At 72.6% G+C, this 56,731-nt stretch carries 54 protein-coding genes (1 of these 54 cut by a window edge); 45 read left to right on the forward strand and 9 right to left on the reverse strand.

The genetic code is table 11. From position 1 onward, the window contains the following. Positions 1-493 precede the first annotated feature (493 nt). The 15 genes from ACFV3R_RS28890 (at position 494) to ACFV3R_RS28960 (ending at position 15,570) form a co-directional block, all read left to right on the forward strand. Positions 494-1,981, forward strand: coding sequence for an FAD-dependent monooxygenase (locus ACFV3R_RS28890; protein WP_385589268.1), 1,488 nt, complete (start codon positions 494-496; stop codon positions 1,979-1,981). Positions 1,982-2,008: 27 nt separating this feature from the next. Next, entirely contained in the window at positions 2,009-2,338 is a 330-nt protein-coding gene (locus ACFV3R_RS28895) for a TcmI family type II polyketide cyclase (protein ID WP_385589270.1), read from the forward strand. Further along, positions 2,335-3,606 carry a beta-ketoacyl-[acyl-carrier-protein] synthase family protein gene (locus ACFV3R_RS28900; RefSeq protein ID WP_385589272.1) on the forward strand — a complete coding sequence of 424 codons (1,272 nt, stop codon included), beginning with the start codon at positions 2,335-2,337 and terminating at the stop codon, positions 3,604-3,606. Before ACFV3R_RS28895 ends, ACFV3R_RS28900 begins: the two co-directional genes overlap by 4 nt. Beyond that, the gene (locus ACFV3R_RS28905) at positions 3,603-4,814 is read left to right on the forward strand and encodes a ketosynthase chain-length factor (protein WP_385589274.1); all 1,212 of its coding nucleotides are present in this window, start codon (positions 3,603-3,605) and stop codon (positions 4,812-4,814) included. The genes ACFV3R_RS28900 and ACFV3R_RS28905 overlap by 4 nt, the downstream gene beginning before the upstream one ends. A 102-nt stretch (positions 4,815-4,916) precedes the next feature. Continuing rightward, positions 4,917-5,180, forward strand: a complete 264-nt coding sequence (locus ACFV3R_RS28910) for a phosphopantetheine-binding protein (RefSeq protein ID WP_385589276.1) — start codon at positions 4,917-4,919, stop codon at positions 5,178-5,180. 46 nt (positions 5,181-5,226) lie between these two features. After that, positions 5,227-6,009: an SDR family NAD(P)-dependent oxidoreductase gene (locus ACFV3R_RS28915; protein ID WP_385589278.1), complete on the forward strand. Its 783-nt coding sequence runs from the start codon at positions 5,227-5,229 to the stop codon at positions 6,007-6,009. 28 nt (positions 6,010-6,037) lie between these two features. After that, on the forward strand, positions 6,038-6,982 hold the full coding sequence (locus ACFV3R_RS28920) for an aromatase/cyclase (RefSeq protein ID WP_385589280.1): 945 nt from the start codon (positions 6,038-6,040) through the stop codon (positions 6,980-6,982). A 1-nt stretch (position 6,983) separates the two neighbouring features. Further along, positions 6,984-9,284: an SDR family oxidoreductase gene (locus tag ACFV3R_RS28925; RefSeq protein ID WP_385589282.1), complete on the forward strand. Its 2,301-nt coding sequence runs from the start codon at positions 6,984-6,986 to the stop codon at positions 9,282-9,284. 233 nt (positions 9,285-9,517) lie between these two features. Next, on the forward strand, positions 9,518-10,900 hold the full coding sequence (locus tag ACFV3R_RS28930) for an MFS transporter (protein ID WP_385589284.1): 1,383 nt from the start codon (positions 9,518-9,520) through the stop codon (positions 10,898-10,900). A gap of 73 nt (positions 10,901-10,973) precedes the next feature. Further along, the gene (locus ACFV3R_RS28935) at positions 10,974-12,578 is read left to right on the forward strand and encodes an acyl-CoA carboxylase subunit beta (protein WP_385589286.1); all 1,605 of its coding nucleotides are present in this window, start codon (positions 10,974-10,976) and stop codon (positions 12,576-12,578) included. Positions 12,579-12,667: 89 nt separating this feature from the next. Next, positions 12,668-12,880 carry an acyl-CoA carboxylase epsilon subunit gene (locus ACFV3R_RS28940; protein WP_385589288.1) on the forward strand — a complete coding sequence of 71 codons (213 nt, stop codon included), beginning with the start codon at positions 12,668-12,670 and terminating at the stop codon, positions 12,878-12,880. Positions 12,881-12,919: 39 nt separating this feature from the next. Continuing rightward, complete coding sequence (locus ACFV3R_RS28945; RefSeq protein WP_385589290.1) at positions 12,920-13,786, forward strand: NAD(P)H-binding protein; 867 nt, start codon at positions 12,920-12,922, stop codon at positions 13,784-13,786. A gap of 32 nt (positions 13,787-13,818) precedes the next feature. Then, positions 13,819-14,475: a hypothetical protein gene (locus ACFV3R_RS28950; protein WP_385589292.1), complete on the forward strand. Its 657-nt coding sequence runs from the start codon at positions 13,819-13,821 to the stop codon at positions 14,473-14,475. A 47-nt stretch (positions 14,476-14,522) separates the two neighbouring features. Beyond that, positions 14,523-14,699 (forward strand): hypothetical protein, encoded by a 177-nt coding sequence (locus ACFV3R_RS28955; RefSeq protein ID WP_385589294.1) that lies wholly within the window; start codon positions 14,523-14,525, stop codon positions 14,697-14,699. 286 nt (positions 14,700-14,985) lie between these two features. After that, positions 14,986-15,570 carry an NADPH-dependent FMN reductase gene (locus tag ACFV3R_RS28960; protein ID WP_385589296.1) on the forward strand — a complete coding sequence of 195 codons (585 nt, stop codon included), beginning with the start codon at positions 14,986-14,988 and terminating at the stop codon, positions 15,568-15,570. Between the two features lie 755 nt (positions 15,571-16,325). Here ACFV3R_RS28960 and ACFV3R_RS28965 read toward each other — a convergent pair. Beyond that, a complete protein-coding gene (locus tag ACFV3R_RS28965; RefSeq protein ID WP_385589298.1) occupies positions 16,326-17,084 on the reverse strand; it encodes a response regulator transcription factor in 759 nt (252 codons plus the stop codon). A gap of 638 nt (positions 17,085-17,722) precedes the next feature. On the opposite strand from ACFV3R_RS28965, the gene ACFV3R_RS28970 reads away from it, so the two are divergent. The 9 genes from ACFV3R_RS28970 to ACFV3R_RS29010 all read left to right on the forward strand — a co-directional run bounded on the left by ACFV3R_RS28970 (position 17,723) and on the right by ACFV3R_RS29010 (position 28,511). Further along, positions 17,723-18,382 (forward strand): TetR/AcrR family transcriptional regulator, encoded by a 660-nt coding sequence (locus ACFV3R_RS28970; RefSeq protein WP_385589300.1) that lies wholly within the window; start codon positions 17,723-17,725, stop codon positions 18,380-18,382. A gap of 445 nt (positions 18,383-18,827) precedes the next feature. Beyond that, positions 18,828-20,054, forward strand: coding sequence for a cytochrome P450 (locus ACFV3R_RS28975; RefSeq protein ID WP_385589302.1), 1,227 nt, complete (start codon positions 18,828-18,830; stop codon positions 20,052-20,054). Then, positions 20,051-21,115, forward strand: a complete 1,065-nt coding sequence (locus ACFV3R_RS28980) for a methyltransferase domain-containing protein (protein WP_385589304.1) — start codon at positions 20,051-20,053, stop codon at positions 21,113-21,115. Before ACFV3R_RS28975 ends, ACFV3R_RS28980 begins: the two co-directional genes overlap by 4 nt. Before the next feature lie 102 nt (positions 21,116-21,217). Next, positions 21,218-22,285: a glucose-1-phosphate thymidylyltransferase gene (locus ACFV3R_RS28985; protein ID WP_385589306.1), complete on the forward strand. Its 1,068-nt coding sequence runs from the start codon at positions 21,218-21,220 to the stop codon at positions 22,283-22,285. Continuing rightward, a complete protein-coding gene (gene rfbB / locus ACFV3R_RS28990; protein WP_385589308.1) occupies positions 22,282-23,286 on the forward strand; it encodes a dTDP-glucose 4,6-dehydratase in 1,005 nt (334 codons plus the stop codon). Before ACFV3R_RS28985 ends, rfbB begins: the two co-directional genes overlap by 4 nt. Then, on the forward strand, positions 23,279-24,583 hold the full coding sequence (rfbH, locus tag ACFV3R_RS28995) for a lipopolysaccharide biosynthesis protein RfbH (RefSeq protein ID WP_385589310.1): 1,305 nt from the start codon (positions 23,279-23,281) through the stop codon (positions 24,581-24,583). The genes rfbB and rfbH overlap by 8 nt, the downstream gene beginning before the upstream one ends. Next, complete coding sequence (locus ACFV3R_RS29000; protein WP_385589312.1) at positions 24,580-25,980, forward strand: NDP-hexose 2,3-dehydratase family protein; 1,401 nt, start codon at positions 24,580-24,582, stop codon at positions 25,978-25,980. The genes rfbH and ACFV3R_RS29000 overlap by 4 nt, the downstream gene beginning before the upstream one ends. 85 nt (positions 25,981-26,065) lie before the next feature. Beyond that, the gene (locus ACFV3R_RS29005; protein WP_385589314.1) at positions 26,066-27,337 is read left to right on the forward strand and encodes a nucleotide disphospho-sugar-binding domain-containing protein; all 1,272 of its coding nucleotides are present in this window, start codon (positions 26,066-26,068) and stop codon (positions 27,335-27,337) included. A 130-nt stretch (positions 27,338-27,467) separates the two neighbouring features. Beyond that, positions 27,468-28,511 (forward strand): Gfo/Idh/MocA family protein, encoded by a 1,044-nt coding sequence (locus tag ACFV3R_RS29010; RefSeq protein ID WP_385589316.1) that lies wholly within the window; start codon positions 27,468-27,470, stop codon positions 28,509-28,511. Here the strand turns inward: ACFV3R_RS29010 and ACFV3R_RS29015 are convergent. After that, positions 28,502-29,182 carry a TetR/AcrR family transcriptional regulator gene (locus tag ACFV3R_RS29015; RefSeq protein ID WP_385589318.1) on the reverse strand — a complete coding sequence of 227 codons (681 nt, stop codon included), beginning with the start codon at positions 29,180-29,182 and terminating at the stop codon, positions 28,502-28,504. The two genes, ACFV3R_RS29010 and ACFV3R_RS29015, sit on opposite strands and share 10 nt — an antisense overlap. A 162-nt stretch (positions 29,183-29,344) precedes the next feature. On the opposite strand from ACFV3R_RS29015, the gene ACFV3R_RS29020 reads away from it, so the two are divergent. From ACFV3R_RS29020 to ACFV3R_RS29055, 8 genes are all read left to right on the forward strand, one after another. After that, entirely contained in the window at positions 29,345-30,910 is a 1,566-nt protein-coding gene (locus ACFV3R_RS29020; RefSeq protein ID WP_385589320.1) for a DHA2 family efflux MFS transporter permease subunit, read from the forward strand. Between the two features lie 98 nt (positions 30,911-31,008). Further along, positions 31,009-31,800 (forward strand): thiamine biosynthesis protein ThiG, encoded by a 792-nt coding sequence (locus tag ACFV3R_RS29025; RefSeq protein ID WP_385589322.1) that lies wholly within the window; start codon positions 31,009-31,011, stop codon positions 31,798-31,800. Positions 31,801-31,834: 34 nt separating this feature from the next. Continuing rightward, positions 31,835-32,110, forward strand: coding sequence for a MoaD/ThiS family protein (locus tag ACFV3R_RS29030; RefSeq protein ID WP_385589324.1), 276 nt, complete (start codon positions 31,835-31,837; stop codon positions 32,108-32,110). Between the two features lie 2 nt (positions 32,111-32,112). Continuing rightward, a complete protein-coding gene (locus tag ACFV3R_RS29035; RefSeq protein ID WP_385589326.1) occupies positions 32,113-32,835 on the forward strand; it encodes an HAD family hydrolase in 723 nt (240 codons plus the stop codon). Beyond that, on the forward strand, positions 32,832-34,205 hold the full coding sequence (locus tag ACFV3R_RS29040) for a glycogen synthase (protein WP_385589328.1): 1,374 nt from the start codon (positions 32,832-32,834) through the stop codon (positions 34,203-34,205). Before ACFV3R_RS29035 ends, ACFV3R_RS29040 begins: the two co-directional genes overlap by 4 nt. After that, positions 34,202-35,704 (forward strand): 4-alpha-glucanotransferase, encoded by a 1,503-nt coding sequence (malQ, locus tag ACFV3R_RS29045; RefSeq protein WP_385589330.1) that lies wholly within the window; start codon positions 34,202-34,204, stop codon positions 35,702-35,704. Before ACFV3R_RS29040 ends, malQ begins: the two co-directional genes overlap by 4 nt. Next, on the forward strand, positions 35,701-38,031 hold the full coding sequence (gene treY / locus ACFV3R_RS29050) for a malto-oligosyltrehalose synthase (RefSeq protein WP_385589332.1): 2,331 nt from the start codon (positions 35,701-35,703) through the stop codon (positions 38,029-38,031). The genes malQ and treY overlap by 4 nt, the downstream gene beginning before the upstream one ends. Positions 38,032-38,108: 77 nt before the next feature. After that, positions 38,109-39,341, forward strand: a complete 1,233-nt coding sequence (locus ACFV3R_RS29055) for an MFS transporter (protein ID WP_385589334.1) — start codon at positions 38,109-38,111, stop codon at positions 39,339-39,341. A 107-nt stretch (positions 39,342-39,448) separates the two neighbouring features. Here ACFV3R_RS29055 and ACFV3R_RS29060 read toward each other — a convergent pair whose 3' ends face one another. After that, positions 39,449-40,300: a helix-turn-helix transcriptional regulator gene (locus ACFV3R_RS29060; protein ID WP_385589336.1), complete on the reverse strand. Its 852-nt coding sequence runs from the start codon at positions 40,298-40,300 to the stop codon at positions 39,449-39,451. 138 nt (positions 40,301-40,438) lie between these two features. Between ACFV3R_RS29060 and ACFV3R_RS29065 the strand changes: the two genes are divergently transcribed. The 9 genes from ACFV3R_RS29065 to ACFV3R_RS29105 all read left to right on the forward strand — a co-directional run bounded on the left by ACFV3R_RS29065 (position 40,439) and on the right by ACFV3R_RS29105 (position 48,338). Continuing rightward, complete coding sequence (locus ACFV3R_RS29065) at positions 40,439-40,723, forward strand: Atu4866 domain-containing protein (protein WP_385589338.1); 285 nt, start codon at positions 40,439-40,441, stop codon at positions 40,721-40,723. Positions 40,724-40,823: 100 nt separating this feature from the next. Beyond that, entirely contained in the window at positions 40,824-42,260 is a 1,437-nt protein-coding gene (locus ACFV3R_RS29070) for an MFS transporter (RefSeq protein WP_385589340.1), read from the forward strand. Positions 42,261-42,340: 80 nt separating this feature from the next. Next, positions 42,341-43,117, forward strand: coding sequence for an SDR family NAD(P)-dependent oxidoreductase (locus ACFV3R_RS29075; protein WP_385589342.1), 777 nt, complete (start codon positions 42,341-42,343; stop codon positions 43,115-43,117). Between the two features lie 408 nt (positions 43,118-43,525). Beyond that, a complete protein-coding gene (locus ACFV3R_RS29080) occupies positions 43,526-44,350 on the forward strand; it encodes a HipA family kinase (RefSeq protein WP_385589344.1) in 825 nt (274 codons plus the stop codon). Beyond that, positions 44,347-44,742, forward strand: coding sequence for a DUF3037 domain-containing protein (locus ACFV3R_RS29085; RefSeq protein WP_385589346.1), 396 nt, complete (start codon positions 44,347-44,349; stop codon positions 44,740-44,742). The genes ACFV3R_RS29080 and ACFV3R_RS29085 overlap by 4 nt, the downstream gene beginning before the upstream one ends. A gap of 585 nt (positions 44,743-45,327) precedes the next feature. Beyond that, entirely contained in the window at positions 45,328-46,089 is a 762-nt protein-coding gene (gene fabG, locus ACFV3R_RS29090; protein WP_385589348.1) for a 3-oxoacyl-ACP reductase FabG, read from the forward strand. Positions 46,090-46,135: 46 nt separating this feature from the next. Continuing rightward, a complete protein-coding gene (locus ACFV3R_RS29095; protein WP_385589350.1) occupies positions 46,136-46,909 on the forward strand; it encodes an SDR family oxidoreductase in 774 nt (257 codons plus the stop codon). A 179-nt stretch (positions 46,910-47,088) separates the two neighbouring features. Continuing rightward, complete coding sequence (gene ung, locus ACFV3R_RS29100; protein WP_385589383.1) at positions 47,089-47,757, forward strand: uracil-DNA glycosylase; 669 nt, start codon at positions 47,089-47,091, stop codon at positions 47,755-47,757. A 143-nt stretch (positions 47,758-47,900) separates the two neighbouring features. Further along, complete coding sequence (locus ACFV3R_RS29105) at positions 47,901-48,338, forward strand: hypothetical protein (RefSeq protein WP_385589385.1); 438 nt, start codon at positions 47,901-47,903, stop codon at positions 48,336-48,338. Between the two features lie 90 nt (positions 48,339-48,428). Here ACFV3R_RS29105 and ACFV3R_RS29110 read toward each other — a convergent pair whose 3' ends face one another. Both ACFV3R_RS29110 and ACFV3R_RS29115 read right to left on the reverse strand, forming a co-directional pair. Beyond that, positions 48,429-48,953, reverse strand: a complete 525-nt coding sequence (locus ACFV3R_RS29110; protein WP_385589352.1) for a hypothetical protein — start codon at positions 48,951-48,953, stop codon at positions 48,429-48,431. 109 nt (positions 48,954-49,062) lie between these two features. After that, positions 49,063-50,421, reverse strand: coding sequence for an NAD(P)/FAD-dependent oxidoreductase (locus tag ACFV3R_RS29115; protein WP_385589354.1), 1,359 nt, complete (start codon positions 50,419-50,421; stop codon positions 49,063-49,065). 336 nt (positions 50,422-50,757) lie between these two features. Here ACFV3R_RS29115 and ACFV3R_RS29120 point away from each other — a divergent pair, with 336 nt between their 5' ends. Next, entirely contained in the window at positions 50,758-52,020 is a 1,263-nt protein-coding gene (locus tag ACFV3R_RS29120; RefSeq protein WP_385589356.1) for an SLC13 family permease, read from the forward strand. A gap of 51 nt (positions 52,021-52,071) precedes the next feature. On the opposite strand, the gene ACFV3R_RS29125 is transcribed toward ACFV3R_RS29120, so the two are convergent. Beyond that, positions 52,072-52,272, reverse strand: a complete 201-nt coding sequence (locus ACFV3R_RS29125; protein ID WP_385589358.1) for a hypothetical protein — start codon at positions 52,270-52,272, stop codon at positions 52,072-52,074. A gap of 180 nt (positions 52,273-52,452) precedes the next feature. Beyond that, positions 52,453-53,676 (reverse strand): Vms1/Ankzf1 family peptidyl-tRNA hydrolase, encoded by a 1,224-nt coding sequence (locus ACFV3R_RS29130; protein ID WP_385589360.1) that lies wholly within the window; start codon positions 53,674-53,676, stop codon positions 52,453-52,455. Positions 53,677-53,912: 236 nt separating this feature from the next. Here ACFV3R_RS29130 and ACFV3R_RS29135 point away from each other — a divergent pair, with 236 nt between their 5' ends. After that, entirely contained in the window at positions 53,913-54,521 is a 609-nt protein-coding gene (locus ACFV3R_RS29135; RefSeq protein ID WP_385589362.1) for a DUF6328 family protein, read from the forward strand. A 158-nt stretch (positions 54,522-54,679) separates the two neighbouring features. Next, positions 54,680-55,222, forward strand: a complete 543-nt coding sequence (locus tag ACFV3R_RS29140; RefSeq protein ID WP_385589364.1) for an RBBP9/YdeN family alpha/beta hydrolase — start codon at positions 54,680-54,682, stop codon at positions 55,220-55,222. 102 nt (positions 55,223-55,324) lie between these two features. On the opposite strand, the gene ACFV3R_RS29145 is transcribed toward ACFV3R_RS29140, so the two are convergent. Together ACFV3R_RS29145 and ACFV3R_RS29150 are read right to left on the reverse strand one after the other, a co-directional pair. Next, a complete protein-coding gene (locus ACFV3R_RS29145; RefSeq protein WP_385589366.1) occupies positions 55,325-55,630 on the reverse strand; it encodes a monovalent cation/H+ antiporter complex subunit F in 306 nt (101 codons plus the stop codon). After that, on the reverse strand, positions 55,627-56,151 hold the full coding sequence (locus ACFV3R_RS29150) for a hypothetical protein (RefSeq protein ID WP_385589368.1): 525 nt from the start codon (positions 56,149-56,151) through the stop codon (positions 55,627-55,629). Before ACFV3R_RS29150 ends, ACFV3R_RS29145 begins: the two co-directional genes overlap by 4 nt. Before the next feature lie 425 nt (positions 56,152-56,576). Between ACFV3R_RS29150 and ACFV3R_RS29155 the strand changes: the two genes are divergently transcribed. Continuing rightward, positions 56,577-56,731: the 5' portion of a cation:proton antiporter gene (locus ACFV3R_RS29155; RefSeq protein WP_385589370.1), read on the forward strand. The gene runs 154 nt beyond the window's last position; the window shows 155 of its 309 coding nt (coding positions 1-155); the start codon lies at positions 56,577-56,579; the stop codon falls past the right edge of the window.

The following is a 56,731-nucleotide window of genomic DNA, read 5'->3' on the forward strand; positions in this document are numbered from 1 at the left end:
AACGCCCACCGCTCCGGCACCGTCCAGGGGCTCAACGCCGAGGTCGGCGCCTCCATCACCTCCGGCGCCGTCATCTGCGAGATCAAGGACTGAGTGGCCACCGTCGAACTGCCGTCGGCTGCGGGCGGGTTCGCATCCGTACCAGTGGCCGTCAGGTAGAGGGACGCGGTTACGCGCCCCTTTCCACGCACTGTGCCCCGCCCCGGCCGCACGCGGGGGAGGGCCGGGGGAACTCCGTGCCGTGCGCCTGGGGCCCGTCGCCCGGCGGCCGTGGACCCGCGCGACGACCTGAACCTTCTTGACACTGGCCTGACATGGAATGCCTTGAACAAGGAATTCCCGAAGATGAAGATGGACTCTGATTTCGACCACAGCTCCCCGGATCGCGGTAGGGACGAATGCCGGGGGAGTCGCACCGAACACCAGCGGAAGTTGGTCGACCTCCTTTCCGGAACCGCCTCAGGAAGAATCCGCGCAATGTGAGGAGAGGTACATGGACGCTTCAGTGATCGTCGTGGGGGCGGGACCCACCGGGTTGATGCTCGCAGGTGAGCTGCGTCTCGCCGGAGTCGACGTCATAGTGCTGGAGAAACTCGCCAAGCCGACCGGGGAGTCGCGCGGGCTGGGCTTCACCACCCGGACCATGGAGGTGTTCGACCAGCGCGGACTGCTGTCGCGTTTCGGTGACATCGACACCAGTAACGCCGGCCATTTCGGTGGTGTGCCCGTGGACTTCGGAATTCTCGAAGGGGCTCCCCAGGCGGCCAAAAGCATCCCGCAATCACAGACCGAGGCCGTTCTGGAGTCCTGGGTCAAGGAGTTGGGCGCCGACCTCCGCCGGGGGTACGAGGTGCGCTCCATCACCGACGAGGGCTCCCGGGTCGCCGTCGAGGTACGGGGACCGGACGGGGACCGGACCCTGCACGCCGCGTACCTCGCCGGCTGCGACGGCGGGCGGAGCACCGTCCGCAAGGCTGCCGGGTTCGCGTTCCCGGGCACCGCGGCCGGCCTTGAGATGTTCCTCGCCGACGTCGAGGGCCTGGACCTGGACCCCCGCATGATCGGGGAGACCTTCGACGGGGGAATGGTGATGGTCGGCCCGCTGCCCGGCGGCGCCACCCGGCTCATCCTGTGCGAACGCGGGACCCCACCGCGGCGCCGCACCGAGCCACCTTCCTACGACGAGGTCGTGGACGGCTGGAAACGGGTGACGGGCCAGGACATCTCCCACGGGAGGCCGCTGTGGATCAGTTCCTTCGGGGACGCCACGCGGTTGGCCACCGAGTACCGGCGAGGCCGGGTGTTCCTGGGCGGAGACTCCGCCCACATCCACCTCCCGGCCGGCGGCCAGGGGATGAACACCGGCATCCAGGACGCGTTCAACCTGGGCTGGAAGCTCGCAGCCGTGATCCAGGGACGCGCCGGCGCCGGGCTGCTGGACACCTACCACGACGAGCGGCACAAGGTCGGCCGGCGACTGCTGATGAACACGCGCGCGCAGGGGCTGCTCATCCTCGGTGGCGCCGAGGTACAGCCACTGCGCGACGTCCTGGCCGAACTGGTCCGACACGACGTGGTCAGCCGTCACCTCGCCGGGATGGTGAGCGGACTGGAGATCACCTACGACGTGGGCGGTGGCACCCACCCCCTGCTGGGCCGGCGGCTGCCCGCCACCGACCTGGTGGGCGAGGACACCAAGACCAGCAGCAACCGGCTGCTGCACGGTGGCCGGGGCGTCCTGCTGGACTTCGAGGACAACCCCGTCCTGCGGAGCCGGGCCGCCGGATGGGCCGACCGGGTGGACGTGGTGACGGCCGCTCCGCACGAACCGGCCGGGGGCAGCGCACTGGAGGGCACCGCAGCCGTCCTGGTCCGCCCCGACGGCTACGTGGCCTGGGCGGCCCCGGGAAGCCACCAGGACCTTCCCACGTCCCTGGAGCGCTGGTTCGGCGCTCCGCGCCCCACTGCCCCAACCCTCTGAAACCGACTCCGCACTCAAGGAGAGACCATGCACAGCACGCTCATCGTGGCGCGGATGGCGTCGTCCCACGCAGCCGACGTGGCGCAGCTCTTCACCGACTTCGACGCCACCGACATGCCCGAGCGCATGGGGACCCGGCGCCGGCAGCTCTTCTCCTACCGGGGGCTCTACTTCCACCTGCAGGACTTCCGAGAGAACGACGGCGGAAACCGGATCGAGGCGGCCAGGACCGACCCGCGGTTCGTCGGTATCAGCGACGACCTCAAACCGTTCATCACGGCATACGACCCGGACACCTGGCGGTCGCCGGCCGACGCGATGGCCCAGCGCTTCTACACCTGGGAGGCGCAGGCGTGAGTGGCCGCCGTGTGGCCATGACCGGGATCGGGGTCCTGGCGCCGGGCGGCGTCGGCACCAAGGACTTCTGGGAACTGCTCGCCTCGGGCCGGACGGCGACCCGCCGCATCACCTTCTTCGACCCGTCGCCCTTCCGCTCCCAGGTGGCCGCGGAGATCGACTTCGACGGTGAGCAGTGGGGCCTGAGCCCGCAGGAGACCAGGCGGATGGACCGGGCCGCGCAGCTCGCGGTGGTGGCCACCCGCGAAGCGCTGGCCGACAGCGGCATCGAGTTCGCCTCCGCGGACCCGTACCGCACGGGTGTCACCATCGGCAGCGCGGTGGGCGCCACCACCGGCCTCGACCAGGAGTACCGAGTGGTCAGCGACGGGGGCCGCCTCGACCTCGTCGACCACGCGTACGCCGTCCCCCACCTCTACGACTACTTCGTCCCCAGCTCCTTCGCCGCCGAGGTGGCGTGGAGCGTCGGCGCGCAGGGCCCGACGACCGTGGTGTCCACCGGATGCACCTCCGGGATCGACTCCGTGGGGCACGCCGCCGAACTCATCAGGGAGGGCTCGGCCGACGTGATGATCGCAGGCTCCTCGGACGCCCCGATCTCCCCCATCACCATGGCCTGCTTCGATGCCATCAAGGCCACCACACCTCGGCGGGACGCCCCGGAACGCGCTTCACGTCCCTTCGACCGGACGCGGAACGGGTTCGTACTGGGGGAGGGGGCGGCCGTGTTCGTCCTGGAGGAGTGGGAGCACGCCAGAGCGCGCGCGGCACACGTGTACGCCGAGATCGCCGGCTACGCGACCCGGAGCAACGCCTACCACATGACAGGGCTGCGGCCCGACGGCGCCGAGATGGCCGAGGCCATCACCGTCGCCCTCGACGAGGCCCGGGTGGCGCCCCAGGAGGTCGACTACGTCAACGCCCACGGGTCGGGGACCAAGCAGAACGACCGCCACGAGACCGCCGCCTTCAAGCGGAGCCTGGGCGACCACGCCCGGAAGGTGCCGGTCAGCTCCATCAAGTCGATGGTGGGCCACTCACTGGGAGCCATCGGGTCGATCGAGATCGCCGCCTCGGCGCTGGCCATGCAGCACGACGTCGTCCCGCCGACCGCCAACCTGCACGAGCGCGACCCGGAATGCGACCTCGACTACGTTCCGCTGACGGCCCGGGACTGGCGGACCGACACCGTCCTCACCGTGGGCAGTGGTTTCGGCGGCTTCCAGAGCGCCATGGTCCTCACCTCCCCAGGAAGGAGCCCGGCATGACCGCGTCCGTCGCCGTCACGGGAATGTCCGTGGCCGCCCCGAACGGGCTGGGCGTCAAGGATTACTGGGCCGCCACCTGTGCGGGGGAGAGCGGGATCGGCCGCCTCACGCGGTTCGACCCCTCGTCCTACCCGGCCGTGCTGGCAGGCGAGGTCCCCGGCTTCTGCGCGCAGGAGCACCTGCCGGGACGCCTGCTCCCCCAGACCGACCACATGACCCGGATGGCACTGGCCGTCGCCGACTGGGCGCTGGAGGACGCCGGTATCAGCACCGACGCGTGGTCGCCCTTCGACATGGGTGTGATCACCGCGAGCTCCTCCGGTGGCTTCGAGTTCGGACAGAACGAGCTGCGCAAGTTGTGGAGCCGGGGCAGCGAGTACGTCAGCGCCTACCAGTCCTTCGCCTGGTTCTACGCCGTCAACAGCGGCCAGATCTCCATCCGCAACGGGATGAAGGGCCCCAGCGGCGTGGTGGTCAGCGACCAGGCTGGTGGGCTCGACGCCCTGGCCCACGCCCGCCGTCAGATACGTAAGGGGACGCGCATGGTCCTGTCGGGCGGCGTGGACGCTGCGCTGTGCCCGTGGGGGTGGGTGGCCCAGCTCGCCGGCGGACGGCTCAGCGAGGTCGAGGCACCGGACCGCGCCTACCTGCCCTTCGACGCAGGGGCGTGCGGACACGTGCCCGCCGAGGGGGGCGCCCTCCTCGTCCTGGAGGACCTGGCAGGGGCCCGTGAGAGAGGCGCCCGGGTCCGCGGCGTACTCGCCGGCTACGGGGCCACCTTCGACCCCCGGCCGGGGAGCGACCGCGAGCCCGGACTGCGCACGGCGATCGAGGTGGCGCTCCGGGACGCTGCCGCCGGCCCCGAGGACGTCGACGTCGTCTTCGCGGACGCCGCCGCCGTACCCGAACTCGACCGCCGGGAGGCCGGCGCGCTCAAGGCCGTGTTCGGCCCCCGCGGTGTGCCGGTGACCGCACCCAAGACGATGACCGGCCGGCTGAACTCGGGAGCGGCCCCACTCGACGTGGCCACAGCCCTGCTCTCCCTCCAGGACCAGGTCATCCCGCCCACGGTCAACGTGACACCCGCCGCCGACCACGCCCTCGACCTGGTCACCGGCGAGTGCCGCGGCGCGCGCCTGCGCACCGCCCTGGTGGTCGCCCGGGGGCACGGAGGCTTCAACTCCGCCCTGGTGGTCCGTACCGCCTGACGCCCCGCGCACAGCGGCCGGCGGTGAGCCGCCTGGCATGACCCCCGCCTCTGCCCGCCCCGAACACGGGCCGGGCAGCAACCCAGCAGAGAGAAGAGGACCATGACCGCACACCGCTTCACCCTTCACGACCTCAGGCGTGTCCTCATGGAGGGCGCCGGGGCGGACGACGCCGCCGTCCTCGACGGCGACATCCTCGACACCGCCTTCATCGCACTCGGTTACGAGTCCCTGGCCATGCTGGAGACAGCCGGCCGGGTCGAACGCGAATGGGACGTCTGCCTGGACGACGTCGAACTGACCGACGACACCACCCCGCGCCAGCTCATCGACGCGGTCAACGAGCGCATCGCGGTACGGGCGTGACACCGCGCGAACCCCTGACCCGCCACCTTCGAACCGAGGAGCCACCGTGTCCGCCACCACCCGTCCCCTCGCACTGATCACCGGCGCCACAAGCGGAATCGGACTGGCGACCGCACGTCTGCTCGGACGCCACCACACCGTCCACATCGGCGCGCGAGGCGAGGAGAACCTCAACAGCACCGTCAAGGAGCTACGGGAGGAGGGGCTCGCCGTCGACGGGACGGTGCTCGACGTCCGCTCCGACTCCTCGGTGCGCGCCTTCGTGAAGGCAGCGACCGAACGGCACGGCGAAGTCGACGTCCTGGTCAACAACGCCGGCCGCAGCGGTGGCGGCGTGACCGCGGACCTCCCGGACGAGCTCTGGTACGACGTCATGGAGACCAACCTCAACAGTGTCTTCCGGATGACCCGGGAGGTGCTCAACGCCGGCGGGATGCGGCACCGCAGCCGGGGGCGCATCATCAACATCGCCTCTACCGCGGGCAAACAGGGTGTCGTCCTCGGAGCCCCCTACTCCGCCTCCAAGCACGGCGTCGTCGGCTTCACCAAGGCCCTGGGCAACGAGCTGGCCCCCACCGGCATCACCGTCAACGCGGTCTGCCCCGGTTACGTCGAGACCCCCATGGCCCAGCGGGTGCGCGCCGGCTACGCCCAGGCATGGCAGACCGACGAGGAGACCGTCCTCACCAAGTTCCAGGCCAAGATCCCCCTCGGCCGCTACGCCACCCCGGAAGAGGTCGCCGGTCTGGTGGAGTACCTGACCGGCGACGCCGCAGCCGCGATCACGGCACAGGCACTCAACGTCTGCGGAGGACTGGGCAACTTCTGAAACCCCCGTCGCACAGAAAGGCTGTGACATGACGCAGAACGGCGTGCACGAGACAGAGCACCGGATCACCGTCGGTGCGCCCGCCGACGTCGTCTACGACCTCATCGCCGACGTCCGCAACTGGCCGCGCATCTTCCCACCGACCATCCACGTCGACCGCACCGACCTCGGCTCCCAGCAGGAACGGATACGCGTCTGGGCGACCGCCAACGGCGAGCCGAAGACCTGGACCTCGCGCCGCGTCCTGGACCCCGACGGGCGGCGGATCACCTTCCGGCAGGAGGTCTCCACACCACCGGTCGCCGCCATGGGCGGCGTGTGGACCGTCGAACCGCTCTCGCCCGACCGCGCCCGGATAGTCCTCACCCACGACTACCGCGCGGTGAACGACGACCCCGCCGGCCTGGAGTGGATCGACCGGGCAGTGGACGGCAACTCCCGCTCGGAACTGGCCGCCCTGAAGGAGAACGTGGAAGCTGCGCACGCGGCGCGCGACCTGACGTTCTCCTTCGAGGACACGGTGCGGATAGCCGGTCCGGCCGAGGACGTGTACGACTTCATCAACGAGGCCGACCGGTGGACCGAGCGCCTGCCCCACGTCTCGCACGTGCGCCTGGACGAGGACGCCCCGGGGCTCCAGACGCTGGAGATGGACACCAAGGCCAAGGACGGCTCGGTACACACCACCAGGTCGCACCGGGTGTGCCTGCCCCACCACCTGATCGCCTACAAACAGGTGACGTTGCCGCCCCTGATGCGCCTGCACACCGGGCTGTGGACCTTCGTCCCCGGCGAGGGGGAGGTCGCCGCCACCTCACAGCACACCGTGGTGCTCAACCCCGACAACATCGCCGGCCTGCTCGGTGCGGACGCCTCCGTCGAGGACGCGAGGAACTACGTCCGCGACGCGCTCAGCACCAACAGCCGCGCCACGCTGGGGCACGCGAAGGACCACGCGGAACGCGAGCGCTGAGATGGCCGGTCACCTGTCCACCGCCCGCACCCAGGTCGTGGTGGTCGGCGCGGGGCCGGTGGGGCTGATGCTCGCCGGGGAACTGCGCAGGGGCGGGGCGACGGTGGTGGTACTGGAGCGGCTGGCCGAACCCACCACCGAGTCGCGGGCCTCCACGCTCCACGCCCGCACGATGGAGGTACTCGACAGCCGCGGCCTGCTGAGGGAACTCGGCAGCCCGCCCCGCGTGCCCCGCGGCCACTTCGGCGGCATCCCCATGGACCTGACGCTGCCCAGCAGCCACCCCGGCCAGTGGAAGGTACCGCAGACCCGCATCGAGGAACTGCTGGGCGCCTGGGCGGACTCGCTGGGCGCGGAGGTCCGGCGCGCCCACCGCGTCCTGGACGTCACCGTGCGCAGCGACCACGTCGAAGTGCACGCCGAGGGGCCGGCGGGTGCCGTGACCCTGCGCGCCCTGGCAGTCGTGGGATGCGACGGCGAGGAGAGCCTGGTGCGCAGGCTCATGCCGGTCGACTTCGCGGGTCAGGACGCGACACGGGAGATGCTCCGTGCCGACGTCGCCGGCATCGACATCCCCGACCGTCGCTTCGAACGCCGGGAACACGGTCTGGCCGTCGCCTCGCGGCGTGACGACGGCGTGACCCGGATCATGGTCCACGTCTTCGGAAGCGTCGCACGGCACCGGGCACGCGCGCCCGGCTACCCCGAGGTGGCGGAGGCATGGCGACGGGTCACGGGCGAGGACGTGAGCGCGGGCACCCCGCTGTGGGTCAACGCCTTCCACGACGCCAGCCGTCAGGTCTCCCACTACCGGCGGGGGCGGCTCCTGCTGGCCGGAGACGCGGCACACCAGCAGATGCCCATCGGCGGACAGGCCCTCAACCTCGGTCTCCAGGACGCCGTCAACCTCGGCTGGAAGCTGGCACTGCACGTCCGGGGCAAGGCGTCCGAAGGCCTCCTCGACAGCTACCACACCGAGCGCCACGCCGTCGGCGCCCGGACTCTCGCCAACATCCGCGCCCAGGCCCTGCTGCTCCTCGGCGGCCCGGAGGTGGAGCCCCTCCGGAACGTGCTCGGCGAACTGATGGCGCACGAGGAGACCCGGGCACACCTCGCCGGGATGATCTCCGGCCTGGACATCCGCTATCCGCACGACGCCACCGGACCGATCGGCCACCGCCTGGCTCCCACACGACTGTGCGACGCCGACGGCCGGTACACCACCACCGGCGAACTCCTGCGCACCGGAAAGGGACTGCTGATCGTCCCCTCCCCCCGGCCCACCGAGAAGCCCGCATCACTCCAGGCGATCGCCCGGCCCTGGGAGGACCGCGTCACCGTGGTGCGCGCCCAGGGCGCAGTGCCGGGCGGGGAAGCGGTGCTCCTCCGCCCGGACGCCCACGTGGCCTGGGCCGGACGGGCCGGTGAGGGGCTGGAGGCCGCCCTCGGGCGCTGGTTCGGCCCGCCGGCCGACGCACTGCCTGAAGTGACCCACCACACCGCCACGGCCGGCACCCCGGCCCCGCGAGGAAGGAACGTCATGAGTAGGTTCACCGGGAAGACAGCGCTGGTCACCGGCTCCAGCAGGGGCATGGGGCGGGCTACCGCCATCCGGTTGGCCGCGGAGGGCGCACTCGTCGCCGTGCACTACACGCAGAACCAGGAGGCGGCGAAGGACGTCGTCACCAGGATCGAGAAGGACGGCGGCCGGGCCTTCGCCCTGCGTGCGGAGCTCGGGACACCGGGCGACGTCCACGAGCTGTTCCTGGCGCTGGAGGCCGGGCTGCGGGAGCGCACCGGCGCCACCCGCCTGGACATCCTGGTCAACAACGCCGGCGTCATGGGGGGTTCGGCGCCCGAGGAGATGACCGCCGAACAGTTCGACCGCCTCTTCGACGTCAACACCAAAGCACCGTTCTTCCTGACGAAACGTGCCCTGCAGAACATGCCCGACGGCGGACGGGTGATCAACATCTCCTCGGCGCTGACCCGCTGCGCCAACCCCGAGGAGATCGTCTACGCCATGTCCAAGGGCGCGCTGGAACAGATGGCGCTGCACTTCGCCCAGCACCTGGGGCCGCGCGGGATCACCGTCAACAGCGTGCGTCCGGGGATCACCCGGAACGACAACCCGCTCTTCGACATGCCCGAGGCGGTCGAACAGATGAGCCGCCTGTCCGCCTTCGGGCGGGTCGGCGAGCCGGCCGACGTGGCCGACGTCGTGGCCTTCCTCGCCTCCGAGGACGCCCGGTGGGTCACCGGCACCGTCGTGGACGCCAGTGGTGGCACCTCGCTCGCCTGAGCACCTCCCGCCCCGCCCGGCCACGCCCGGGAGGGGCGACCGCCCCCCGGCGGCCACCCGCCGTCCGCACCGCAGGACCCGGTCGGTGCCCGGAAGGCAACGGAACACCGCCGGCCCCGGCAGGCCCACGCCCCACCACCCCACCCGCCCCGCACGCGCCGACCGCGGACAGGAGGCACAACCCCGTGACGCCACCGGCCACACCGCCCGTCGCTCACCGGCCCACCGGACCGGTGACTCCCACGCCCCACTGGGGCCTGCTGGCCGTGCTGGCGGGCACGATGCTCATCGACGCCCTCGAAGTCTCCGCTCTCGTCGTCGCCGCGCCACGAGTCGGTGCGGACCTGGGGCTCCCCCCACTCGCCGCTCAGGGCCTCATCAGCGCCTTCGCACTGGGGTTCGCCGGCCTCCTGCTGGTGGGCGCCCGCCTGGTCGGACGCTGGGGCCGGCGCCGCACCTACCTGACGGCGCTGCTGGTCTTCGCGGTGGCGTCCGTGGTCACCGGCCTCTCCGACGATGCGGCGCTGTTGCTGGCGGCGCGGTGCGTGAAGGGCTGTTGCGCCGCGATGACTGCCCCGACCGGTCTCGCCATCATCACATCCACGGTGCCGGACGGGCCCCGCAGGCGACGGGCGGTGTCCCTCTACACCCTCTTCGGCGCGGCGGGCTTCACGGCCGGGCTGCTGGTCTCCGGGCTGCTCACCTCCGTCGACTGGCGCTGGACGATGGCTGCCCCCGCGCCGGTGGTGGCAGTCCTCCTCCTGGCCGGCCTCCGGCTCGTCCCGGCAGACGACCCGGGCCGCACCCACCCCCCTCACCCCGTCGGGGCGGTGCTCGTCGGGCTCACCCTGGTGGCGCCGGTCTCCGCCGTGGCGCTGGTGGCGTACGCCGGGTGGACCGCACCGGCCTCGCTCGCCGCGCTCGCCGCCGTCGTGGTCCTCCCCCTCCTCCTGCACCGGTTCGAGGCGAGGGCGGCGGAGCCCCTCCTGCCGCGCGCGGCCCCGGGCGACGGCCGGCTGCTGCGCGCAGCGCTCGGCGCGGCCACGCTCAACGGCTCACACGTGGGCCTGCTCTTCCTCGTCAGCCTGCAACTGCAGGAACAACTCGGCTACGGCCCGCTGCGGACGGCGCTGGCGTTCACGCCGGCGAGCGTCCCCCTGCTCCTGACGGCGCTGCTGTCAGGACGCCTCGTGGCGCGTTTCGGTGCCCCTCGGCTCATCGCTGCGGGCGCCGCACTGCCACTGCTCGGCTACCTGCTCCTCCTGCGCCCCGGCCTCCCCAGGTCCTACGTCCTGGACCTGCTCCCCACCCTGCTGCTGGTGGGGGCCGGCTTCGTCTGCGCCTTCACGGCACTCAACACGCACGCGCTCTCCGGGCGGACCGGGGCCGCCCGGGCCACCGCGGGGGCGGCCTACCAGACCCTGGTCCAGTTCGGGGCGGCGCTCACGGTCACGCTGGTGGCCGCCCTCTGCCCGGCCGACCCGGCTGCGGCGGCCGCCGGCTCCTTCACGGCCGCCCGGTGGTCGGTGGCCGGTGTCGGCGCCCTCGGCCTCCTCGTCGCGCTCACCGGCCTGTCCGGCGCCCCGGCGCGTGCTCGGCAGGGGCGTGCACCGTGATCCGGACCGAGTCGCCCGCCCGCAGGCCCGCTCGCCGCAGCTCCCCCGCCCACACCCCTCCCAGGGAGGACGCATGACCACGATCGACCCGCACGTCGGCGCACGCCCAGCGGCGGGACCCGCGGTGCCCACCACGCCCGAACGGCTCCTGGAACTGGCCCGGGCCAAGGAAGCGGCCCGCGGCGGACCGGGCTCGGCGGCGACCGCGCGCCAGCACGCCCGCGGCAAACTCACCCCGCAGGAACGGATCGGACTCCTGCTGGACAAGGACTCCTTCGTCGAGATCGAGCCGTTGCGGCGGCACCGGGCCGCGGGTTTCGGTATGGAGGACAACCGGCCGCACGGCGACGGTGTGGTCACCGGGTGGGGCACGGTGGACGGCCGCACGGTGTTCGTCTACGCCCACGACTTCCGCGCCTTCGGCGGTGCTCTCGGCGAGGCGCACGCCGCGAAGATCCACAAGGTCATGGACATGGCCCTCGCCACGGGCGCGCCCCTGGTCTCGCTCAACGACGGCGCGGGGGCACGCATCCAGGAGGGGGTGAGCGCCCTCGCCGGCTACGGCGGCATCTTCCGGCGCAACACCCGCGGCTCCGGGGTCATCCCGCAGATCAGCGTCATGCTCGGGCCGTGCGCGGGCGGTGCCTCCTACTCACCCGCCCTGACCGACTTCGTCTTCATGTCGCGCCAGACCTCCCAGATGTTCATCACCGGCCCCGAGGTGGTCCAGGCCGTCACGGGGGAGGAGGTCGACCGGCAGGCGCTGGGCGGCGCCGACGTCCACGCCCGGACCTCCGGGGTCTGCCATGCCGCGTACGACGACGAGGAGACGTGTCTGGCCGATGTCCGCTACCTGCTGTCGCTGCTGCCCGCCAACAACCGGGAACTGCCGCCCTCCGGCGTCACCACCGACCCGGTGGACCGCTCCAACGACCGCCTGCTGGAAGTGGTGCCGGCCGCCCCCGGCAGCTCGTACGACGTACGCGCCGTCATCGAGGAGATCGTCGACGACGGGGACTTCCTGGAGGTGCACGCCGAATTCGCGCCCAACGTGGTGTGCGCCCTCGCCCGCTTCGGCGGCGAGGTGGCCGGCGTCGTCGCCAACCAGCCGCTGCACCTGGCAGGGGTGCTGGACATCGACGCCAGTGACAAGGCGGCCCGCTTCGTGCAGTTCTGCGACGCCTTCAACATCCCGCTGGTGACCCTCGTCGACGTACCGGGTTTCCTGCCCGGTGTGGCGCAGGAGCACGACGGCATCATCCGGCACGGCGCGAAACTGCTCTACGCCTACTGCGACGCCACCGTGCCGCGCATCTCCCTCGTCCTGCGGAAGGCATACGGCGGTGCCTACATCGTCATGGACTCGCGCTCCATCGGAGCCGACATCGCCCTGGCCTGGCCGGGAAACGAGATCGCGGTGATGGGTGCCGAAGCCGCCGCCAACGTCATCTTCCGCAAGGAGATCGCCTGCGCGGACGATCCCGACGCACTGCGCGAGCGACGGATCAAGGAGTACCAGGCGGCACTCATGCACCCCTACTACGCGGCGGAGCGCGGCCTCGTGGACGACGTCGTCGACCCCCGCGACACGCGCCGCGTCATCGCCGGCTCGCTGGCGATGCTGCGCACCAAACACGGCGAGCAGCCCTCCCGCAAGCACGGCAACCCACCGCACTGAAGCCGCCCGTGGAGCCCTCCCGGCTCCGCGGCGGAGGGCGTCCCGGGTACGAGACGTCCACGACCGACACCCCTTGAGGAGTGCGCGACATGGAGGCCACCGACCTCGTCGTCCTGCGGGGCGCCCCCACGCCGGAGGAACTGGCCGCCCTCACGGCGGTCCTGCTGGCGGGGGCCCGCGGCCGGCCGGAGCAGGCGAGCGGTCCCCGGCCCCGCCGTGCCGGCTGCCCGCTGCCCCTCTGGCGCCGCCGGAGCCCGGACCGCTCGCCCGGTCCACGCAGCTGGCACCAGCCGCCTCGCTGAGCGCCGCCCCCGAGCCTCGGACCGACACCAGGAGACGAGATGACAGACCGACCCCAGACCGTCCTGATCACTGCGGCCACCGGCAACGTGGGCCCCCACGCCGCGCGCCACCTGCTGGCCGCCGGCGCCCGGGTACGCGCCCTGGTCCTCCCCGACGACCCGAACACCGGGCGGTTGCCCGACGGCGTGGAGGCACACCAGGGTGACCTGGCCGACCCCGCCTCCCTCGACCAGGCGCTGCGAGGCGTCGACGGGGTGTTCCTCATGTGGCCCTTCTTCACCCTGGGCGTCGAGACCGTCCCGGCGGTGCTGCGACGCATCGAGGCCCACGCCCGGCGCGTCGCGTTCGTCTCCTCGGTCGGAGTGCACATCGGTCTCGAACCGGTCGACAACAACTGCCACGCCTACGTCGAGGCCGAGTTGGAGCGCACCGGCCTGGAGTGGACCTTCCTGCGCACCACCGGCTTCCACTGCAACGCCCTCGGCTTCGCGCACCAGATCAGGTCCGGTGACGTGGTGCGGTTCCCCTACGGAGCCGCCACCCGCACGCCTGTCCACGAGAGCGACCTGGCCGCGGTGGGCGCCCGGGTCCTGCTGGAGGGCGGTCACGGCCGTCGTCGCTATCTCGTCAGCGGCTCCGAGGAGATCTCGCAGGCACGTCAGGTGCAGATCATCGCTGAGGAACTGGGACGCACCCTGCGCTGGGAGGACGTCGAGCACGAGGCGGCCCGGCGGGCGATGGTGGAGACCGGCTGGCCCCCCAGCTACGCCGACGGGGCGCTGGACTACTTCCGTGACCTCACCCGTCAGCCCGAGGTCGGCTCCACGGCGGTGCGCGAGGTGACCGGCGCCCCGGCGCGCACCTTCCGCGAGTGGGTGCGCGAGCACGCCGAAATCTTCCGCTGACCGGGCACGACGAGAGGAGTGAGGAGGAACCCGTGGACGAGAGGACGCAGGACCCTCGGGCCGGCCAGCGTGCGACGTTCGTCGTGCTGCGCACCGGGACGCCCGACGCCGCCGACCGGTGCCTGGCCGGCATGGCACGTCAGGCCCGCGAACACCACCGCGGCCTGCCCGGCTTCGTCTCGGCGCGTCTGCACCGCGAGGACGCCGGACGAGCCGCAGTGCTGCGCACCCTCTGGGACCGGACGGCCGCCACCGGCCCGGAGGCGGCGGTGTCATCACTGCGGACACTCGGCGAGGAACCAGGGGTGGGCGGGGTGTTCGTCTTCGACGGCGTCTCCGCGGCCGGACTTGCGGGCCCCGCGATGGGAGACCCGCCGGGCAAGGTGGCGGTGGCCGTGCGCCACCTGCACCACGCTGAGGCCATGAAGGGCCTGCTGGGGCTGCTCGCCGCGAGCGGCGAGTGGAAGCGGCACTTCCCCGGCTTCATCTCCGCCACGCCGTACCTGGGGAACGACGGCCGCACCTTCGTCAACTACCCGATGTGGACCGGGGATTCGGCCTACCGGGCCTGGATGGCCGATGCGCGCATCGCGGAAGGGCAGGACGAGATAGCCCTGTTGGAGGCCGCGCCCCCGGAGTACCTGGTGTGCACGGTCACGGATCAGGTCGACCGCCGGGGTTCAGTGTGATGCGGACGCCGGGGCGGCCACGGACGAGTACGGAGAGGACCGCAGGTATGCGTGAACAGGACGGCACGAGGTCGTGGTCGGGGCCGGACGAGGGTGCGTACGCGGAACGCGGGCGCACGCTGCTCGGAGATCCGGCGCAGGAGCAACTCGGACGCAGCGACGGGGAGTTCTGCGAGGAGGTGCCGGAGGACGACGAGCCGAACATCGTGCGCGGCCTGGACTAGAGTCCGGCCGCGCAGTGCTGATGACGGGTCACCGCGAGCGGTTACATCGATGCCCTACACCGTGTAGTGTAAACAACGGTGTTCCGCCGTGCAGGGCACGGTGAGCCGCCCCGGTGGTGGACTCCCCGGGCCGGCAACGGACTTGGACGGGCCCGGGGGCGCCGTCACCGCACCGGCGACCTGGTCCGCCGGGCCTGCGTAGGCCGGCGGCGCGATGACCCACTGTGCCCGCGGCTCCGGCGGAGCCGTCAGCGGAGCCCTTGCTTTCGCGGAGGAGAGAAGAGTCATGAGCGAAGAACCACTGGCCCTGGCTGTCATCATCGGCAGTGTCCGCAGCGGCCGGCTCGGCGAGAAGGTGGGAGCCTGGTTTGCGCGCCAGGTCGAACTCCACCCCGATTTCGACCTCGACCTGATCGACCTGGTCGACCACCCGCTCCCGGTGCGCATGCCGAACCACGGCGACACGCTCGCACCCGAGATCGAGGAGGTCCGTACCGCCCTCGCGAGCCGCATCGCCAGGGCGGACGCCTACGTGGTGATCACTCCGGAGTACAACCACTCGTTCCCGGCCTCGCTGAAGAACGCGATCGACTGGCACCTCGCCGAATGGGCGGCCAAGCCGGTGGGCCTGGTCTCCTACGGCGGCATGGCGGGTGGGCTGCGGGCGGCCGAGCACCTGCGGCAGGTCTTCGCCGAACTCCACGCCCCGACCGTGCGGGAGATGCTCAGCTTCCACAATCCCTGGTCGGACTTCGAGGACGGCGGCGCTCCGGAAGGGGCGGACGTGGCGGCCAAGAAGCTCCTGGACCAGCTCCTGTGGTGGGGCGAGGCCCTCCGGACGGCGCGCAGGACCACTCCCTACCAGCGCTGAGGGCTGTCCCCCCAGGGTCCGCCCTCGGGGCGGGCAGGGCCACGAGGAGGGCGCTGCCCTGCTCGCCCGGGCGGTACGTGCGACGTAGCCCGGGCGGGTCGGCCGTGCCGCCCTCCATGTCCCCGTGCCGCTCTCCCCGGTGCGCCGTACCGGAGCCGCCTGCAGTGGTCCGCTCTGCAGCGGAGGTGCCCATGTCCGCACGCCCGGCGCCCGGCGAGGTCGTCGACATCGTCCTCCGGGCCGGGGACGCCGGCCTCCCGGGGCGGTCGGCCCCGGGCCGCGCAGGGCGACGACGGACGGCCGTGGACCCGGCCGGCGCAGGAGGCGGCCGGACCGCGCCGCAGGTCTGCGGCGGGGCAGCGAGACGGCTCCACCGGGGCTCGCCGGCCTCGTGTCCGCCCGGAACCTACCGGTCGTCGGCCGCGATGCCCGCTCCGGTGCCGCAGACGGAGCCCGAGGAAGTGCGGCGGTGGCCGGAGACCCTCCGGTCCCTGGGACCGCGGGTCAGGGTGCCGGTGCGGTCCGCCTTCGCGGAGCACGAGGGGTGGCGGTGTCATGAAGGGAAGGCGTGAGCGGAACTGGGAGGCCGCTTCCCGGCGGCCGGCGTCCGGACCGCATCCCTGCCGGGGCCGGCCACCGCGTCACTCCCGGTTGGACGCCGCCGGTCCACCACGACCGGGCACCCGGGTTCTTCGACGCCTGCCTGGCCGGCGCAGCAGGTGGGGTGGAGACCCGGTGTCCCGGGGAAGGCCGTCTCACGGCAGGACGAGCCGGAAGCCCACGCCACGCACCGTGACGATCCAGTCGGCGGTGCCGAGCTTCTTGCGGAGGCTGTTGACGTGGGTGTCGATGGTCCGGCTGCGGCTGACGTCCACGTCCCCCCAGACCTGCTGCAGTATCTGACGACGGGAGAAGATCATGCCGGGGCGGGACGCCAGCAGGCTGAGCAGGTCGAACTCCTTCCGGGTCACCGGGACGGGCCGGCCTCCCACCTTCACCGAACGGGTCGCCGCGTCCACGGTCAGTGCGCCGTGCGTGACGGTCTCGGGGACCGCGATGTGGTGCCGGAAGCGACGCATCACCGCCTCCATGCGGGCCAGCAGCTCCCGGAAGGCGTACGGCTTGACCAGATAGTCGTCCGCGCCGGCCTGGAGGCCCAGCACCCGGTCCAGCTCGCTGTCGCGGGAGGTCACGGCCAGGACGGGCATGTCACAGGCGGAACGGATGCACTCGCAGACCTCCAGGCCGTCCACGTCGGGGAGTTCGAGGTCGATCAGGACCATGTCGGCCCGGTGGTACTCGCGGAGGGCCGCGGCTCCGGTGGAGACGACCTTCGTGGTGTGTCCGTGACGGCGCAGCCCCACGGGTAAGGAATCGGAGGGGCGGGGATCGTTCTCGACGATGAGGACATGCCAGGTCTCGCGGTTCACGGTGACGCCGGGCACGGGGTCCCCGGGCCCCGGCGATGGGAAGGAGGTGAGGAGAGGCGAGTTCTGGCCGTTGACATGCGACACGAATTCCTCCAGCCCTTTGGCCCTGCGTGACGGTGGCGAAAGGCGCGGGAGAGGCAGACGCAAGCGGAGTCCGTGCCCAACCCGGGCCCGGACCGGCCGCATTCCCCCGTCGCCATGTGCTGAGGACCGTCCCGGAATCTCTGGGCGTCAAAGAGGGCGACCCGTGCGTTGCAGCGCAAGACGGAGAGCCGTCCGCATACCGGCGGTATCCGGATGATTCGGCAGTGCTGCGATGTGTCGCGCTGGGTGCCGGGAGGCCTTCGGAGATCGCGGGACAACCCTTGAGAAAGAGCCTCACACGACGAAGGGGCGTAGGCGAGGTTTTATAACTTAGGTTGAGAGGGCGATCGGCCACTTCCCGGAGAAGCGGAAGGTGACCCGTGTGCGAGCCGCGCAGTGTCGTCCCAGAACAAGCTGAGTAATCCGGTCCGGCACGCAGAGGTACCGGAATCGGTCGGCGAAGAACTGCCCGCTTCCGGGCAATCGGAACTGGCGCGTCCAGTCCGTCCTCGGGTGCCGTCGCCGCAACCGGCCATCAATCGGGGGAATTCATCCCGCAACGGCCTCGAAACTAAACTGTACCGAGTAGTGCACTTGCGGTGGAACCACCCGGTGCGCTTTTTCAGGAGGCTCCCATCGTGACCACTGCCGCCAGCATCCGACGGCCGCCGCGGGGCGGCCGGGAGGAGAAACGCCTCGCCATCGCCCGGGCGGCCCGTACCGTCTTCGGACGGGAGGGGTACACGCGGGCCAGCGTCGACGCCATCGCGGCCGAGGCCGGCGTGTCCAAGCGCACCGTCTACAACCACCACCGCGACAAGAAGGAACTCTTCCTCGCGGTCCTGGAGGAGAGCACCCAGGCCGTCGCCGACTACCAGGCAGCCCTGTTGGAGAAGAACCTGGGAACGATCGGCAGCCTGGAGGACGGTCTGACGGCACTGGGGCGCGACCTCGCCGCACCGCCGAGGGCGTTCAGTGGTCACTTCGCCCTGGTGCGGGTGCTCATCGCGGAGGCGCCGCACCTGCCCAGGGAGGTCCTGGAAGGGTGGCGTGCCAACGGCCCACGTCGCACCAGCGCCCTGCTCGCCCGCCGGCTGGGCGAACTGGCCGACGAAGGCCTTTTGAAGCTGGACGACCCGGCCACGGCCGCGGCCCGCTTCGCCCAACTGGTCACCTCCGACGTCTTCGAGAACTCCTTCCACGGTGCCGTCCCGATCCCGGACGCCGAGATCGAGCGCATCGTGACCTCCGGCGTGCGCGCCTTCCTGGAGCTGTACGGCCCCGGGACCCGGCCGTAGGCGCGGGGCGTGTCCCGGCGCCGCTCGGCGGCCCCACGTCCGCTCCCGGGGAGCAGCCGGCCGGGGCACCTGCCCGCCGGAGGCACCCGCGTCTTCGGGCAGATGCTCCTCGCACGGTCCGCACACCCACCGAGGCCGGTCACTGACCACCCCCCGGGGGCAGTTGTCGGCGGACTGATGAAAGTTGACAGACCTCTGACGCTGGGCCCCTTGGATCTCCCCGCCACCTTGATGAAGCTGGTCTGAGGCGACGTCGGGCCCCGAGCCAGGCGTCCGGTCGGGCCAGGCTGAGGCCCACGGGCCGTGGCGCCGGGGGCTCGGGCGCGTGCCGCGAAGCCCCGCAGGACGGCAGGCCTCGTCCAGGGCCGTGAACGCCGCGCGGCCACCGTCCGGGAGACCGCCACGGCGCTCGACGACGGCGCCGGACACACCCAAGGAGGTCCGAGTGAGCGGATCAACGATGCAGGCTGCCGAACTCTTCAGTGCCCAGTACTTCCAGGACCCCTACCCCTCGTTCGCCTGGCTCAGGGAGAACTCCCCGGTGCACGAGTTCACCTTCCCGGTGGGAGACGTCCGCATGTGGTGCGTGACGCGGTACGAGGACGTGCGCGCCGTGCTGGCGGACCCCCGCTTCAGTCCGGAGAGTGCCACCTGGGGCAACGAGGCCTTCAGGCAGGCAGGACTGGTCACCGGCGCGGGGAGCGTCCTGGAGGCCGCCGTCACGGTCGTCGACCCGCCGGCGCACACCCGGCTGCGGCGCCTGGCCATGCAGGCGTTCACGCCGCGGCGGATCACCCGCTGGCGGGAGACGGTGGTCCGGCGCGTGGACGAGACGCTCCGGGCCTGCGCGGCACGTGAGCAGTTCGACGTGATGGGCGACTTCGCGGGGCCGGTGTCCGCCGCCGTCATGGGGGAGATCCTCGGCCTCACCATCGAGCGCCACCAGGACCTGGTCGACGCCCTGGAGCAGGCCTTCCCCTCCGACGCCGCGCTGATGGACCGGGTACCGGAAGGCTTCGCCAGGATATGCGCCTACGCGGAGGAACTGGTACGGGCCAAACGGGGCCGGCCCGCCGCGGACCTCACCTCGGCTCTGGTGACCGCCGAGGAGGAGGGCGACCGGCTCAGCGAGGACGAGCTCACCGCGATGGTCGCTGCCATGATCATGGCCGGCAGCGATACCGTGCGGGCCTTCGTCGGCAACGCGGTCCTCGCCCTGCTGGACCACCCCGCACAACGGCAGCTGCTCGTCTCCCGGCCCGACCTCACCCCCTGCGCCGTGGAGGAACTCCTGCGGTTCGACGGCGCCCTGAGTACCGCGCTGTTCCGTATCGCCACCACCGACGTGGAGTTGCACGGCACCCCGATACCTGCCGGATCCCCCGTCATCGCGGCGCTCCTCTCGGCCAACCGCGACCCGGCGCAGTTCTCCGACCCCGACCGCCTCGACCTCACCCGGTCCCCCAACCGCCACCTCGGCCTGGGGCACGGTCTGCACAACTGCCTGGGGGCCGCGCTGGCCCGCGTCGAGGCGGAGGTGGCGCTCCCCGCCCTCTTCCGGCGCTTTCCGGACCTCACCCTCGCCCTGCCGCGCGAGGAGGTCCGGTACATCGAGAACTGGGCCATGCGCCGTATCGTGCGCCTGCCCGTCCACCGGGGAGGTGCGCGGTGAGCGGGGAGGCGGAGACGTCTGCGGGCGCCCGCGTCAGCATCGACCCGTCGGTGTGCCGGGGCACGGGCACCTGTGAGGCGATGGCCCCGGACCTCTTCCGGCTGGACGGGGAAGGCCGCCCCCGTGCCCTGCGGCAGCCACTGGCCGACGGGCAGGCGCTCGAGGCGGCCCGCGCCGTCGCCGACTGCTGCCCCACCGGTGCCATCGAGGTGGTCTCCGGGGAACAAGGTCCGGCGCACACCACCGGTACCGGCACCGCAACCCCTTCCCACCAGACGCAGGAGACCACCATGGCCGAGTCAGGCACCCTCAGCGAGGCGGAAGAGCGGCGCATCAACCGCCTGTGGGAGAACAACTACGACGACCGCACCCTCGCCGTGCTGGAGCGCCTGCCGTTCCAGCCCACCTGGCGCTGTGTCGACGTCGGCGCCGGGAGCGGATCGATGGCCCGCCGCCTGGCCGAGCGGGTGCCGCGTGGTGAGGTGCTCGCCGTCGACAACGACATCCGCTTCCTCCAAGCCGGTGCGGCGAGGAACCTCACCGTGCGGCGCATGGACGTCACACGGGAGGACCTGCCGGCGGCAGACTTCGACTTCGTCCTCCTGCGGGCCGTGCTCTCCGCCGTGAAGGACCCGGACGACCTGCTGGACCGGGCCACGCGGTGGCTGGCCCCGGGGGGCTGGCTGCTCACCGAGGACTTCTACTTCATGCCGAGCGAGGACGGCCCCACCGCCAACGGGCGAAAGGTCGTCGAGGCGTACCTCAAGGCGTTTGAGGCCGGGGGAGCCAACCCGAGGATCGGCCGGCTCCTGCCGTCACGGCTGGCCCGGGCCGGCCTGGAGGAGATCTCGACGACCATCAGGCCACTCGGCCCCGGGCAGGGGGAGGCCGAGAACGCCCTGATGCGGGCCCGGATGGAGATCCAGGGGCAGGGGCTCGTCGACAACGGGCTCCTCACCAGGGAGGACATCGACGAGTTCCTCGACGCCATGGACCGCCCCGAGGCGTGTGACGTCACGACGCTGGGCTTCTCCGTATGGGGGCGCCGGCCGCCGGCCTGAGGCCGGCCGGTCGCCGTCATCTCCGTTGCCCGGTCATGCTGCCTCACCCCGCTGCCCCCGCGGCCGCGCCCTTCCGGAAGTGAACCCAAGGAGAGAAGCGACATGAAGGCACTGGTGCTGTCCGGCGGCTCGGGTACCCGCCTGCGTCCCCTCAGTTACAGCATGCCCAAACAACTCATCCCGATCGCCGGCAAGCCCGTCCTCGAACACGTCCTGGAGAACGTGCGAGCCCTGGGCGTCACCGAGGTCGGTGTCGTGGTCGGCGACTGGGCGGACCAGATCACCGCGGAACTCGGCGACGGTGCGCGATTAGGCATGCGTCTGACCTACATACGGCAGCACGAACCACTCGGGCTCGCCCACTGCGTCCGGCTGGCCCGGCCGTTCCTCGGTGACGAGGACTTCGTGATGTACCTCGGGGACAACATGCTGCCCGAGGGCGTCAGCGACGTGGCCAGGGACTTCCGGGCCACCCGGCCGGCGGCCCAGGTCGTGGTCCACCAGGTCGAGGACCCCAGTGCGTTCGGCGTCGCGGTGGTCGACGCGAAGGGCGCGGTGTGCCACGTCGTCGAGAAGCCCCGTACCCCGGTGAGCGACCTGGCGCTCGTCGGGGTGTACTTCTTCACCTCCGCCATCCACCGGGCCTGCGCGTCCGTCCCCACCGGGCTGCGCGGCGAGCTGGAGATCACCGACGCCATCCAGTGGCTCCTCACCCACGGCGCCGAGGTCCGGGCCAGCCGGCACCTCGGGTACTGGAGGGACACCGGGCGTGTCGAGGACGTGCTGCACTGCAACCGCCGCCTGATGTCCGCGATCCGGCCCGAAGTGCTGGGGGAGAGGGCAGCCGGCAGCGAGCTGGTCGGGCTGGTGCGGGTCGAGGCGGGGGCCCGGGTGACGCGCTCGCGCGTCGAGGGACCCGCGATCATCGGGGCGGGCACCGTGGTGGAGGACAGCCACCTCGGCCCGTACACGGCCCTGGGCGAGGGCTGCACCGTCCGCGACACCCGCATGTGCGACTCGATCCTGCTGGACGGCGCGCGCGTGGAGGGCGTGCGCGGACTGCACGGGTCCCTCATCGGCCGGGGCGCCGTGGTCGGCACCGGCGGTGAGCCCGACCCCTACCACAGGCTGGTCGTAGGCGATCACGCCCGGATCAAGGTGGCCGCGTGAAGGTGCTGGTCACCGGTGGCGCCGGGTTCATCGGGTCGCGGTACACCCGCCTGCTGCTCGGGGACCGCCTCCCCGGACACACCGGGGACCGGGTGACCGTGCTGGACAAGCTGACCTACGCCGGCCACCGCGACAACCTCCCCCTGGCCCACCCCCGCCTCCGGTTCGTGCACGGCGACGTGTGCGACGCCCGGTTGCTGCGCGACCTGCTCCCCGGCCACGACGCCGTCCTCCACTTCGCGGCCGAGTCCCACGTCGACCGGTCGGTCCGCTCCGGCGCCGCCTTCGTCCACACCAACGTCCTGGGGACGCAGACCGTGCTGGAAGCCGCCCGGGCGGCCAAGGTCGCGCGGGTGGTGCACGTCTCGACCGACGAGGTGTACGGGTCCATCGACACGGGCCGGTGGACCGAGGAGTGGCCACTGGCTCCCAACTCGCCCTACGCGGCGTCCAAGGCCGGGGCCGACCTCATCGCCCGCTCCTACTGGCGCACGCACGGACTCGACGTCTGCGTCACCCGGTGCTCCAACAACTACGGGCCCCGTCAACACCCGGAGAAGCTGATCCCGCTCTTCGTCACCAACCTGCTGGAGGGCCTGCCCGTACCGCTCTACGGCGACGGGAGGAACGTCCGCGAATGGCTGCACGTCGACGACCACTGCCGCGCGCTGCAACTGGTGCTGGACTCCGGGGTGGCCGGCGAGGTCTACAACGTGGGTGGTGGGGACGGAACGACCAACCGCGACCTGACGATGCGGCTCCTGGAACTGGTGGGAGCGGAGGCGTCGATGATTCGCCAGGTGGCCGACCGCAAGGGGCACGACCGGCGCTACGCCATGGACGACCGCAAGATCAGGCGGGATCTGGGTTACGCCCCGCAGGTTCCGCTGGGGCGCGGCCTGGCGGAGACCGTCGCCTGGTACCGCGACCGTCCCGACTGGTGGAAGCCGCTGAAGCACCGCCCGCCCGCCACGACACGGAAGGAAGCCGGCCATGACTGACCACCGGGCGCTGATCCTCGACGAGACCCGCAAGTACCACCAGGACACCGCGGAGGGAGCCGGGTTCACTCCCGGAGTCAGCGAGATCTGGCCGTCCGGTGCGGTCCTGGACGAGAGTGACCGGGTCTCCCTCGTCGAGGCGGCCCTGGAGATGAGGATCGCCGCCGGTGCCCGGACCAGGAAGTTCGAATCCCGGTTCGCCCGCGCCCTCGGACTGCGCAAGGCCCTCCTGACCAATTCCGGCTCCTCCGCGAACCTGCTGGCCCTCACCGCGCTGACCTCGCACCGTCTCCAGGAAGCCCGCCTCCGGCCCGGGGACGAAGTGGTCACCGTCGCCGCCGGGTTCCCGACCACCGTCAACCCGATCCTGCAGAACGGTCTCCTGCCGGTCTTCGTCGACATCGAACTCGGCACCTACAACACGACGGCCCGGCGGGTCGAGGAGGCCATCGGGCCCCGCACCCGCGCCATCATGCTCGCCCACGCCCTGGGCAACCCCTTCGAGGCCGAGGAGATCGCGCAGCTCGCCCGGGAGAAGGGGCTGTACCTGATCGAGGACAACTGCGACGCCGTCGGGTCCACCTACCACGGCAGCCTCACCGGCACCTTCGGTGACCTCGCCACCGTGAGTTTCTATCCCGCCCACCACCTCACCATGGGCGAGGGCGGGTGCGTCCTCACCTCCCGGCTGCCCCTCGCCACCATCGTGGAGTCCCTGCGCGACTGGGGACGGGACTGCTGGTGCGCCCCGGGGGAGAGCAACAAGTGCCGCAAGCGCTTCTCCTACCAACTGGGCAGCCTGCCCGAGGGCTACGACCACAAGTACGTCTTCTCGCACGTCGGCTACAACCTGAAGGCGACCGATCTCCAGGCGGCCCTCGGGCTGACACAGCTGGACAAGCTCGACGACTTCATCGCCGCACGCAAACACAACTGGCGCCGGCTCCGCGAGGGGTTGGACGGTGTCCCGCACCTCCTCCTGCCGCGGGCCACGCCGGGGAGCGACCCGAGCTGGTTCGGGTTCGCGCTCACCGTCGAGCCGGACGCCCCGTTCTCGCGTGCGGCCCTGGTCGACCACCTGGAGCAGCGCAGGATCGGCACGCGACGGCTCTTCGCCGGCAACCTCACCCGGCACCCCGCGTACCTGGACCAGCCGCACCGTGTGGTGGGCGACCTCGCCAACAGCGACATCGTGACCGACCAGACCTTCTGGGTCGGTGTCTACCCCGCCCTCACCGACGAGATGACCGACTACGTGGTCGGTTCCGTCCGGGCCTTCGTGGAGGCGCGGGTATGACCCTCACCTCCACCCCGGCCCCGCGGTCGCGCAGCGCCGGCCTGGACCGGCTGCGCGCGGGGCTCGCCCTCTCCCGGTCCCACACCGCACCCGGGCAGGACCCCCGGACACGGGACGTCGCAGGCTGGCTGGAGAGCCGCTCGCGGGCCCACCACTTCGACGTCAGGCGTATCGGGTTCGACCGGCTGCGCGGCTGGGCCTTCGACCCGGACACCGGCGACCTGCGGCACGAGAGCGGTCGCTTCTTCTCGGTCGGCGGTCTGGCGGTGTGCGTGGACGAGGGCGAACGGCAGTGGCGCCAGCCGATCATCCACCAGCCCGACGTGGGCATCCTCGGCATCCTGGTCAAGAGGTTCCAGGGCGTGCCCCATCTCCTCATGCAGGCGAAGATGGAACCGGGCAACCCCAACGTCGTCCAGCTCTCGCCCACAGTGCAGGCCACCCGCAGCAACTACTCGCGGGTGCACCGGGGATCGGGGGTGCGGTATGTGGAGTACTTCACCGACCCGGCCAGGGGGCGCGTGCTGGCCGACGTACTGCAGTCCGAACACGGCTCGTGGTTCTACCGCAAGGCCAACCGCAACATGGTCGTCGAGACGGACGAGGACGTCGCCGGGCACCCCGACTTCCTCTGGCTGACGCTGGGGCAGCTGGGCCGGCTGCTGCGGGAGGACCTCGTGGTGAACATGGACGCGCGCAGCGTCCTGGCCTGTCTCCCGGTCGCCCACCCGGACGAGGACACCACCGCCTGGTACGACGACACGGAACTGCTGTCCTGGTTCACCGGCGAGCGCGCCCGCCGCCGACTGACCGCCGAACGGATCGGGCTGGCGCAGGTGCCGGAGTGGATACGGGAGCCGGCTTCGATCCGGCACCGCACGCGACGGTACTTCGAGGTGGTCGCCGTCGAGGTGGAGGCGGGCAGTCGCGAGGTGCGCGGATGGACGCAGCCCCTGTTCGCACCGAGAGGGCTCGGGGTCACGGCGTTCCTGACCCGGCGGATCGCCGGCGTCCCCCACCTCCTGGTACACGCACGGGTGGAGGGCGGTTTCCTGGACACCGTGGAGCTGGGGCCCACGGTGCAGTACACCCCCGTGAACCACCCGGACCACCACGGTGCGCGGCGCCCGCCCTTCCTCGACCTGGTGCGCGCGGCCCCACGGGCAGCTGTCCGGTACGAGGCGTTCCACTCCGAGGAGGGCGGACGCTTCCTCGGCGCGGTGAGCAGATATGCGTTCCTCGATGCCGACCTGGCCGGGGCGCCCTGGGAGCCGCCACCGGGCTACCAGTGGGTGACACCCGGCCAGCTGGGTGGGCTCGCCCGGCACGGCCACTACGTGAACGTCCAGGCGAGAACCCTGCTGTCCTGCCTCACCACCGGCGCCGTCCGCCTGTGACGCCGCCGCGTACGCCCGGTCGAGGAGGCGCGGACGTCCCGCCGCTCCGACCCGCACGGTCCGCAACGAAACGAAAGGCTTCCCGATGAGGGTCCTGTTCTCCGTCCCGTCGGCCTTCGCCCACATCAATCCCCTCGTCCCCCTGGCCGGAGCCCTGCGGGGCGCGGGCCACGAGGTGGTGGTGGCCACCCACCCGGAGATGACCGAGACAGTGCGTGCGCTCGGCCTGTCCGTCGTACCGGTGGGGGAGCTGGACTTCCCCAAGGCCAACGCCAGGGAGAGCGACGAGCTGTACGAGCGCGTCGCGGCCGTCCTCGGCCCGGCCCCCGGGGGCCCGGCCGGCGCACGGCTTCCCTCCAAACTGGTACTGCGGGCCTTCGCCCGCTACTACAACCTGGCTCCCCCCGGTGCGCAGGGCAACCTCCTGGCGGACGACCTGGTCGACTTCGCCCGCGGCTGGAAGCCCGACCTGGTCATCTGGGACTCCATCTCCTTCCCCGCGGCCGTCGCCGCCCGCGCGGTCGGTGCCGCTCACGCCAGGCTGCTGTGGTCGATCGACGACTTCGCCTGGATGAGGGGGGCGCTGCGGCAACGCCTCGCGGAGGACGCCTCGTCGGCGGACCCCCTGGTGGAGGTCATGCGGCCCATGCTGGACCGCTTCGGACTCGACTTCGAGGAGGAACTGCTGCTGGGCCAGTGGACGATCGACCAGTACCCCGCGGTCCGGCTACGGCTGCCCCTGCAGGAGCGCTACGTCCACTCCCGCCCGGTGCCCTTCAACGGCTCCGCCGTCCTGCCGGAATGGCTGCTCACCCCTCCCGAGCGGCCGCGGGTGGCGCTGTCGCTGGGTGCCGGCATCCGCAGCTTCTTCCCTGCCGGCACCAGCAAGGTGGCGGTGGAGGAGCTGTTCACCATGGCCACCGAGCTGGACGTCGAGATGGTGGCCACCTTGAACAGCACCCAGCTGGAGTCGGTGGGCACGGTACCGCCCAACGTGCGCGTGATCGACTACCTCCCGCTCAACGTGCTGCTGCCGAGCTGCTCCGCACTGATCCACCACGGGGGAAGCGGCACCTTCGCAGCGGCGGTCCCCTGTGAACTTCCCCAGCTCGTCTGGAAGGAGAACGGCCCCTACTACGACGACATCGCGCGCTGTGTCGAGGAGAGCGGTGCCGGGCTCGTCATCGACGACCAGGACTTCTCCCACGACCTGGTGAAGAAGCAGCTGGTACGGGTGCTGGAGGAACCCTCCTTCCGGCAGGCCGCCGCCGACCTGCACCGCGACATGCTGGCGGTGCCCAGCCCGGCCTCGGTCGTCCCGGTGCTGGAGGCACTCACCGCGAGTCACCGTGGCTGAGGGAGCGGGACGCGGCGGCGGCGAAGACCCGGACGGCGGTGCACGTCACCGGGACACCTGCGAGGGGAGAGCCGCACATGACGACGTCGGACACCCGCCCCGGCCCCCCTCCGCAGCGGGAGGTACGGCGATGAGGTCCGCACGCACACCGGGGCCCGCGGTGGCACCGCTGCGGGTGGGGGTGCTCGGTTGCGCCTCCATCGCCAGGCGGCGGATGCTCCCCGCCATGCTCGCCACGCCCGAGGTGACCCCGGTCGCGGTGGCCAGCCGCGACCCGGCCAAGGCCGCCGCCCTCGCCAGGGACTTCGGGCTGGAACCCGTCACCGGCTACGACGCGTTGCTCGCCCGGGACGACCTCGACGCCGTGTACGTCCCGTTGCCCGTCACCCTGCACGCCACATGGGTGGACCGGGCCCTGCGCGCCGGGCGCCACGTCCTGTGCGAGAAGCCGCTCACCGGTGAGGGGGGTTCGTCGGCGCGACTGGTGCGCACGGCACGGGAACGCGGACTGGTCCTGATGGAGAGCATGATGTTCGTCCGGCACAGTCAGCACCGCGTGGTCCGGGAGATCGTCGCCTCCGGCGGCATCGGCTCGCTTCGCAGCCTCACGGCCGAGTTCGCCTTCCCGCCCAAGCCGGCCACGGACATGCGCTATACACCGGCCGGCGGGGGCGCCCTGCCGGAGATCGGCGTGTACCCGCTGCGCACGGCCCAGCTTTACCTGGGCTCCGACCTCCGTGTGCGGGGAGCTGTCCTCCACCGGGACGCCGGGCTCGGTGTGGACCTCTCCGGCGCGGCACTGCTGTCCACCCCTGACGGGCGTCCCGCCCACCTGACGTGGGGCATGGAGCACGCCTACCGCTCGGCCTACGAACTGTGGGGCAGCGAGGGGCGGTTGGTGGTCGAGTGGGCCTACACCCCGCCCGCCGACCACTCACCGGTCATCAGGATCGAACGGCAGGACGGGTCCGAGCGGCGCGTGCTGGAGCCCCACGACCAGTTCCGGGACGTGCTGGAGTGCTTCTGCCGCGCGGTGCGCACCGGCTGCGAGGACGGCCTGCAGGGCGGGGAGATCGTGGCTCTCGCGGAGCTGGTGGACCAGGTCCGCGAGGCAGCTTCGGCGGGCGGCGGGGGCGGCGCCCGTGCGTCCCGGCCGCCCGGCGGTCACGCCTGACGGGGCAGGTAACCGTAGAGGAAGGTGTGGACACCCGAGCGGATGATCTCCTCCACCTCCTCGTCCGAGAGCTGGTAAGCGCCCCAGAACGACCGGTTGGTGATCTCCGTCCCGGTGAGGAGGACCAGGTGGGAGGCGGCGGCATCGACGTCGTCGATGTGCAGCGGGATGCGTTCCGCGATCACCTGCATGCTGCGGGCCAGTCCGGCCATCGCCGCCTGCGGGCCGGTGCGCAGCCAGGCGTCGACGACCTCGCGCGGGATGTGCCCGGCCTCGGCGTTGACCTGCCGCACCAGGGCGAAGTGGTCGGGAAAGCGGGTGAGCGGGGAGGCCCAGGCGCGCGCCAGCACGGTGAGGTCCTCCGCAGGGTCACCGGGTGGTCGTTCCATGAACCTCTCGATCAGCTCCAGTTGCGCGTCGCGGACCTGGGTGGCGCTCTCCTCGATGACGGTGAGGAAGACCTGTGCCTTGCTGCCGAAGTGGTTGTACAGGGTGCGCGTGGACACTTCGGCCTCCTGGGCGATGGCGCCCACGCTGGCGCGGGTGTACCCGTCCCGGCCGAAGACCGTCAGAGCGGCGCGCAGAATGGCCGACCGCTTCTCGGCGAGGCCGCCTCGGCGGCGCGCGGTCCCTCGGGCGGGGGCGACCCTGTGGGGGTCCGCACTGGTCATCGATGGTTCTCCCGCGAAGTAACAATGATCATTGTACTAATTACCTTACACGTTGTAGGGTACCTCGCATGGCACGGATGCACCGCGCCGCGGCAGTCCGGGGGTGGTTCGGCCCCCTCCGCTCCGCGAGCCGCAGCCGACCCCACCACGAGGGGACTGATCGTGAAGTCCGCAACTCCGAAGCACTCCGCCGCCGGCCCCCGCGCCTCACGACCTGACGGCGGGCGCTCGGACCGGCGCCGGTACGGCCCGGCGGCAGTGGGAACGGTCGTCGTCCTCGGCTCCCTGATGACCGTGGTCGACACCACCATCGTCAATGTCGCGTTGAACCCCCTGGCCCGCGCCTTCGACGCACCGCTGGCCGTCATCCAGTGGGTGGCCACCGCGTACACGCTGGCCCTGGCCACGATCATCCCGGTGACCGCGTGGGCCGTGGCCCGCTTCGGCGACAAACGCTGCTACCTGGTGGCGATCGCGCTCTTCGTCGCCGGCTCGACGCTGGCCGGGCTGGCGTGGAACGTCCCCTCCCTCATCGTCTTCCGAGTCCTGCAGGGGCTGGGCGGCGGCATGGTGGCCCCCATCGGTATGACGCTGGTCGTCCGGGCCGCGGACCGGGAACGCATGGGGCGGTCCATGGCCGTGCTCGGCATCCCCGTCCTCCTCGGGCCGCTCGTGGGGCCCGTCCTGGGCGGCTGGCTGGTGGACTCCGTCTCCTGGCGCTGGATGTTCCTGATCAACATCCCGGTGGGCGTTGCGGTGCTGGCCCTGGCCCCCTGGATACTCCCGGCGGACTCCTCACGGGGGGCACGACGCGAGCCGCTCGACCTCCCGGGCCTCCTCATGCTCTCGCCCGGTCTTGCCGCGTTCCTCTACGCCTTCGCGGACACCGGCGGCGGCAACCACACGGTGCGCCTGGTCGTCGGTGCGGTCGGCGCACTGTCGGTGTGCGGCTTCGTGGCTCGCGCCCTCACCGCGCGGCACCCGCTGATCGACCTGCGCCTGCTGCGCTCCCGCAGCTACGCGGCGGGGCTGGGCGTCATGGTGTTCTTCCCGTGCGCCTACCTGGGCTCCATGCTCCTGACGCCGATGTACTACCAGGCGGTCCGGGGGGAGAGCGCCACCGACGCGGGCATGCTGAGCATCCCGCAGGTCCTCGCCACCGGCATCACGATGCAGATCGCCACCCGCCTGGTCGACCGCGTCCCCCCCGGCCGGGTGGTGCTGTCCGGGGTGGGGCTCAGCGTCTCGGGCATGCTCGCCTTCACTTTGGGCCTCAGCGACACCGTGCCCTACTGGTGGACCGCGGGAACCCTCGCCGTCATGGGTGTCGGGGTCGGCATGACGCTGATGCCCACGATGACGACGGTGACGCGTGACCTCTCCCACGACGACGTGCCCACCGGGTCGACCTCCCTCAACATCGTCGGCCAGTTGACGCCCGCCATCGGCACCGCCCTCATGTCGGTCCTCCTCACGTCGGCGATGACCGACCGGCTGCCCGCCGGGAGGGCGGACCAGGACGCGCTGCGCCACCTGCCCGCCGGCGAGGTGGGCCACCTCGCGCCCCGCCTCGCGGACTCCTTCCAGTACGCCTACGTCTGGGCCGCCGCGATCATGGCGGTGGCCCTCCTCCCCGCCCTCTTCCTGCCTCGCCGCCGCAGCACGCAGGTCACCCCCGCCGACGCGGGGAGCCCGGCACCGGCCGCTCCGGACTCCTCCTCGCCGTAACCGGCAGGAGGTCCCTGTCCGCCCCCGCCGCACCACCGTCCCGGCCGTACCCGACGCCGGCTGCCGTGCCCGGCCCCATCGACACCTGAGGAGCAGAAATGTCCACGAGTCCCGCCCCGGCGGACGCCCGCGCCGTCGAGGAAGAACTGAACACGCCCTGGCTGGAACTGGGCGGCCACCGACTGACCTCCCGGATCATCGTCGGCATCGAGCAGTACACCTCACCGGAGACGGTCCGGGAGGTCCTGGAGGCCACCGGCTCCCAGATCTTCATCACGACGGTCGACCCCGACCGGCACCGCTCCAGCCTGCTGCTGACCGATCTCGCCGACGTCCTGCCGATGGAGAGCTACCTGTGGATCGGCACGACCTCCTTCGCCCGCAGCGCCGAGAGCGCGCTCAGGACGGCTCACATCCTGCGGGACACCTACGGCATCGAGGTCCTCAAACTGGACGTGCGCACCGACGGCAACACCCCTGACAACAAGGCGACCATCGAGGTCGCCGCCAGGCTGCGCGAGGAAGGCATCAGCGTCCTCCCGTTCATCCTGCCCGACGTCGCCGACGCCCGGGCACTGGAGGAGCTGGGCTGTTCGGCGCTGCGCGTCATGGCGGCGCCGGTCGCCTCGGGCAGGGGCGTGCCGGACCCGGCTCCGGTGGCGCGGGTGATCGACCGGGCCGGCATCCCGGTCGTGGTCGAGGGCGGCCTGGGGACCGCGCGCCACGTCACGTACGCGATGGAGATGGGGGCCGACGCCGTCCTCGTCAACACCGCACTGGTGCAGGCGAAGGAGCCGCTGATCATGGCCGCGGCCATGAAGCGGGCGGTCGAGGCGGGGCGACTCGCGCACCAGGCCCGATGTATGTCCGGCGACGAGATCCCCCGGTGACACCGGCGGACTGCGGAAAGAAGGAGTCAGCACTGTGACAGTTGAGGTCCGGATACCCACCGTCTTCCAGTCCTACACGGGTGGGCGCACGAGCGTCGACGCCCACGGCGTCACCCTCGCCGAGGTGCTCGCCGACCTGGAGAACCACCACCCCGGGCTGCGCGCGAGGGTGGTGACTGACGACGGGGCACTGCGGCGTTTCGTCAACATCTACGTCAACGACGACGACGTGCGGTTCAGCGGTGACATGGAGACCGTTCTGCACGACGGCGACTCGGTGATGATCCTGCCGGCCGTGGCCGGAGGCTGAGGATGCACCGTCTGGCAGCCGTGCTGTTCGATCTCGACGGCGTCCTGATCGACACCGAGCGGTCCGTCACCGACCTGTGGCACCGGTTGGCGCTGCGCCACCACCGTCGTCTGACGGACGAAATGATCGATGCGTACGTACGGGGGTGCGCGCCCGAGCACACCGTCTCGCACCTCTTCGCGGACCTGGGCCCGGCCGACCGCCGCACGCTGCTGGAAGAGGTCCGCAAAGCCGAACCCCATCTGGAGTCCGACGCGATCCCCGGCGCCCGTGAAGTGGTGTCCCGGTTGCACGCCGGTGGTGTCCCGCTCGGCCTGGTGACCGGTGCCTCAGCGGCCCGGGCCGAGCGGAGCCTCGCGGAACTGGGACTCGGCGGCACCTTCGACGCGAAGGTCACCTGGGGCGAGGTGACCAGAGGCAAACCGGCCCCGGACGCCTACGAGTTGGCTGCCGACCGGCTGGGACTGCCGCCCGGCGCCTGCCTGGTGGTCGAGGACGCCCCCAGCGGGGTCCGGGCAGCCTGCGCCGCGGGCGCGGTCTGTCTGGGAGTGGGAGGGCCCGCCCTCGGGCAGGCGGGCGCCACGTGGGTGGCGCCCGCCCTGGGGGAGGTGGAGGTGAGGTCGGAGGAAGGCTGCGGCGGCCCGGTACTCACGGTGTCCGGGACGAAGGCGGTCACCTTCCTCCCGCAGCCCGCGCGCCGGCCGGTGTCCAGGGGGCCGACGTGAGGGGCGGTGCGGCGCTCAGGGTCCACTTCGCCACCTCCGAGGTGCACCCACTGGTGAAGGTGGGGGGCCTGGGCGACGTCGCCCAGGCCCTGCCGAGGGCGCTGGCCCGACGCGGCCACCAGGTGCGGCTCTACCTGCCCCGGTACGACGGGATGCCCCGCGGACACCCCGTCACCGTGGTCCGTGCGCAGGCGGGCGGCGTGCACGAGGAGTTCGACGTCGAGGACCAGGGCGACCACGCCGGCGTGCGCTACTACTCCCTCGCAGCGCGCCACCACGCGGGCTGGGGACGGCCGGAGGGCTACGTGGAGAAGAACCTCGCGCTCTACGTGCTCTTCTGCCGCGCCCTCGCAGCCCTGGCCGCACGCCCCGCGCTCCGGCCCGACGTGGTGCACTGCAACGACTGGCACGTGGGCCACCTGCCGGCCCGGCTGAAGGAGACGGGGCACCCCGCCCGCTCCGTCATGACCATCCACAACCTCGCCTACCAGGGGCTCTTTCCCCACGACACCGCCACCGACCTGGGCCTGGCCCGGTACGGCACCGGCAACCTGCTCGCCCAGGGCATCGCCCACGCCGACGTCGTCACCACGGTCAGTGACCGCTACCGGAGCGAGACCCTGACCCCGGAGTGGGGCGAGGGGCTCCACGAACTGCTCGCCGCACGCGGTGACGACTACCACGGCGTCCTCAACGGCGTCGACTACGCCGAGTTCGACCCTTCGACCGACGTCCACCTCCCGGCCCGCTTCGACGTCGACGACATGAGCGGCAAGGCCGCGTGCAAGTCACGGCTCCAGCGTGCGGCGGGGCTGGCGGAGGAACCGGACACCCCGGTCATCGCGTTCGTCGGCCGCCTGGTGAAGCAGAAAGGGGTCGAGCTGCTGCTCAGCTCCGTCGACGAACTGGCCGCCACCGGTGCGCAGTTCGTGTTCGTGGGACGGGGCGAGCTCTACGAGCACGCCTTCGCCCGGGCCGCGCGCTTCCACGCGGCGGTGGGCTACCTGCCCGACTCCACGGAGCCGGCCGCCCGCCTCGCCTACGCCGGGTCCGACGCGTTCCTGGCCCCCTCGGAGTTCGAACCCTGCGGCCTGGCCCCGCTCATCGCCCTCCGCTACGGCTCGGTCCCCGTCGTACGGGCGGTCGGAGGGATGGTCGACACACTCGTCCGGCCCCGGCGCGGGTTCTCCTTCCCGCACGGTAGGACGCAGGACCTCGTCTCGACCGTCGACGACGTGCTGAAGCACATGCGGGACCGGCCGGCGTGGAACGCCCTGCGGGCGGCGGGCATGCGGGCCCGCTTCTCCTGGGACGAGGCCGCCGCCCACTACGAACGGCTGTACACAGGCGAGTGGAAGGACAGCGCATGATGGACGAGCGGCGTGCCGGCGTCCTGTTGCACCCCAGCTCCTTACCGGGCCCCTACGGCACAGGGGAGTTCGGCCCCGCTGCCGTCGAGTGGCTGGAGTTCCTCGCCGGTGCGGAGCAGACGGTCTGGCAGATGCTGCCCCTGCACCCGGTCGGCGAAAGCGGTTGTCCCTACCAGACGTTCTCCGTCCTCGCCGGAAACCCCCTCTTCGTCAGCGTCGACTGGCTGCGCGAAGCAGGGCTCGTCGACCGCGGCGACCTGGCCGGGCTGCCGCGCTGCCCGCCGGACAGGGTCAGCTACCCAACGGCGGCCCGGATCAAGGAACAGCTGCTCACCCGGGCCCACGCCAACTTCACGCACACCGCGGACAGCCTCGCTTTCTGCGAGGAACAGGCCTGGTGGCTGGAGGACTACGCCCGGCACACGGTGCTGCGCCGACGGCACGGCCCCGACCGAGGCGGCTGGCCGCCCTCCCTGGCGCGCCGCGAGGCCGACGCGGTCGCCCGCTTCGACGCAGAGGCTGCCTCCGAACTGTCCCAGGTGCGGTTCGAGCAGTACGTGTACGCCCGGCACTTCGCCGCGGTACGCCGACGCGCCGCCGAACTGGGCGTGCGGCTGCTCGGCGACCTCTCCATGTTCCCCGCCGTCGACAGCGCCGAGGTGTGGACCCGGCCGGAACTCTTCCAGCTCGACCCGGACGGTTCGCCGACCGCGGTGGCGGGTTTCCCGCCCGACGAGTTCAGCGGTGAGGGCCAGGTGTGGGGCAACGCCCTCTACCGGTGGAAGGCGCTGGCCGAGGAGAGATACGCCTGGTGGGCCGACCGGGTGGGCCTGGCGGCCCGGCAGTTCGACGCCGTCCGGCTGGACCACTTCCGTGGGTTCCACCGGTACTGGGCGGTGCCGGTGCCCGGCCGGGCGGCGGACGGGCACTGGGAGGAGGGGCCGGGCACCGGTCTCTTCGACGCACTGCGCGAGCGGATCGGCGACTTCCCCCTCGTCGCCGAGGACCTCGGCCCGGCCTCGCCCGAAGTCCAGCGGCTGCGGGCGGCAGCCGGCATACCGGGCATGCGTCTCCTCCAGTTCGCCTTCTCGGGGGACGAGAACCAGCATCTGCCCCACCACCACACCCCCGACTGTGTGGCGTACACCGGTACCCACGACAACGACACCACCGCCGGCTGGTGGGCCGGAGCGAGCGCCGGGGAGCGCGAGCGGGCCGAGCGGTACCTCGGTCACGTCGGCGACGACATCTGCGGCGCCGCGATGCGCGCCGTGCACGGGTCGCCCGCCCGGCTGGCCGTTCTGCCCCTCCAGGACGTCCTGCGCCTGGACTCCTCCGCCCGCCTCAACCTGCCGGGCCGGGCCGAGGACAACTGGACCTGGCGCTACGACCGCAGGAGCCTCACCCCCGGCCTGGAGTTCCGGCTGCGGCAACTGACGGAGACCTACGGACGTGACCGCCGCGCCGCCCGGCGCCGTGCAAGGGGGTTCAGCGCGTGAGAACCGTTCCCCGCTCCACCTACCGGATCCAGCTCGGACCGCACCTGGGGCTGGACGACGCCGCCGAACTCTCGGCGTACCTCAGCGCGCTGGGTGTCGGCGCCCTGTACACCTCTCCGATCCTCGAACCCGCCCCCGGCTCCGAGCACGGCTACGACCTCGCCGACCCCACCCGCACCTCCCGCGCGCTCGGCGGCGAGGCGGCCCGCCGCCGCCTCACGGCACGTCTGCGCACGGCAGGCATCGGCCTCGTCGTCGACGTGGTCTGCAACCACATGGGCGTCGACGACGCACGGGCCAACCCCTGGTGGTGGGACGCCCTGGAGAAGGGCCCGGCGTCCCCCTTCGCCCGTTACTTCGACATCGACTGGGAGGCAGGGCCCGTCATCCTGCCCGTCCTGGGCGACGACGGTGACGACGGGAAGGCCGCCGAAGGACAACTGCGCCTTGAGGGCGGCACGTTGTGCTATCACGAGCGCCGCTACCCGATCGCCGAGGGCACCGGGGAGGGCACACCGGCCGAGGTGCACGCCCGGCAGCACTACCGGCTGGTCTCCTGGCGGCGGGGCCCGTCCGAGATCACCTACCGGCGGTTCTTCAACATCGACTCCCTGGCCGGAATCCGGACGGAGGACCCCGAGGTCTTCGAAGCCCTCCACGCACGGACGTTGACCTGGGTCCGCGACGGCGAGGTCACGGGTCTGCGGGTGGACCACCCGGACGGGCTGGCCGACCCCACCGGATACCTGCGCCGGCTCCGCGCCCAGGCACCCGACGTGTGGATCGTGGTCGAGAAGGTGGTCGCCGGCGACGAGCCGCTTCCCCAGAGCTGGCCGGTGGACGGGACCACCGGGTACGAGGCGCTGCACGAGGTCTGCGGCCTCTTCGTCGATCCCGCCGGCCGCGCGGGACTGGCGGCGGCCTCGCCCGCCGGCGACGGGTGCTTCCAGGAGGTGGTCACCGCCTCCCGCCGGCACGTGCTCACTGCCCTCTTCCCGGCCGAGCTGACCCGCCTGGCCGCACTGACCGCCCGTGCACTCCCCGCCCACGCCGAGGACGTCCTGCGTGAGGCTCTGGAGGAGCTGGTCGTCGCCTGCCCGGTCTACCGCTCCTACCTGCCGGAGCACCGCTTTGCGCTGGACACCGCCGTGGCCCGGGCCGCACGCCGGCGCCCCGACCGCCGGGACGCCCTCCTCCTCGTCGCCGAGCTGCTGGCCGGTGACCCGCACGGGGAGCCCGCCGTACGGTTCCAGCAGCTGACCGGCGCGGTGATGGCCAAGGGGGTCGAGGACACCGCGCTCTACCGCCACTCGGTGCTCGTCTCGCTGAACGAGGTGGGCGGTGATCCCGACACCTTCGGGACCGCCCCCGACCACTTCCACGCCCGCAACGCGGCCCGGGAGGCCGCCTGGCCGGCCACGATGACCACCCTCTCCACCCACGACACCAAGCGCTCGGAGGACGTGCGTGCCAGGCTCGCGGTGCTGAGCGAGATACCCACGGCCTACCGGGACCGGGTGCGGGAGTGGGCCGCCCGTCACCCCTTCCCCGACCCGGCCCTGGCCCCGCTGGCCTGGCAGACGCTGGTCGGCGCCTGGCCGATCGACGCCCACAGGCTCGGCGCCTACCTCCTGAAGGCAGCCCGGGAGGCGAGGACCCGCACCGACTGGCTGCGCCCTGACGCCCGCTTCGAGGAGGACCTGGCGCGCTGGACGCAGGCGACGCTCGCCGACACCGTGTTGCGGACGTCCGTCGAGGATTTGGTCTCCCGGATCGAGGGACCCGGCTGGGTCAACGCCCTCGGCCAGAAGGCCCTGCAACTCGCGGGCCCCGGAGTTCCCGACGTCTACCAGGGAACCGAGGTCTGGGACGACAGCCTCGTCGATCCCGACAACCGCCGCCCGGTCGACTTCGCCTCCCGCGCGGCGCTGCTCGCCCGGCTGGACGCGGGTGAGCAGCCCCCGGTGGACGCCACCGGCGCGGCCAAGCTTCTCGTGGTCTCCAGGCTGCTGAGGCTGCGGCGCGACCGGCCCGAGCTGTGGACGGGCTACCTCCCGCTCCGGGCGGAAGGCCCGGCCGCCGGCCACCTCGTGGGATTCGCCAGGGGCGGGGAACGTGGTCTCGTCACGGTCGCCACCCGCCTGCCGGTGGGGCTCGCCCGGGAGGGCGGCTGGCGCGACACCCGGTTGCCGCTGCCGGGCGCCCGCGGTGGCTGGAGTGACGCGTTGACCGGCCGGCGCACCGAGGTGGCGGCGCCCTTCGTCCGCGACCTGTTGCAGCGGTACCCGGTCGCGGTACTGGTACGGGACGGGGGCGCATCCTCGTGAACGGATCAGCGCCCGCGGAGGAGCAGGGCACGGGCGCCGGCGGGGGAGGCCGGAGGGCCCTTAACCCGCGCCGCGCGATGGCTGCGCTCTTCGTCGGAGTGGCCGCGACCAACGTCTTCATGGTGTGTGCGAGCACCGTCAGCACACTGATCGGTGCCCGGCTCCTGGGGCCGGCCTGGAGCGGGCTCCCCAACGCGACAGGGGTCGCCGGCACCGCTGCGGGAGCCCTGGCGCTGTCGGCGGTCATGCGCCGCGCAGGTACCCGTGCCGCCCTGGCGGCCGGGTACACGGTGGGCACCGCCGGCGCGGCCGTGGCCACCTGGGCGGCAGCGGGGGACCGACTGGGATGGCTGATCACCGGCATGGTCCTGCTCGGCGTCGGCAACGGGGGCGCACAACTGTCCCGGTACAGCGCCGCCGACCTCTACCCGCCCGCCCGCCGGGGTCTGGCCACGGCGACGATCGTGTGGGCGGGTACCGTGGGCGCGCTGATCGGCCCCAACCTCATGGCGCCCACCAGCTCCCTCGCGCAACGCCTCGGCCTGCCGCCCGACACCGGCTCCTACCTCCTCGCGACGGCCGGTTCGGTGCTCGCGGCCCTGGTGTCCGCGTTGCTGCCCGCCCGCAGGGTCTCCCCGCACCCCGCAGGCGTTGCCGGGCGCGGTGCGCCGAGGACGGGGACGGCCGCCCTGTGGAGCCGCCACGAGGTGAGGGCTGCCGTCGTCACCATGATGGTCGCCCAGGTCACCATGGTGGCCGTCATGACGATGACCCCCCTGTACATGACGGCGCACGAGGAGACCCTCGGCACGCTCGGCGCCGTGCTGAGCGGGCACATGGTCGGCATGTTCGCGCTCGCGCCGCTCAGCGGCGTCTTCGCCGACCGCTTCGGGGGGCGCAGCACCGCACTGCTGGGCGTCGCCCTGATGACCGCGTCGGTGGCCTTCACCGCTGTGCTCCCGCGGGGCGGCCATGTGCTGCTCTTCGCTGCCATGTTCCTGCTCGGGTACGGCTGGAACCTCATGTTCGTAGCAGGCAGCAGCCTGCTGACCACCAGCCTGGAGGCCGCGGACCGCCTGCGGGTCCAGGGCGGCGTGGACGCGCTGTCCTGGGGTGCCTCCGCGCTGGCCAGCGTGGTGGCCGGCCTCGTCCTGGCCGGTGGCAGCTTCGCCGTCCTCTCCGTCTTCGCCGGAGTGCTCACCCTCCTGCCGCTCCTGCTCCTGCGCCGGCGGACGGGCCCGCTCCGCGAGCAGCCGCAACCGTCGCGGGTCCGGCACGAGAACGGGGACGCTGCGCCGCCCCGGACCTGAACGGGCGGGACACCGAGCGAGGCCTGCACTGGTTCCCGGGGTCGCGGGGGTGTGCCGCCTGGGGGAAAGCCCTCGTTCTCAGGAAGAGGCGGGGCGGGCTGCGGGACTCACTGCACGGCAGAACCGGACGGGGCTCGCTTTCCGCCGGCGTGCAGGGTGCCGAGGAGGGTCAGGGCGTGGGCGGAGGGACTGGCCGGTTCGGCGTGGTAGATGACGAGTTGCTGGCCCGGCGCATCGCGGACGTCGAAGGACTGGTAGGTGAGGGAGAGCGGGCCGACATCCGGGTGGAGGAGTTGCTTGGCGTCCTGGGTCTTGCCGCGCACGGTGTGCTGGGCCCACAGCCGCCGGAACGCGGCACTGTGCTCGGTCAGTGTGTCCACGAGGTGTCGCAGACGCGGGTGCTCGGGGTCGAAGCCGCTTGCCTGGCGCAGGTTGGCGACAGTTGCCTGGGCGGCCCGGTCCCAGTCCCGGTAGAACTGCCGCCCGGCCGGGTCGAGGAAGGTCATGCGGGCCAGGTTGTCCGCGGGGGTGAAGGGGGCGTAGAGCGCGTCCGCCAGGGCGTTGGCGGCCAGAAGGTCGAGGGTGCGGCTCATGACGAACGCCGGGGTGTGCGCGTAGCCGTCCATCAGCTGACGCAGCGCGGGACTGACCCGCTCGGTGGCGTGGAGGCAGTCCTGGCCGCCCGGTGACACTCCGGCCACGCGGTGCAGGTGTGCGCGGGCATCCGTGTCGAGCAGAAGGGCGCGGCTGAGCGCGTCCAGCACCTGTGGCGAGGGATGCCGCTCACGCCCCTGCTCCAGCCGGGTGTAGTAGTCGGCGTTGACTCCGGCCAGGACGGCGACCTCCTCGCGGCGCAGCCCGGCGACCCTGCGCACGCCGTGGCTCGTCATGTTGACGTCCTGTGGCCGCAGGCGGGCGCGGCGCGCGCGCAGAAACTCCCCGAGGTGGTTGTCGTCCATGCCCTCCAGGCTAGGCGGTGGCTGCTCCCGCTTCCTGGGTGTACCGCACCCAGGATGAGAGCACCCTGGTGCCCCTGCGCTGACCTGCGCAGACTCGGTCGGGCACGGCACCGGTGCCCCACTGAGGAGGGAAACTTGATGACAGGCGATGCGCGCAGCGAGCGCGGTCCCGGGAACGCGGACGTGGTCGGCGTGTGGGTGACCGCGGACGGCCACATCCGCCAGGAGCTGCTGCCGGACGGGCGGTACGACGAGGCCCGGGGAGACCGGCGCAGCGCGTACACCGGCCGGTACACGGTGACCGACGACCACCTCGACTACGTCGACGACACCGGCTTCACCGCCACCGGGGACATCCGGGACGGCGTGCTTTACCACGAGCACCTCGTGCTCCACCGCGAGGACCGGGCGAAGAAGTCCTGACGGGCAAGCGCGGCAACGTCGTTGCCCGCGCCCACGGACACGGAGTCCGCCTCGGTGCGGGCCCTGTCCCGCTCAATCGCCACCGGAGGAAGGCAGAGCAATGAAACAGACTGACGGAATCGCCACCGCCACCGGCGAAACCGGGGCCGTCGCGAAGACGCAGCCGACACCAGGCACGCTGGCCCTGCTGGTACTGTGCGCGGCTCATTTCATGGACGCGATCGACCTGTCCGACGTGGGTGTGGCCCTGCCCGCGATCCAGCGTGGCCTGGGCATGGCGTCGGGCTCCCTGCAGTGGGTCGTGTCCGCCTACGCCCTCGGCTACGGCGGGTTTCTTCTCCTGGGCGGCCGGGTCGCCGACCTGTTCGGGCGCCGACGCGCGTTTGTGACCGCGGTCGCCGTCTTCGGCGCAGTAAGTGTGCTGGGGGCGCTCGCTCCGACCGGTGGCCTGCTGGTCGCGGCGCGGCTGGTGAAGGGAATCGCCGCGGGCTTCCTGGCCCCGGCGGCCCTCTCCCTGATCACCACGAACTGGCCGGAAGGCCCGCGGCGTGGCCGTGCTTTGGGGTGGTACGCCACTGCCGGGGCCTGCGGCTTCATCGGGGGGCTCGTTCTCGGCGGAGTACTGACCGAAATGTCGTGGCGGCTGGTCTTCGCGCTTCCGGTGCCCATCGCCGTGGCGGCACTGCTCGCAGGGTTGCGCCTGCTCCCCGCGGACCGCCGGGGCGGCGCCCGCGAGAAGCTCGACGTTCCCGGTGCGCTGACGGCCACCGGAGCCCTGATGCTCCTCGTCTACGCCCTCACGCAGGCTCCAGCGCACGGCTGGCTGTCCGCACGCACTCTCGTCCTCTTCGCTGCCGCTGCGTGTTTGCTCGCCCTGTTCCTCCGTGTCGAGTCCCGCTCACGCAAGCCGCTGGTCCCGTTGTCCTTCCTCGCTCGGCGTGCGACCGCGCGCACCAACCTGACGATCTTCGCGATGTGGGGCGCCTACACGTCGTTCGCGTTCCTCGCCACCCTCTACTTGCAGAACGTGCTGGGCTGGACGCCATTGCAGACGGCCGGTGCCTTCGTCCCGCTCGGCCTCGCCAATGGTGCGCTGGCACCGTTCGCCGGCCGGCTCGCCGCCCGGTTCGGCGTGCACGGGACGATCGCCGCCGGAATGCTGCTGCTCGCACTGTCCTACGCGCTGTTCTTCCGGATCGGCCCCGGCAGCCCGTTTCTGACCGTGGTCCTGCCCGTCATGGTCGTCAACGGGATCGGCACCGCCGCGACGTTCCCCGCCCTGAACATGAGTGCGGTGGCCGGGGTGCCCGACCGGGACCAGGGGCTGGCGGGAGCCCTGCTCAACACCTTCATGCAGATCGGCGGTGCCGTCGTCCTCGCCCTCGTCACCGCGGTCGTCGAAGCCGAACAGCAGGCGGACCGCTCCGACCCTCTGGCGGGTTACATACCCGGCACTGCCGTCATCCTTGCCACCGTACTCGTCGGTCTGGGCGCCGCCCTGCTGATCCGGGACCGGCCCCGCAGCCGGGACCACTGACGAGGTGGCCCCCCGCCCTACCGCGAGCCATCCGTCGCCGGGCACCGACACCGACCACCACCCCCTCAGGGAGTACCCGCATGACCTCCACGGCCCTGTCCGTCGAAGCCCTCGAAGCTGCCGAGTTCGCCGGGAAGACGGCCCTCGTCACCGGTGCCGCACGCGGCATCGGCAAGGAGGCCGTTTTCCTCCTCCACGCCCGCGGCGCACACGTCGTCGCCCTCGACACACGTCCCGAACTGGCCGTGCTGGCAGATGAGTTGCCCGGGGTCGTGACCGTCACCGGCGACGTCACGGCAGAGGAAACCGCCACCCGCGCGGTGGGTGCCGCCATCGAGGCGTTCGGCGGCCTGGACGTCCTGGTCAACAACGCCGGACGCACCCTGAACAAGCCCGTCACACAGACCACCGCACAGGACTGGGACAGCCTCATGGACGTCAACGCCCGCGGTGCCTTCCTCTTCGCCCGCGAAGCCTTCCGGGCCATGGCGGAGCGCGGCGGCGGCGCCATCGTCAGTACCGGCTCCTATGCGTCCGCCGTCGGCCTGCCCGATGGGGCCGCCTACAGCGCGTCGAAGGGAGCCCTGGCCCAGCTGACCAAGGTGCTGGCGCTGGAGGGCGGTCCCCTGGGCATCCGCGCGAACCTCGTCGCCGCAGGCGTGGTCGAGACCGACTTCCTCGACACCTTCCGCCCCGACAGCCGCGCCTATCTCGCGTCCTTCGCGGATGCCCACCCCCTGGGCAGGGTGGCGCAACCCCGCGAGATCGCGGAAGTCCTGTGCTTCCTCGCCTCCCCGCGCTCCTCCTTCGTCACCGGCGCCGTACTCGCGGCGGACGGCGGCTTCACCGCCGCCTGAGGCGGCGGGGCCACGTGCGCGTAGCCCGGGAGCTTGCGGAAGACCTCCTCCGCTCACCGCGGTGAAGAGGATGAGATCCCGGTAGCTCCTCTGCTCCAGCAGCAGCGTCCGTAGCGCCACCGCCCCGCCGATGTCGTGAGCCACAACGCTGGGGTGCGAGCGCCCCCAGTGGTCGAGGAGCCGGGCGAAGTTCTCCGAGTGGGCCGCCAGGCTCAGGTCTGGCCCTCGCGCTGCTCGGACTGGCCGAAGCCGAGATGGTCGAAGAAGGAGACCTCAAGGGCCTGAGGCTGTCGTGGGAGCCGGTCCTGTTCGGCGACCCGGGCCCACTCGACCTGGACGTCGTCCAGTTCGGGTGGACGACCGGCGGCTGAGGGATTCCAAGGCTTGCTGGTCCGATAACCTGGCAAAATGTTGACAGAAGTCACCGCCACCCGCTACGTGACCCCCCTGCGGGAAGGCGGATCGCTCCCCGGCATCGTCGAGGCCGACGACCTCGGCACCTACGTGATGAAGTTCACCGGGGCGGGCCAGGGGCGGAAGACGCTCGTGGCCGAGGTCGTCTGCGGGGAACTGGGCAGGCGGCTGGGGCTGCGCGTGCCCGACCTGGTGCGCATGCAACTCGACCCCGTCATCGGGTTGAGCGAGCCGGACCAGGAGGTGCAGGAACTGCTCAGGGCCAGCGGCGGCCTGAACCTCGGCATGGACTTCCTCCCCGGCTCCCTGGGTTTCGACCCGCTGGCCTTCGAGGTCTCCTCGGTGGAGGCGGGGCGGGTGGTGTGGTTCGACGCCCTCGTGGGCAACGTCGACCGCTCCTGGCGCAACCCCAACCTCCTGGTCTGGCACGGGGAGCTGTGGCTGATCGACCATGGCGCGACGATGATCTGGCACCACAACTGGCCGACTGCCGAGCGGGCGGCGGCCCGGGGGTACGACGCCTCCGACCATGTGCTGGCGTCCTTCGCCCCGGACGTCGCCCGGGCCGCGGCCGAGCTGGCCCCGCTGGTCACCGAGGAGCTGTTGACCGAGGTGGTGGCGCTGGTGCCGGAGGAGTGGCTGGTGGACGAGCCGGGGTTCGACTCGCCGGCGGAGCTCCGGAGGGCCTACGCCCGCATCCTCGCGGAGCGGGCGGCGGGTATCGGTGACCGGGTCACCGTCGGGGAACGCAGTACGGACGGACCGTCCAGGGTCCCCGGCTGGCTGGCGACCGAGTTGCCGCGGAGGGCAGTGAAGTGAGCGGACTGCACAACGGACGCGACGTCTTCGAGTACGCGCTGCTGCGGGTCGTGCCCCGGGTCGAGAGAGGTGAGATGATCAACGCGGGGGTGGTGGTCTACTGCCACGCACACCGCTTCGTCGAGGCCCGGACCCACCTGGACGAGGGCCGGCTGCGGGCGCTGGACACCTCCGTGGACGTCGAGGGGGTCCGCGCCGCGCTCGCCTCCGTCGAGGGGGTCTGCCACGGCGGCGAGCGGGCCGGGCAGGCGGCGGGGGAGGACCCCGGCAGGCGCTTCCGGTGGCTGGTCGCGCCGCGCAGCACCGTGGTGCAGCCGGGCCCCGTGCACACCGGACTGACCACGGACCCGAGGTCGGAGGCGGCCCGGCTGCTGGAACTGCTGGTGCGCTGAGCAGCTCCTTCCGGGGGAGCGTTGCACCAGGCCGGGCGGCCCGGACCGACGTACGGACGGGACTCCTGGGGCCGGGTGGAAGCGTTGTGGCCGCTCGCCGTCCCGCGTCCCCGGCCGGCAGCGGTCCGCCCCCGAGCGGGGCGCCGGGGAGGCCGGCGGGCGGGGAGGGGCCGGCGGGGCCGGTGTGACAGGTGTGCGGGGCGGTCCGCCTGTCCGCCGCTGAACCCGCCCGGTGGCCGCCTCGCACCGTTGACAGCAGGTGGCGGGCCTTCTAGCGTCAGCCCTGCCAAGCTACTAAGCGGTTGCTCATCTCCCGGTCGGAAGCCGTTCCCCGGCGCCGGCGGACGGGGCGGCTGCCGTGGAGCGAGGAACAACGCAGGGTTCGACGGGCGGCCGCAGGGCGGGTTGCGCGGTCGGTGGTGGGCTCGTGACACGGCCCGCCCCGGGGCGCCGGGCCGCTCCGGCACCGCCGCCGGCACGCCGGAAGGCACACCCGGTCGGCGGTCGGTGCGCCCGCCCGGGCCCGTGCGGCCGTGTGGAGGCCATCCGGGTCCGACCGGAGGCCACGAGGTGAGGAGAACAGGCATGTCCACCACCGAGCAGCGCGTCGCTGTCGTCACCGGTGCGGCCCGCGGGATCGGGGCCGCCACCGCCGTGCGTCTGGCCGAGGAGGGGCGTGCCGTGGCCGTCCTCGACCTGGACGAGGCGGCGTGCAAGGAGACCGTGGAGAAGGTGACCGCCGCCGGCGGCCGGGCCGTCGCCGTGGGCTGCGACGTCTCCGACTCCGACCAGGTCGCCGCTGCCGTCGACCGGGTCGCCGCCGAACTCGGCGCACCCACCGTGCTCGTCAACAACGCCGGTGTGCTCCGCGACAACCTGCTGTTCAAGATGAGCGACGCCGACTGGGACACGGTCATGAACGTCCACCTGCGCGGTGCGTTCCTGATGTCGCGTGCCTGCCAGAAGCACATGGTCGACGCCGGCTTCGGCCGCATCGTGAACCTCTCCTCCAGCTCCGCGCTGGGCAACCGCGGCCAGGTCAACTACGCCGCGGCCAAGGCCGGTCTGCAGGGCTTCACCAAGACCCTGGCCAAGGAACTCGGCAAGTTCGGCATCACCGCCAACGCCGTCGCGCCCGGCTTCATCGCCACCGACATGACCGCCGCCACCGCCGCCCGGGTCGGCATGGGCTTCGAGGACTTCCAGGAGGCCGCCGCCTCCCAGATCCCCGTCCGGCGGGTCGGCCGGCCGGAGGACATCGCCAACGCCATCGCCTTCTTCACCGGCGAGCAGGCGGGCTTCGTCTCCGGCCAGGTCCTCTACGTCGCCGGCGGGCCGCTCAACTGACCCGCTTCCCCCAGCACACCGAAACGCCACAGGAGAAGCGGAAGACATGAACGCGCAGGACAAACCGGCCCTCCCCGAGCCTTCCGGCCGGGCGGCGATCGTCACCGGGGCGAGCCGCGGCATCGGCTACGGCATCGCGGAGGCACTGGTCGCCCGCGGCGACCGGGTGTGCATCACCGGCCGCGGTGAGGACGCCCTGAAGGAGGCGGTGCAGCGCCTCGGCTCCGACCGGGTCATCGGCGTGGCCGGCAAGGCGCACGACGAGGCCCACCAGGCGGCCGTGGTCGAGCAGGCCATGGCGGCCTTCGGCCGGGTCGACTACCTGGTGAACAACGCCGGGACCAACCCCGTCTTCGGGCCCATCGCCGACCTGGACCTCGCGGTGGCCCGCAAGGTCTACGAGACGAACGTGGTCTCGGCGCTCGGGTTCGCCCAGCGCACCTGGCACGCCTGGCAGAAGGAGAACGGCGGGGCGATCGTCAACATCGCCTCGATGGCGGGCGTCTCCGCCTCCCCGTTCATCGGCGCCTACGGTATGAGCAAGGCCGCCATGGTCAACCTCTCGCTGCAGCTCGCCCACGAGTTCGCGCCCGTGGTGCGGGTCAACTCGATCGCGCCGGCGGTGGTCAAGACCAAGTTCGCCGCCGCCCTCTACGAGAACCGGGAGGAGGAGGCCGCCGCCGGGTACCCGATGGGCCGTCTCGGCGTGCCCGAGGACATCGCGGGCGCCGCTGCCTTCCTGCTCTCGCCGGCCGCGGGCTGGATCACCGGCCAGACCCTCGTGGTCGACGGCGGCCTGCTGCTCAACGCCGGGGTCTGAGAAGGACGGCGGGCGGAAGGATGTCGCCGCCGGCCCCGTGCGGGCCGGGCGGCGACACCCTCCCCGGCTCCCCGGGGCGGTGCGCACCCGCGGCCCTGCGGCGACCGCTGTCAGTGGTCACCGGTAGGTTCACGGACGACGACGCAACACACCCCCGGAGGTTCGTCCACGTGACCGACATGCTGCCCGAGTCCTGGCGCGGCGTCCTCGGTGAGGAGCTGACCAAGCCCTACTTCAAGGAGCTCACCGAGTTCGTCGAGGAGGAGCGGGCCAACGGCCCCGTCTACCCGCCGCGCGAGGAGGTCTTCGCCGCGCTGGAGGCGACGCCGTTCGACGAGGTCAAGGTGCTCGTCCTCGGCCAGGACCCCTACCACGGCGAAGGGCAGGGGCACGGCCTGTGCTTCTCGGTTCGGCCCGGGGTGCGGGTCCCGCCGTCGCTCCGCAACATCTACAAGGAGCTGCGGGACGACCTCGGCCACCCCGTCCCGGACAACGGCTACCTCATGCCGTGGGCGCGCCAGGGCGTCCTGCTGCTCAACGCGGTGCTCACGGTGCGGGCGGGCGAGGCCAACTCGCACAAGGGCAAGGGCTGGGAGCGGTTCACCGACGCGGTGATCCGGGCCGTCTCCGGACGCCGGGACCCGGTGGTCTTCGTGCTGTGGGGCAACTACGCCCGCAAGAAGCTCCCGCTCATCGACACCGAGCGGCACACCGTCGTCGAGGGCGCCCACCCCTCGCCGCTCTCCGCCCGGCGCTTCTTCGGCTCGCGGCCCTTCTCGCAGATCGACGCGGCGATCGCAGCGCACGGACACACCCCGGTGGACTGGCGCGTTCCCAACCTCGGCTGATCATGCCGCGCGGCCCGCGGCCCCGGCGGTTAGCGTCGAGGGAGGCTGTTCCAGGCGAGTGGAGTCGGGAGCGTGTGGTGACCGAGCAGACTGACGACCAGGTGTCCGCGGACCCCTTCCTGACCAGGATCGGACAGGCCGTCATGCTGCACCGGGCGGGGGACCGCGAGGAGGCCCGCAACCGGCTCGTCGCCCTGTGGGAGGAGGCGGGCCCGCACGGCGACCCGCTGCACCGCTGCACGGTGGCGCACTACGTCGCCGGGACCCAGGACGACCCCTGGGACGCGCTGCGCTGGGACCAGCGAGCGCTGGCGGTGGCTCGCGGCGGACAGCCGGACGGCCTCGGCCGCATCCCCTCGGGACGCTGCGCCGAGACCGGCACGGACGTGCAGCTCCGGGCCTTCATCCCGTCCCTGCACCTGAGCCTGGCCGCCGCCTACACCACACTGCACCACCCGGTCGAGGCGCGCCGGGAGTTGCGTCAGGCGCGGCAGGCGGCGACGGTCCTGACCGACGGCCCCTACGGTCAGGGTGTCCGCGAGGCCATCGCCCTGCTGGAGAGGCGGCTGGACGCCGGCTGAGTGCCGTCCCCGCCGGCCGCCCCGGCCGGAGGCGGAACGCCGGACGGCCGCGGTGACCCGCGGTCGTCCGGCGGTGCCGAGTCGCCCGACTCAGTGTCCGTAGGCGCCCGAACAGATCCGGTTGGCGGCGCTGCCGGAGGACCAGTGGCCGAAGGTGCGGCCCAGAGCACAGGGGTCGGACCCCCGTGGCACCGCGGCCGGCCCGGTGACATGCCGGGTGCCGCCGGTGGGCGCGTGCGGAGGCGACCCGGCCCGGTGGTGGAGCGGTGCGGCCGGCCGGTGCGGCACGACCGGCAGCCGGTGGTGCCGGCCGTGGCTCCAGGGGGCCGGGGGAGCGGCGGCGGGCCCGGGCTCGGGGCCCTTGCCGCCGGCTCGGGGCTCCTTGGCCCGGTCCCGGTCCGCCGGACGTGCGTGGTGTGCCTCCGGTGAGGTCTCGGCGATCGCGTCGAAGGAACGCGTGCCGAGTTCGGGCCCGGCCGGGCCGGCGGAGGCTGCGGGCGGGGACTGTCGCTGCGGGGCCACCACGGCACCGGAGGAGGGGGAGACGGCGACACAGCCTGCGGTGGCCGAGACCACCACGGCAACCAGGAACGCCGCTGCGGGTAGACGCTGCATCCGGCCGACTCTGCCGCACCGGCAGTCGCCCTGCCATCCCCACGGAGAGTGATCGCCGGGGAGGAACGGTGACGTCTCGTCACCTGGGCAGGGCGTCGCCACCCCGCTCTCAGGCTGCGCGTCCCGCGGCGACCCGCTCCCGGACCTCCTCCGGACCGAGGTACACGTCCGTGCGCTCGAAGTCCCGCAGGGTCGCCGTGCGGGTCGCCTGGAAGCCGGTCCGGACGAAGTCGTCGCCCGCGATCGCGTTGATGCCCCAGTTGACGGCCGTCCGGAAACGGGCCACGCCCGTCGGCAGCGCCATCAGGTGGTAGCCGCGGGCCACCACCTGGGCCGGCAGGCCGGTGACCTCCCAGCCCAGCGGCTTGGACACCGCGTCCCGCCCACCGAGGTCCACCACCAGGCCGAGGTCCTTGTGGCGGTAGGGCGTCAGGGGCTGCTGCCGCAGCGCCGCCAGCACGTTGCGGGCGGCCTGCTTGCCCTGCCGCGCGGCGTGCTGCGCGGTCGGCGGGCAGATCGTGCCCGGCTCCCCGGCGAGGTCGGGGACCGCCGCCGCGTCGCCGCAGGCCATCACTCCGGGCAGGCCCGGAACCGTCAGGTCCGTGTCCACCGCCAGCCGGCCCTTGACGGTCTCGGCTCCCAGCGTGGCGATCAGCGGGCTCGCCGCCACACCGGCCGTCCAGATCAGCGTCCGGGACGGCACCATCCGGCCGTCGGTGAACGTGACGGCCTCCCGGGTGACCTCCGCGACCGACACGCCGAGCGAGACCTCCGTGCCCCGTCTGCGCATCAGGTCCAGCGCCACCGACCCCAGCCGGTCGCCCAGTTCCGGCATGAGCTTGGGCGCGATGTCGATCAGGTGCCACCGCACCAGGCCCGGGTCCAGCCGTGGGTAACGCTCGGTGGCGGCGTCGGTGAGCCGTTGGAGGTAGGCCACGGTCTCGGTGCCCGCGTAGCCGCCGCCAACGACCACGAAGGTCAGCCGTGCCTCCTGCTCGGCGCGGTCGGAGGAGGCCGCGGCGATGTCGAGCTGGGAGATCACGTGGTCGCGCAGGTACGTCGCCTCGGCGAGCGTCTTCATGCCGCGGGCGTACTCGGTCAGTCCGGGGATGTCGAACGTCCGGGTGATGCTGCCCGGCGTCAGGACGAGGTGGTCGTAGGTGAGGTCGGTCATCTCGCCGGTGATCAGCCGCACCGCGCACACCCGGGACTTGGGGTCGATGCCGACGACTCCGCCCGGCACGATGTGGGTGCGGCGCAGGATGCGCCGCAGTGAGGGCGCGATCGACTGCGGCGTCACCACGCCGGCGGCCACGTGCGGCAGCAGCGGCAGGTACAGCTCGTAGCTGAGCGGCGTGACGAGGAAGACCTCCGCGTCCGCCGATCCGAGGGTGCGCTCCAGGCCCCGTGCGCACTCCACCCCGGCGAATCCCCCGCCCACGATCAGCACTCTGGGTCGTCGTTCCATGTTCCTCGCCTCGCCTCGCTCGGTCGGCACGCCGGGCCCGGTCGCGGCCGGCTGGTCGACGGCACCGGAGCCCGCCGGGGGCCTCCTCCCGCGGGGGGCGTTCCGCCGCGCCGACGCGTCCACCTCTCCCGCCACGCTGGCACGCCTGTCCCTCTCCCGCCACACGACGGCCCCGGCCGACGCCACCCCCGACCGCCTCCCCGCCGACCCGGCCGAGCGGCTCCGCACCACTCGCCGACCGAGACGGCCGAGTGCCGCGGAACCGTCCACCACCTGGGCGAACAGCGGCCACGGGGTGCGTGCCGCGAACCCCGGTGGCCCGGATACGGTCACTTCGTGAGCAACGTCGTGGCCGAGATCCTCTCCGCCGTCCTCCTGGTCTGCGTCCTCGTCTTCGCCATCCGCCGGCCCCACGGCGTGCCCGAGGCGGTGGTGGCGGTGCCGGCCGCCGGCGTCCTGCTGCTCACCGGGGCGGTGACCCCGGCCGACGCGGCCGCCGAGGTGCAGCGGCTGCTGCCGGTGGTGGGCTTCCTGATGGCGGTGCTGGCGCTGGCCCACCTCTGCGCGGCCGAGGGCGTCTTCGAGGCGGCGGGCGCGGTCCTGGCCCGGCGGTGCACCGGACGCCCCGGACTGCTGCTCGTCGGCGTCTTCGTCCTGGCCGCCGTGGTGACGGCGGTGCTCAGCCTGGACGCGACCGTGGTGCTGCTGACCCCCGTGGTGCTGGTCACCGCCCGGCACGCCGGAGCCTCGGCCCGCCCCCACGTCTACGCCTGCGCCCACCTCGCCAACAGCGCCTCCCTGCTGCTGCCGGTCTCCAACCTCACCAACCTGCTGGCGCTGAGCTCGGCGGGCCTGAGCTTCACCCGCTTCGCCGCCCTGATGACCCTGCCGTGGCTGGCGGCGCTGGGCGTGGAGTACGTGGTCTTCCGGCGGTTCTTCGCAGCGGAGCTGACGCCCGTGGACGACCCGGCCGAGCTCACCCGGGTGGCGCGGCCGCAGCTGCCCGCCTTCGCGCTCTGGGTCCTCGTCCTGACGCTGGCGGGTTTCGTCGTCGCCTCCCTCGCCGGCACCAGCCCCGCCTGGCCCGCGCTCGCCGGTTCCCTGGTGCTCGCCGCCCGCGCGCTGCGACGCGGCGAGACGACTGCGGGCGCCGTGGTGCGCGCGGCCAACATCCCCTTCGCCGCCTTCGTCCTCGCCCTCGGAGTGGTCGTCGAGGCCCTGGTGGACCACGGGCTCAAGGACACCGTCGCCTCGTGGCTGCCCGGTGGCTCCTCGCTGCCGGCGCTCCTGGCCGTGGCTGCCTTCGCGGCGCTGCTGGCCAACGTCATCAACAACCTGCCCGCCGTGCTGGCGCTGCTCCCGGTGGTCGCGCACGGCGGCGCGGGCCCGGTGCTGGCCGTGCTGATCGGCGTCAACGTCGGCCCCAACCTGACCTACACGGGCTCGCTGGCGACCCTGCTGTGGCGGCGTGTCCTCCTCGCCCAGGGCCTGCCGCCCCGGTGGAAGGCGTTCGTCCAGCTCGGCGTGGTCACCGTGCCCGCCACGATCCTCGCCTGCGTCGCGGCTCTGTGGGCGTCGCTCCGGCTCCTCGGTACCTGAGGACCGGACTCGCCCGGGCGAACCCCTTGCGGCCCGGCGGCCGACGGACGCTCACCGTCCGCCGGGCCGCCGCGCGCCGGGGACGATGCCGCCCAGGCCGGAGACGGTGAGGTCGCTGGGCCACAACGGCGCCCGGGTCGGCTGGAAGACCCCGGCCCGCCACTCCGCCACCAGCCTGTCGTAGATCGGGGTCGGCTCCTGCCGGGGCCCGGTGACACGGGTCCACTTGGGCACGTTGCGCTCTGCGCTCATGACCCGCTCCAACCCCCTCACCCACCGGCCGGTTGCGGTGCACTGGACCGAACGGGTGAAGCGCGGCGGTTGACAGCCGGGGCACGGTCCGGAGCCGGTCACGCCGGTGGCCCGGCCCCCGGAACGCTCCGGGAGCCGGGCCACCGGCAGGTCGCAGGACCGCTCGTCGGCGCAGAACCGTCAGTGGGCCTCGGCGGTGCCGTGCAGCAGCGCACCCAGACCGCCCACGGGCGCGGACAGTTCCTCCTCGCCGATCTCCTCGTCCTCCTCGATCGTGACCTGCGCGGGCTCCCGGCCGGCCTGCTCCAGCTTCCGGCTCTCCGGGGTGCCTCCCGGGTCGTCGACGGGCAGGACGAGGACCTCGGCGCCGCCCACGACGGCGGCGCGCACCAGCGCGTCGTCGGCGCGCGAGGCGACCGGTTCGGTCTCGCCGAGGTACTGGGACTCCGTGCGGCGCACCGCCACCTGGTACGGCTCGGGGCCGGTCCACACCTCGCGTGCGCCGTCCGGGCCCTCCGGGTCGAGCAGCAGCATCGCCACCCGGGACTCACGCGCGGCCTCCACCAGCAGCGGCACGCCCTCGACCGCACCCGTCTCGCCCGCCTCGGGGCTCAGGACGGTGGCGAACCGCTGGTAGGCACGCCGCCAGCGACGGCGGGCGTTCACCCGGCGCACCGCGGCGACGTCGCTGTCCAGCAGCGGGGAGGAGGAGCCGGACGCCCGGCCGCTGTGCTCCGTCTCCACCGTCAACTCCTGCAACGGCGCCGGCAGCGCGGCGTGCACGGTGCGGCGCTCACGGGGTTCTCCGACCAGCACGACGGTGTCGGCGCCGGTCTCCTGGTAGTGCTCGGCGACGGCCGCGGCGATCTCCCGCGCGTTCTGGTCCCAGTTCTGCTCCACCTTCAACTGGAAGTGGCGCTCGGACCAGTCGGCCCTGCCGGTGCGGTGCAGGGGGTACTGCTGGCCCTCGACGGAACCGGTGACCCGCGCGGGCCAGGCGTCGCGCACCTCGAAGTCGGCGCCGGCGCGGTTGACGTAGACCACCAGGCAGACACCGGCGTCGTCGGCGTGGCGCAGCACGGGCGTGATCCGGGGCAGCGCCGCGAAGTGCGCCTCGGTGCGTTCCGGCGCGGTCAGCAGCGGCAGGTCGACGACGATGCGGCCGGCGCGGACGAACAGGGCACGCCCCGCCGCCTCCCCGCCGCGGCCGACGGGGCTGAGCGTTTCGCGGACCACTGCGCAGTCCGCCTCCGGCGCTCCCTGGGCGGCGAGGTCACGGGCGAGGTCCTCGGCGGCGAGTGCCCGCTTCTCCGCTTCCGTCTCGGTGTGCGCCGAGGTGTCCATCCACACCGTCGTCCAGGGACCGGGCTGCTCGTACAGAGCCGTGAGGAAGGCGAAAGACATGGGGCCTCCAATGTGACCGAGACAGTTCGTACGGCGGAGTACCCGGATATGTCCCTCCCACACGGGGTGACGTGCTGCGCAGGACTTTGCGCGGCCGCCGTGGGCGGTCGGGGAGCGTCTGCGGTTGGACGCCTGCGCCGCGGGCATCCGGAAGGGCAGTGACGGGGCCGGCCGCTCGCACGGCGAGGGGGCCGGGCGCCGGCAGGCTACGGGAGGACGAGGGGGCGAGCCACGAGATGAACGCCGTGACGCCGGAGGAGCAGGGAGACGCACCGCCGTACGCCGCGCCGGGGCGGGCCGGGCGGGACGAGGCCGGCCGGACGGTGCGGGACGGCGGCGAGGCGGCCTGGCACAGCGGCCGCCGGGAGACCGAGGCGGAGCGCGCCGACCGCCGCTGGAACGAGCTGCTGCAGGAGGTGCGCGTCACCCAGACCGGTGTGCAGATCCTCTTCGGCTTCCTCCTGACCGTGGTCTTCACCCCGCGCTTCGCCACCCTGTCCGGCACCGACCGCACGATCTACGTCGTCACGGTGGTGCTGGGGGCCGCCACCACCGGAGCGCTGGTCGGCCCGGTCTCCTTCCACCGCCTGGTGGCCGGACAGCGCCTCAAACCCCGGACCGTGCAGTGGGCCTCCAGGCTGACCGTCATCGGCCTGGTGCTGCTGCTGGCCACCGTGGCCTCGGCGCTGCTGCTCATCCTGCGGGTGGCGCTGGAGGACACCGCGGCCGGCTGGGTGGTCGGCGGCCTGGTCGTGTGGTTCGCCCTGTGGTGGTTCGTACTGCCGGTCTGGGCACGTGGGCGGTACGAGCGGGACCGCACGGGCCGGGGCGCGGAGGTGACCTGAGGAGCGGAGACCGGCAGCCCCGGGGCGCGGACCCCTCAACCGGGGCCCCGAGCCTGCCGGAAACCACCTGCCGGGTCCGGCGGCCACCACCGGACCGTCCACAATCGCCGTCAGAAGTGCCCCGAAGCGCGGGGTCACTGTGACGGAGGAGGCAGACGGTGGCTGCGTACGTCATCATGCCCGGGATCGACGGTTCCGACGACGAGCACTGGCAGAGCCGGTGGGAGGACCAGTGGGGACCCGCGGCGGTCCGGACGGCGCCTGCCTCGTGGAGTGCGCCGGACCTGGCCGACTGGATCGCCGCGGTCCAGGCCGCCCACGCGCGCGCCGCCGAGTACGACGGCCGGGTGACGCTGGTCGCCCACAGCCTGGGCTGCTGGGCCGCCGCCGAGTGGCTGGACCGGGCCCGGCCCGAGGGGGTCACGGCGTTCCTGGTGGCGCCGCCCGACCCCCGGGGGCCGGAGTTCCCCACCGGGGCGGCCACCTTCGGCCACCTGACCGCTCGTCCGCTGCCCTGCCCGGGCCTGGTGGTGGCCAGCGACGACGACCCCTACTGCGCACCGGGGAGGGCGGCGGCGTTCGCGTCCGCCTGGCAGGCGCCGTTCCACCTCCTGGCCGGGCACGGGCACATCAACTCCGCGAGCGGCCTGGGCGACTGGCCGGCCGGCAGGGAACTCCTCGGCACGCTCACCGACCGCTGAGAACCCCGGGCCACGCCGGGCACCGCCCCGCGCCCCTCCCCGGACCACCGCCCGCCCCACGCCACGGGAGCAGGCAAGGCGGCGGGCCGGCCGGGGAGACGCTCAGTGGGAGGTGGCGGTACCGCCCCGCTCCGGGTCCTCCTGCTCCGAGGCCGGCTCCTCGGCCCCGACGAACCGCACGAACACCAGCGTGCCCATCGGGCCGAGGACGGCCAGCACCAGGGCCAGGTCGGCGTAGGACGTCCGCGCCAGCCCCTGGGCCACCAGCAGGAGGACCGCCGTCACCTGCGTCGTCAGCAGGGCGGTGCCGGCCAGCCGGCGGGTGGCGGGGCCGCGGCAGGCCACCCAGACGCAGGGCGGCACGCCGCACACCACGAGGACCAGCGCCGCCCACAGCCACCCGTTCACCGGTCGCCCTCCGCGGACCGGTCGCCGGGAGAGGTCATCAGCTCCTCCAGGGCCGAGGGGCGGTCGGCGAGCCGGTGCACCAGCAGGACCCCCGGTTCCCGCGGCCCCCCGGCCTCGGCGCCCAGCACACAGGTGCCCGCAGTGGCGGACAGCACCAGCGAGGCCCACGCCACGTCCGTCCCCGGCGGGACGCAGACCCGGTCGATGCGCCCCAGGTCGCCGCCCCGGCCCCGCCGCACCACGGCGAGGAGGACCCGCAGCAACAGCCACTGCTCGCGCAGCAGGGTTGTGGGCCAGTGGAGGAGCACCGACAGCCAGTGCGCCGCGCCGCGCCCGCCGTGGTGCAGCCGCACGGCCTCCCGCAGCACCCGGCCGCCGGCGGCCGCCAGACCTGCTGCGCACCCGCCCACCAGCACCTCCCACCAGGACACCGGGCCGACGCACACCAGGTAGAACCCGACCAGCGCGGCCCACCACAGGACCAGCGGCACCAGCACCCGCCTCGGCAGGGCCGCCCTCACGACGCCTCCCGCACGCTCTGCCGGCGTACCCGGCCGGGCGCTGCCCCGCTCGTCCTCACCGCCGGTCCGAAAACCGCCGCCAGTACGAAAACCGCCGCCGCGTCTCCCGGCGGCGTGCCGGCCGCCGCCCCGGCCGCCCGCTCCCCGGGCGTCCGCCCCCTGCCACCGGACCCGGGGAAGAGCCCCGACCGACCTGCATCCACCCTGCGCACCCGACCTCCCCGGACTGGACGTCATGTCGTGGTTTGTTAGGTCTTGCCGCGGTGTCGGGACCGGCGACCGGCGCCCAGCCCCCGGTGACGCGTGTCCCCCGTGCCGGCGGGTACCCGTCCGACCGCGCGGTCAACCGGCGCCCCGGCCGCCGGAGGTGACCACACCACAGGGAAGCCGGCACGGCGACCGGAAGCGAAGCACGGAGGCAGAAGATGACCGCACCCCACCTGGTCGCGCTGGTGCTGCTGGTCGCAGGGACCGCGGTCCTCGTGGTCTCCGCGGTGGCGCTGCCGGTGCTGCCCGCCCCCTACACCCGCCTGCACGCCCTGGCCCCCGCCACCTCGCTCGGCCTGCCGTTGCTCTGCCT

Origin of the sequence: Streptomyces sp. NPDC059740, assembly GCF_042733155.1 — a bacterium.
Taxonomy (GTDB): domain Bacteria; phylum Actinomycetota; class Actinomycetes; order Streptomycetales; family Streptomycetaceae; genus Streptomyces.

Excerpts from the sequence above, each read along its gene's own strand:
- ACFV3R_RS28890 (WP_385589268.1), top strand. The coding sequence starts at position 494 with ATGGACGCTTCAGTGATCGTCGTGGGGGCGGGACCCACCGGGTTGATG.
- ACFV3R_RS28895 (WP_385589270.1), top strand. The coding sequence starts at position 2,009 with ATGCACAGCACGCTCATCGTGGCGCGGATGGCGTCGTCCCACGCAGCC.
- ACFV3R_RS28905 (WP_385589274.1), top strand. The coding sequence starts at position 3,603 with ATGACCGCGTCCGTCGCCGTCACGGGAATGTCCGTGGCCGCCCCGAAC.
- ACFV3R_RS28910 (WP_385589276.1), top strand. The coding sequence starts at position 4,917 with ATGACCGCACACCGCTTCACCCTTCACGACCTCAGGCGTGTCCTCATG.
- ACFV3R_RS28920 (WP_385589280.1), top strand. The coding sequence starts at position 6,038 with ATGACGCAGAACGGCGTGCACGAGACAGAGCACCGGATCACCGTCGGT.
- ACFV3R_RS28925 (WP_385589282.1), top strand. The coding sequence starts at position 6,984 with ATGGCCGGTCACCTGTCCACCGCCCGCACCCAGGTCGTGGTGGTCGGC.
- ACFV3R_RS28935 (WP_385589286.1), top strand. The coding sequence starts at position 10,974 with ATGACCACGATCGACCCGCACGTCGGCGCACGCCCAGCGGCGGGACCC.
- ACFV3R_RS28940 (WP_385589288.1), top strand. The coding sequence starts at position 12,668 with ATGGAGGCCACCGACCTCGTCGTCCTGCGGGGCGCCCCCACGCCGGAG.
- ACFV3R_RS28945 (WP_385589290.1), top strand. The coding sequence starts at position 12,920 with ATGACAGACCGACCCCAGACCGTCCTGATCACTGCGGCCACCGGCAAC.
- ACFV3R_RS28955 (WP_385589294.1), top strand. The coding sequence starts at position 14,523 with ATGCGTGAACAGGACGGCACGAGGTCGTGGTCGGGGCCGGACGAGGGT.
- ACFV3R_RS28960 (WP_385589296.1), top strand. The coding sequence starts at position 14,986 with ATGAGCGAAGAACCACTGGCCCTGGCTGTCATCATCGGCAGTGTCCGC.
- ACFV3R_RS28985 (WP_385589306.1), top strand. The coding sequence starts at position 21,218 with ATGAAGGCACTGGTGCTGTCCGGCGGCTCGGGTACCCGCCTGCGTCCC.
- rfbH (WP_385589310.1), top strand. The coding sequence starts at position 23,279 with ATGACTGACCACCGGGCGCTGATCCTCGACGAGACCCGCAAGTACCAC.
- ACFV3R_RS29000 (WP_385589312.1), top strand. The coding sequence starts at position 24,580 with ATGACCCTCACCTCCACCCCGGCCCCGCGGTCGCGCAGCGCCGGCCTG.
- ACFV3R_RS29005 (WP_385589314.1), top strand. The coding sequence starts at position 26,066 with ATGAGGGTCCTGTTCTCCGTCCCGTCGGCCTTCGCCCACATCAATCCC.
- ACFV3R_RS29010 (WP_385589316.1), top strand. The coding sequence starts at position 27,468 with ATGAGGTCCGCACGCACACCGGGGCCCGCGGTGGCACCGCTGCGGGTG.
- ACFV3R_RS29015 (WP_385589318.1), bottom strand. The coding sequence starts at position 29,182 with ATGACCAGTGCGGACCCCCACAGGGTCGCCCCCGCCCGAGGGACCGCG.
- ACFV3R_RS29025 (WP_385589322.1), top strand. The coding sequence starts at position 31,009 with ATGTCCACGAGTCCCGCCCCGGCGGACGCCCGCGCCGTCGAGGAAGAA.
- ACFV3R_RS29035 (WP_385589326.1), top strand. The coding sequence starts at position 32,113 with ATGCACCGTCTGGCAGCCGTGCTGTTCGATCTCGACGGCGTCCTGATC.
- malQ (WP_385589330.1), top strand. The coding sequence starts at position 34,202 with ATGATGGACGAGCGGCGTGCCGGCGTCCTGTTGCACCCCAGCTCCTTA.
- ACFV3R_RS29055 (WP_385589334.1), top strand. The coding sequence starts at position 38,109 with ATGGCTGCGCTCTTCGTCGGAGTGGCCGCGACCAACGTCTTCATGGTG.
- ACFV3R_RS29060 (WP_385589336.1), bottom strand. The coding sequence starts at position 40,300 with ATGGACGACAACCACCTCGGGGAGTTTCTGCGCGCGCGCCGCGCCCGC.
- ACFV3R_RS29065 (WP_385589338.1), top strand. The coding sequence starts at position 40,439 with ATGACAGGCGATGCGCGCAGCGAGCGCGGTCCCGGGAACGCGGACGTG.
- ACFV3R_RS29070 (WP_385589340.1), top strand. The coding sequence starts at position 40,824 with ATGAAACAGACTGACGGAATCGCCACCGCCACCGGCGAAACCGGGGCC.
- ACFV3R_RS29075 (WP_385589342.1), top strand. The coding sequence starts at position 42,341 with ATGACCTCCACGGCCCTGTCCGTCGAAGCCCTCGAAGCTGCCGAGTTC.
- ACFV3R_RS29080 (WP_385589344.1), top strand. The coding sequence starts at position 43,526 with ATGTTGACAGAAGTCACCGCCACCCGCTACGTGACCCCCCTGCGGGAA.
- fabG (WP_385589348.1), top strand. The coding sequence starts at position 45,328 with ATGTCCACCACCGAGCAGCGCGTCGCTGTCGTCACCGGTGCGGCCCGC.
- ACFV3R_RS29095 (WP_385589350.1), top strand. The coding sequence starts at position 46,136 with ATGAACGCGCAGGACAAACCGGCCCTCCCCGAGCCTTCCGGCCGGGCG.
- ung (WP_385589383.1), top strand. The coding sequence starts at position 47,089 with ATGCTGCCCGAGTCCTGGCGCGGCGTCCTCGGTGAGGAGCTGACCAAG.
- ACFV3R_RS29105 (WP_385589385.1), top strand. The coding sequence starts at position 47,901 with ATGCTGCACCGGGCGGGGGACCGCGAGGAGGCCCGCAACCGGCTCGTC.
- ACFV3R_RS29110 (WP_385589352.1), bottom strand. The coding sequence starts at position 48,953 with ATGCAGCGTCTACCCGCAGCGGCGTTCCTGGTTGCCGTGGTGGTCTCG.
- ACFV3R_RS29115 (WP_385589354.1), bottom strand. The coding sequence starts at position 50,421 with ATGGAACGACGACCCAGAGTGCTGATCGTGGGCGGGGGATTCGCCGGG.
- ACFV3R_RS29125 (WP_385589358.1), bottom strand. The coding sequence starts at position 52,272 with ATGAGCGCAGAGCGCAACGTGCCCAAGTGGACCCGTGTCACCGGGCCC.
- ACFV3R_RS29130 (WP_385589360.1), bottom strand. The coding sequence starts at position 53,676 with ATGTCTTTCGCCTTCCTCACGGCTCTGTACGAGCAGCCCGGTCCCTGG.
- ACFV3R_RS29135 (WP_385589362.1), top strand. The coding sequence starts at position 53,913 with ATGAACGCCGTGACGCCGGAGGAGCAGGGAGACGCACCGCCGTACGCC.